General features: G+C 61.0%; 51 protein-coding genes and 1 tRNA gene (2 of these 52 only partly in view). 33 read left to right on the top strand and 19 right to left on the bottom strand.

Annotated features, from left to right (window positions below; translation table 11 throughout):
- The 3 genes in view from J3P94_RS12780 to gnd are tightly spaced (each overlapping or abutting the next) and all read right to left on the bottom strand, a layout consistent with a single transcriptional unit that may run on beyond the window.
- Positions 1 to 576, bottom strand: the 5' portion of a protein-coding gene (locus J3P94_RS12780) for an HAD family hydrolase (protein WP_434573835.1). 246 nt of this gene lie to the left of the window's left edge; the window shows 576 of its 822 coding nt (coding positions 1-576); the start codon lies at positions 574 to 576; the stop codon falls past the left edge of the window.
- Positions 573 to 2,093, bottom strand: a complete 1,521-nt coding sequence (zwf, locus tag J3P94_RS12775; RefSeq protein WP_434573833.1) for a glucose-6-phosphate dehydrogenase — start codon at positions 2,091 to 2,093, stop codon at positions 573 to 575. The genes J3P94_RS12780 and zwf overlap by 4 nt, the downstream gene beginning before the upstream one ends.
- Complete coding sequence (gene gnd / locus J3P94_RS12770) at positions 2,090 to 3,070, bottom strand: phosphogluconate dehydrogenase (NAD(+)-dependent, decarboxylating) (protein ID WP_305500662.1); 981 nt, start codon at positions 3,068 to 3,070, stop codon at positions 2,090 to 2,092. Before gnd ends, zwf begins: the two co-directional genes overlap by 4 nt.
- A gap of 273 nt (positions 3,071 to 3,343) precedes the next feature.
- Between gnd and J3P94_RS12765 the strand changes: the two genes are divergently transcribed.
- Together J3P94_RS12765 and J3P94_RS12760 are read left to right on the top strand one after the other, a co-directional pair.
- Complete coding sequence (locus tag J3P94_RS12765) at positions 3,344 to 3,517, top strand: DUF6026 family protein (protein WP_305500661.1); 174 nt, start codon at positions 3,344 to 3,346, stop codon at positions 3,515 to 3,517.
- A 322-nt stretch (positions 3,518 to 3,839) separates the two neighbouring features.
- Positions 3,840 to 5,579 (top strand): phosphoethanolamine transferase CptA, encoded by a 1,740-nt coding sequence (locus J3P94_RS12760; RefSeq protein ID WP_434573831.1) that lies wholly within the window; start codon positions 3,840 to 3,842, stop codon positions 5,577 to 5,579.
- A gap of 206 nt (positions 5,580 to 5,785) precedes the next feature.
- On the opposite strand, the gene J3P94_RS12755 is transcribed toward J3P94_RS12760, so the two are convergent.
- The 4 genes from J3P94_RS12755 to J3P94_RS12740 all read right to left on the bottom strand — a co-directional run bounded on the left by J3P94_RS12755 (position 5,786) and on the right by J3P94_RS12740 (position 8,746).
- Positions 5,786 to 6,280 (bottom strand): GNAT family N-acetyltransferase, encoded by a 495-nt coding sequence (locus tag J3P94_RS12755; protein WP_434573829.1) that lies wholly within the window; start codon positions 6,278 to 6,280, stop codon positions 5,786 to 5,788.
- A gap of 53 nt (positions 6,281 to 6,333) precedes the next feature.
- Positions 6,334 to 7,455 (bottom strand): cell division protein ZapE, encoded by a 1,122-nt coding sequence (gene zapE / locus J3P94_RS12750; RefSeq protein WP_434573827.1) that lies wholly within the window; start codon positions 7,453 to 7,455, stop codon positions 6,334 to 6,336.
- A 180-nt stretch (positions 7,456 to 7,635) separates the two neighbouring features.
- Positions 7,636 to 7,977, bottom strand: a complete 342-nt coding sequence (locus J3P94_RS12745) for a nuclear transport factor 2 family protein (protein ID WP_434573825.1) — start codon at positions 7,975 to 7,977, stop codon at positions 7,636 to 7,638.
- Between the two features lie 52 nt (positions 7,978 to 8,029).
- On the bottom strand, positions 8,030 to 8,746 hold the full coding sequence (locus J3P94_RS12740) for a helix-turn-helix transcriptional regulator (RefSeq protein ID WP_434573823.1): 717 nt from the start codon (positions 8,744 to 8,746) through the stop codon (positions 8,030 to 8,032).
- Between the two features lie 240 nt (positions 8,747 to 8,986).
- Between J3P94_RS12740 and J3P94_RS12735 the strand changes: the two genes are divergently transcribed.
- Positions 8,987 to 9,457 carry an LEA type 2 family protein gene (locus J3P94_RS12735; protein ID WP_434573821.1) on the top strand — a complete coding sequence of 157 codons (471 nt, stop codon included), beginning with the start codon at positions 8,987 to 8,989 and terminating at the stop codon, positions 9,455 to 9,457.
- Between the two features lies 1 nt (position 9,458).
- On the opposite strand, the gene J3P94_RS12730 is transcribed toward J3P94_RS12735, so the two are convergent.
- The gene (locus tag J3P94_RS12730; RefSeq protein ID WP_434573819.1) at positions 9,459 to 10,382 is read right to left on the bottom strand and encodes a carbon-nitrogen hydrolase family protein; all 924 of its coding nucleotides are present in this window, start codon (positions 10,380 to 10,382) and stop codon (positions 9,459 to 9,461) included.
- Positions 10,383 to 10,466: 84 nt separating this feature from the next.
- Here J3P94_RS12730 and J3P94_RS12725 point away from each other — a divergent pair, with 84 nt between their 5' ends.
- On the top strand, positions 10,467 to 11,375 hold the full coding sequence (locus J3P94_RS12725) for a LysR substrate-binding domain-containing protein (protein WP_434573817.1): 909 nt from the start codon (positions 10,467 to 10,469) through the stop codon (positions 11,373 to 11,375).
- Between the two features lie 3 nt (positions 11,376 to 11,378).
- Here J3P94_RS12725 and J3P94_RS12720 read toward each other — a convergent pair whose 3' ends face one another.
- Positions 11,379 to 11,633, bottom strand: a complete 255-nt coding sequence (locus J3P94_RS12720; RefSeq protein WP_003181187.1) for a hypothetical protein — start codon at positions 11,631 to 11,633, stop codon at positions 11,379 to 11,381.
- Between the two features lie 161 nt (positions 11,634 to 11,794).
- On the opposite strand from J3P94_RS12720, the gene J3P94_RS12715 reads away from it, so the two are divergent.
- Positions 11,795 to 12,112, top strand: coding sequence for a DUF883 family protein (locus tag J3P94_RS12715; protein WP_434573816.1), 318 nt, complete (start codon positions 11,795 to 11,797; stop codon positions 12,110 to 12,112).
- Here the strand turns inward: J3P94_RS12715 and J3P94_RS12710 are convergent.
- Positions 12,109 to 13,161, bottom strand: coding sequence for an Ldh family oxidoreductase (locus J3P94_RS12710; RefSeq protein WP_434573814.1), 1,053 nt, complete (start codon positions 13,159 to 13,161; stop codon positions 12,109 to 12,111). The genes J3P94_RS12715 and J3P94_RS12710 overlap by 4 nt on opposite strands.
- 195 nt (positions 13,162 to 13,356) lie before the next feature.
- Between J3P94_RS12710 and J3P94_RS12705 the strand changes: the two genes are divergently transcribed.
- Together J3P94_RS12705 and J3P94_RS12700 are read left to right on the top strand one after the other, a co-directional pair.
- Entirely contained in the window at positions 13,357 to 18,183 is a 4,827-nt protein-coding gene (locus J3P94_RS12705) for a dermonecrotic toxin domain-containing protein (RefSeq protein ID WP_434573812.1), read from the top strand.
- A 193-nt stretch (positions 18,184 to 18,376) separates the two neighbouring features.
- Complete coding sequence (locus J3P94_RS12700; protein ID WP_434573810.1) at positions 18,377 to 19,378, top strand: FecR family protein; 1,002 nt, start codon at positions 18,377 to 18,379, stop codon at positions 19,376 to 19,378.
- Positions 19,379 to 19,427: 49 nt separating this feature from the next.
- Here J3P94_RS12700 and pvdQ read toward each other — a convergent pair whose 3' ends face one another.
- Positions 19,428 to 21,776, bottom strand: a complete 2,349-nt coding sequence (gene pvdQ / locus J3P94_RS12695; RefSeq protein ID WP_434573809.1) for a bifunctional acylase PvdQ — start codon at positions 21,774 to 21,776, stop codon at positions 19,428 to 19,430.
- Positions 21,777 to 22,039: 263 nt separating this feature from the next.
- On the opposite strand from pvdQ, the gene J3P94_RS12690 reads away from it, so the two are divergent.
- The gene (locus J3P94_RS12690) at positions 22,040 to 22,372 is read left to right on the top strand and encodes a fe2+ zn2+ uptake regulation protein (RefSeq protein WP_434573807.1); all 333 of its coding nucleotides are present in this window, start codon (positions 22,040 to 22,042) and stop codon (positions 22,370 to 22,372) included.
- 7 nt (positions 22,373 to 22,379) lie between these two features.
- Here J3P94_RS12690 and J3P94_RS12685 read toward each other — a convergent pair whose 3' ends face one another.
- Entirely contained in the window at positions 22,380 to 22,568 is a 189-nt protein-coding gene (locus J3P94_RS12685) for a hypothetical protein (protein WP_186631798.1), read from the bottom strand.
- A 246-nt stretch (positions 22,569 to 22,814) separates the two neighbouring features.
- On the opposite strand from J3P94_RS12685, the gene J3P94_RS12680 reads away from it, so the two are divergent.
- From J3P94_RS12680 to J3P94_RS12600, 17 genes are all read left to right on the top strand, one after another.
- Positions 22,815 to 24,809: a methyl-accepting chemotaxis protein gene (locus tag J3P94_RS12680; protein ID WP_434573805.1), complete on the top strand. Its 1,995-nt coding sequence runs from the start codon at positions 22,815 to 22,817 to the stop codon at positions 24,807 to 24,809.
- A gap of 241 nt (positions 24,810 to 25,050) precedes the next feature.
- Positions 25,051 to 25,497 (top strand): DUF411 domain-containing protein, encoded by a 447-nt coding sequence (locus J3P94_RS12675; protein WP_305500630.1) that lies wholly within the window; start codon positions 25,051 to 25,053, stop codon positions 25,495 to 25,497.
- Entirely contained in the window at positions 25,497 to 25,931 is a 435-nt protein-coding gene (locus J3P94_RS12670) for a YqaA family protein (protein WP_434573803.1), read from the top strand. The genes J3P94_RS12675 and J3P94_RS12670 overlap by 1 nt, the downstream gene beginning before the upstream one ends.
- An 86-nt stretch (positions 25,932 to 26,017) precedes the next feature.
- On the top strand, positions 26,018 to 27,049 hold the full coding sequence (locus J3P94_RS12665) for an alpha/beta fold hydrolase (RefSeq protein WP_434573802.1): 1,032 nt from the start codon (positions 26,018 to 26,020) through the stop codon (positions 27,047 to 27,049).
- 12 nt (positions 27,050 to 27,061) lie between these two features.
- Entirely contained in the window at positions 27,062 to 28,024 is a 963-nt protein-coding gene (locus tag J3P94_RS12660) for a D-2-hydroxyacid dehydrogenase family protein (protein WP_434573800.1), read from the top strand.
- A 613-nt stretch (positions 28,025 to 28,637) separates the two neighbouring features.
- Positions 28,638 to 30,209 carry a glycogen synthase GlgA gene (gene glgA, locus J3P94_RS12655; RefSeq protein WP_434573798.1) on the top strand — a complete coding sequence of 524 codons (1,572 nt, stop codon included), beginning with the start codon at positions 28,638 to 28,640 and terminating at the stop codon, positions 30,207 to 30,209.
- Between the two features lie 8 nt (positions 30,210 to 30,217).
- The gene (treZ, locus tag J3P94_RS12650; protein WP_434573796.1) at positions 30,218 to 32,020 is read left to right on the top strand and encodes a malto-oligosyltrehalose trehalohydrolase; all 1,803 of its coding nucleotides are present in this window, start codon (positions 30,218 to 30,220) and stop codon (positions 32,018 to 32,020) included.
- Positions 32,017 to 34,095 carry a 4-alpha-glucanotransferase gene (gene malQ, locus J3P94_RS12645; protein ID WP_434573794.1) on the top strand — a complete coding sequence of 693 codons (2,079 nt, stop codon included), beginning with the start codon at positions 32,017 to 32,019 and terminating at the stop codon, positions 34,093 to 34,095. Before treZ ends, malQ begins: the two co-directional genes overlap by 4 nt.
- Complete coding sequence (locus J3P94_RS12640) at positions 34,092 to 36,878, top strand: malto-oligosyltrehalose synthase (protein ID WP_434573792.1); 2,787 nt, start codon at positions 34,092 to 34,094, stop codon at positions 36,876 to 36,878. Before malQ ends, J3P94_RS12640 begins: the two co-directional genes overlap by 4 nt.
- Positions 36,879 to 36,898: 20 nt before the next feature.
- Positions 36,899 to 37,252, top strand: coding sequence for a DUF2934 domain-containing protein (locus J3P94_RS12635; RefSeq protein ID WP_305500620.1), 354 nt, complete (start codon positions 36,899 to 36,901; stop codon positions 37,250 to 37,252).
- A gap of 146 nt (positions 37,253 to 37,398) precedes the next feature.
- Complete coding sequence (gene glgX / locus J3P94_RS12630; RefSeq protein ID WP_434573790.1) at positions 37,399 to 39,558, top strand: glycogen debranching protein GlgX; 2,160 nt, start codon at positions 37,399 to 37,401, stop codon at positions 39,556 to 39,558.
- Between the two features lie 246 nt (positions 39,559 to 39,804).
- Positions 39,805 to 40,569: a PIG-L deacetylase family protein gene (locus J3P94_RS12625; RefSeq protein ID WP_434573788.1), complete on the top strand. Its 765-nt coding sequence runs from the start codon at positions 39,805 to 39,807 to the stop codon at positions 40,567 to 40,569.
- Positions 40,570 to 40,884: 315 nt separating this feature from the next.
- On the top strand, positions 40,885 to 41,172 hold the full coding sequence (locus J3P94_RS12620; RefSeq protein ID WP_434573786.1) for a hypothetical protein: 288 nt from the start codon (positions 40,885 to 40,887) through the stop codon (positions 41,170 to 41,172).
- A gap of 149 nt (positions 41,173 to 41,321) precedes the next feature.
- Positions 41,322 to 42,122, top strand: a complete 801-nt coding sequence (locus tag J3P94_RS12615; protein WP_434573785.1) for an endonuclease/exonuclease/phosphatase family protein — start codon at positions 41,322 to 41,324, stop codon at positions 42,120 to 42,122.
- Positions 42,123 to 42,287: 165 nt separating this feature from the next.
- Positions 42,288 to 44,711, top strand: coding sequence for an autotransporter outer membrane beta-barrel domain-containing protein (locus J3P94_RS12610; protein ID WP_434573783.1), 2,424 nt, complete (start codon positions 42,288 to 42,290; stop codon positions 44,709 to 44,711).
- A gap of 293 nt (positions 44,712 to 45,004) precedes the next feature.
- Complete coding sequence (locus tag J3P94_RS12605; RefSeq protein ID WP_434573781.1) at positions 45,005 to 45,904, top strand: autotransporter domain-containing protein; 900 nt, start codon at positions 45,005 to 45,007, stop codon at positions 45,902 to 45,904.
- 195 nt (positions 45,905 to 46,099) lie between these two features.
- On the top strand, positions 46,100 to 47,725 hold the full coding sequence (locus J3P94_RS12600; protein WP_434573779.1) for an NADP-dependent glyceraldehyde-3-phosphate dehydrogenase: 1,626 nt from the start codon (positions 46,100 to 46,102) through the stop codon (positions 47,723 to 47,725).
- A 13-nt stretch (positions 47,726 to 47,738) separates the two neighbouring features.
- On the opposite strand, the gene J3P94_RS12595 is transcribed toward J3P94_RS12600, so the two are convergent.
- Positions 47,739 to 48,632 (bottom strand): DMT family transporter, encoded by an 894-nt coding sequence (locus J3P94_RS12595; RefSeq protein WP_434573777.1) that lies wholly within the window; start codon positions 48,630 to 48,632, stop codon positions 47,739 to 47,741.
- A gap of 133 nt (positions 48,633 to 48,765) precedes the next feature.
- Between J3P94_RS12595 and J3P94_RS12590 the strand changes: the two genes are divergently transcribed.
- The gene (locus J3P94_RS12590; protein WP_434573775.1) at positions 48,766 to 49,203 is read left to right on the top strand and encodes an Lrp/AsnC family transcriptional regulator; all 438 of its coding nucleotides are present in this window, start codon (positions 48,766 to 48,768) and stop codon (positions 49,201 to 49,203) included.
- Positions 49,204 to 49,418: 215 nt separating this feature from the next.
- Here J3P94_RS12590 and J3P94_RS12585 read toward each other — a convergent pair whose 3' ends face one another.
- Positions 49,419 to 50,090: a Bax inhibitor-1/YccA family protein gene (locus tag J3P94_RS12585; protein ID WP_039588756.1), complete on the bottom strand. Its 672-nt coding sequence runs from the start codon at positions 50,088 to 50,090 to the stop codon at positions 49,419 to 49,421.
- Between the two features lie 124 nt (positions 50,091 to 50,214).
- On the opposite strand from J3P94_RS12585, the gene J3P94_RS12580 reads away from it, so the two are divergent.
- The 3 genes from J3P94_RS12580 (at position 50,215) to J3P94_RS12570 (ending at position 53,243) form a co-directional block, all read left to right on the top strand.
- Positions 50,215 to 50,302 (top strand) — tRNA-Ser (locus J3P94_RS12580).
- 122 nt (positions 50,303 to 50,424) lie between these two features.
- A complete protein-coding gene (locus J3P94_RS12575) occupies positions 50,425 to 51,282 on the top strand; it encodes an SPFH domain-containing protein (RefSeq protein ID WP_305501228.1) in 858 nt (285 codons plus the stop codon).
- A 134-nt stretch (positions 51,283 to 51,416) separates the two neighbouring features.
- On the top strand, positions 51,417 to 53,243 hold the full coding sequence (locus J3P94_RS12570; protein WP_434573772.1) for a DAHL domain-containing protein: 1,827 nt from the start codon (positions 51,417 to 51,419) through the stop codon (positions 53,241 to 53,243).
- A 58-nt stretch (positions 53,244 to 53,301) separates the two neighbouring features.
- On the opposite strand, the gene J3P94_RS12565 is transcribed toward J3P94_RS12570, so the two are convergent.
- Both J3P94_RS12565 and J3P94_RS12560 read right to left on the bottom strand, forming a co-directional pair.
- Positions 53,302 to 53,493 (bottom strand): DUF2188 domain-containing protein, encoded by a 192-nt coding sequence (locus J3P94_RS12565; RefSeq protein WP_305500606.1) that lies wholly within the window; start codon positions 53,491 to 53,493, stop codon positions 53,302 to 53,304.
- Positions 53,494 to 53,595: 102 nt separating this feature from the next.
- Complete coding sequence (locus J3P94_RS12560) at positions 53,596 to 54,495, bottom strand: polysaccharide deacetylase family protein (RefSeq protein ID WP_434573770.1); 900 nt, start codon at positions 54,493 to 54,495, stop codon at positions 53,596 to 53,598.
- Positions 54,496 to 54,732: 237 nt separating this feature from the next.
- On the opposite strand from J3P94_RS12560, the gene J3P94_RS12555 reads away from it, so the two are divergent.
- The 3 genes from J3P94_RS12555 (at position 54,733) to J3P94_RS12545 (ending at position 55,916) form a co-directional block, all read left to right on the top strand.
- Positions 54,733 to 54,987, top strand: coding sequence for a DUF6555 family protein (locus J3P94_RS12555; RefSeq protein ID WP_305500602.1), 255 nt, complete (start codon positions 54,733 to 54,735; stop codon positions 54,985 to 54,987).
- Between the two features lie 153 nt (positions 54,988 to 55,140).
- Positions 55,141 to 55,371 carry a hypothetical protein gene (locus J3P94_RS12550; protein WP_305500600.1) on the top strand — a complete coding sequence of 77 codons (231 nt, stop codon included), beginning with the start codon at positions 55,141 to 55,143 and terminating at the stop codon, positions 55,369 to 55,371.
- A 119-nt stretch (positions 55,372 to 55,490) separates the two neighbouring features.
- Entirely contained in the window at positions 55,491 to 55,916 is a 426-nt protein-coding gene (locus J3P94_RS12545; protein WP_434573769.1) for a hypothetical protein, read from the top strand.
- Between the two features lie 25 nt (positions 55,917 to 55,941).
- Here the strand turns inward: J3P94_RS12545 and J3P94_RS12540 are convergent, their stop codons facing one another.
- Together J3P94_RS12540 and J3P94_RS12535 are read right to left on the bottom strand one after the other, a co-directional pair.
- A complete protein-coding gene (locus tag J3P94_RS12540) occupies positions 55,942 to 56,169 on the bottom strand; it encodes a PLD nuclease N-terminal domain-containing protein (RefSeq protein WP_434573767.1) in 228 nt (75 codons plus the stop codon).
- A gap of 94 nt (positions 56,170 to 56,263) precedes the next feature.
- Complete coding sequence (locus J3P94_RS12535; protein WP_305500594.1) at positions 56,264 to 56,449, bottom strand: hypothetical protein; 186 nt, start codon at positions 56,447 to 56,449, stop codon at positions 56,264 to 56,266.
- Positions 56,450 to 56,708: 259 nt separating this feature from the next.
- Between J3P94_RS12535 and J3P94_RS12530 the strand changes: the two genes are divergently transcribed.
- Positions 56,709 to 57,071: an NUDIX hydrolase gene (locus J3P94_RS12530; RefSeq protein ID WP_434573765.1), complete on the top strand. Its 363-nt coding sequence runs from the start codon at positions 56,709 to 56,711 to the stop codon at positions 57,069 to 57,071.
- A gap of 42 nt (positions 57,072 to 57,113) precedes the next feature.
- Here the strand turns inward: J3P94_RS12530 and J3P94_RS12525 are convergent, their stop codons facing one another.
- Positions 57,114 to 57,171: the final stretch of a hypothetical protein gene (locus tag J3P94_RS12525; protein WP_434573763.1), read on the bottom strand. The gene runs 158 nt beyond the window's last position; the window shows 58 of its 216 coding nt (coding positions 159-216); the start codon falls outside the window, past its right edge; its stop codon occupies positions 57,114 to 57,116.

Raw genomic sequence — 57,171 nt, 5'->3', positions numbered from 1 at the left:
CACATCCAGGTAAATCGGTTGCGAACGCGACACCTGGGCCTGGCCCTTGAGCAGCGGATGCAAGCGCGCCTCCAGCTCCACCAGCAGATCCGTGTTGGCGCTGGTCGCAACGATCTTGTCGATGCGCTCAAGGTAAGGCTCGAAACTCTCCACTTCCACCGGCGGATACCCCAGGCCGCGGGTTTCAACCGGCACCATCGGTCCGTTGGCGTCGCGCACCAGCCAGTCGCCGTCGGCAAACACCCACACTTCGATGCCGGGCTGATCGGCGTACAGCGCCAACGTAGTCAGTGCCGCCTCGGGCGGCAAGTAGTGAACAGCCAGGAAGGTCCCGTCCGGGTGCACCAGCGTGCCGCCGTTGAACGCCGCCGTGGGCAGGTCGACGCCCAGGGCTTCGATCTGCTGCAACATCGCCCGGGGCGGACGCCCGGTGGCGAGACTGAACAGCACGCCGGCCTCGCGCAAGGAGCGGACGGCTTCGATAGTGCGCTGGTTGAGGCTGTGGTCAGGAAGCAACAAAGTGCCGTCCATGTCACTGAGTAGGAAGCGGATGGGACGTTTCAACTGTTCAGTCATCCGAGGCCATGCCAGACGCGACCATCGCGAGTCAGCAATTCGTCGGCGGCCGCCGGGCCATCCTCACCGGCCTGGTACGGCTGGACTGTTGCGTCTTCCCGCCAGGCATCGAGGAACGGCTGCACCGCGCGCCAACCGTTTTCGATGTTGTCGGCACGCTGGAACAAGGTCTGGTCGCCCGTCAGGCAATCGTAGATCAGGGTTTCGTAACCCGTTGATGGCTGCATTTCAAAGAAGTCCTTGTAGGCAAAGCCCAGCTCGATATTCGCCATGTCGAGTGCCGGCCCGGGCCGCTTGGCCAGCAGGTCGAACCACATGCCTTCGTTGGGCTGAATCTGGATTCTCAGGTACGTAGGTTGCAGTTCGTCGACCTCGGTGTCACGAAACTGCGCATACGGTGCCGGCTTGAAGCAAATGACGATTTCCGTGTCGCGCACGCTCATGCGCTTGCCGGTGCGCAGGTAGAACGGCACGCCTACCCACCGCCAGTTATCGATCATGACCTTGAGCGCAACGTAGGTTTCGGTGCTGCTGTCGGGCGCGACATTGGTTTCCTCGCGGTAACCGCTGACAGGGTTGCCGTTGATCTCACCCGCCGTGTACTGGCCGCGCACCGAATTGGCTCGAGCCTGCTCGACCGACCAGGGCCGGATTGCACCCACCACCTTGGCCTTTTCGCCTCGCACCGCGTCGGCGCCGAACGCGGCCGGCGGCTCCATGGCAACCATTGCCAGCAACTGGAACAGGTGATTGGGCACCATGTCCCGCAGAGCACCGGTATGTTCGTAAAAGCTGCCGCGGGTTTCCACGCCGACGGTCTCGGCGGCGGTAATCTGCACGTGGTCGATGTAATGATTGTTCCAGAACGCCTCGAACAGGCTGTTGGAGAAACGGCTGACGAGAATGTTCTGCACCGTTTCCTTGCCCAGGTAATGGTCGATCCGGTAGATCTGCTTTTCACTCATCACCTTGAGTAGGCAGGCATTGAGCGCCTCGGCGGTTTGCAGGTCGGAGCCGAACGGCTTCTCGATCACCACGCGCCGGAAGGCGTCATCCTGCTCTTGAAGCAGCCCGGCCGCGCCAAGGCGGCGGACCACTTCACTGAAAAAGCGTGGCGCGGTCGCCAGGTAGAAGACCGCATTGCCGGTGCCGCTGGCGGCGATCTTCGCCGCCAGCGCTTCGTAGGTACTGTCATCGAGAAAATCACCCTGGACGTAACTGATGCCCCGGGCCAGGCTGGCCCAAAGCACCGGATCGAGCGCCTGGTCGGGGTCGCCGCCCTTGCTCGCCGCTTCGTTACGGATGAAATCCTCGAGTTTTTTAGCAAAATCCACATCGCTGATAGCGTTGTGGTCGACACCAATGATCTGCAGGCCATCCCCCAACAACCCGTCACGACTCAGGTGGTAAAGCGCCGGCATGAGCAAACGCTTGACCAGGTCTCCATGAGCACCGAACAGGAACAACGTGGTCGGTGGTGCCGGTTCTGCCTTGGATTTCCTGCCGATCGAGGTCATTTTTTCGGCGTCTCCACATGGCCGCCAAAGCCGAAGCGCATGGCCGAGAGCATCTTGTCGCCATAGGTGGCTTGCTGGCGGGAACGGAAACGGGCGAACAGCGAACTGGACAGCACCGGCACCGGCACCGCTTGCTCGATGGCCGCTTCGATGGTCCAACGGCCTTCCCCGCTGTCGGCGACCTCGCCGGAGAAGCCATCGAGCTTCGGATCGCTGGCCAACGCATCAGCGGTCAGGTCCAGCAGCCAGGACGAAACCACGCTGCCACGTCGCCAGACCTCGGCGATATCGGCCAGGTTGAGGTCGAAACGCTGCTCCGGCGGCAGACTTTCGCTGGATTTGGTCTTGAGGATGTCGAAGCCCTCGGCGAAAGCCTGCATCATTCCGTATTCGATGCCGTTGTGGATCATCTTGACGAAATGACCGGAACCGGCCGGGCCCGCATGGATGTAGCCACGTTCGGCGCGGTCGTCGTCAGACTTGCGGTCACGGGTACGCGGGATATCGCCGATGCCCGGCGCGAGGCTCTCGAACAACGGGTCCAGGCGCCGCACGACTTCAGTGTCGCCACCGATCATCATGCAATAGCCGCGCTCAAGCCCCCAGACGCCGCCGGAGGTACCGACGTCGATGTAGTTCAAGCCTTTTTCCGACAGCGCCTGGGCGCGCCGGATGTCGTCCTTGTAGTACGTGTTGCCGCCATCAATGATGACGTCTCCTGGCTCGAGCAGGTCGCTGAGCACGTTGATGGTGTCTTCGGTGGGTGCGCCGGCCGGCAGCATGACCCAGACAGCCCGAGGCTTCTCCAGGCCGGCGACCAGCGCCGGCAGGTCCGCGACGCCCGTCGCGCCTTCCTGGCTCAGGTTTTCGACAAAAGCGGCATTGCGGTCATAGACGACGGTGGTGTGCCCATTGAGCATCAGGCGCCGCGCAATATTGCCGCCCATGCGGCCCAGTCCAATGATCCCGAGTTGCATGTGCTGATGCTCCCTACTACAAATAAAGGTGTGTCAAAGGTTTAGCTCAAGGTGACTTGTGGAGGTTAGTCCAGAGCATTGCCGCATAGTTTCCGGGTAAATCGCCCGATCACAAAGGATAACGTTCAAAAACCGGCCGAAGACACGCGGACCATGAAAAATAAAAAAGTTCCATCAACGGGCAAAAGTATTCAGAATTGGTGCCGATAAAGAATTGTCGCCAAGAAACTGACGACATCTCTCTAGTTGATGTAGCCATTTGCGAGGTGAGCAATGGGCCCTGTCGTTACCGCACGTCCTCCACAAACCCTTTATGTGACCATTCGTCGCGACGAATTACGCCTGCTGAAGGAAGAGCGTGATCTGCTGCTTGATGAAGTGACGCAGTTGCGCATGCAGTTGCAACACGCACAGCTCTCACACCAGGGCCAGGCTTTGGCTCGCTGATCCTGTCCTCCGGGCAAGACACTTTGGTGACGCCGGGCAAACCGGTGTCACCACGTAAGAACACCGCAGACCCTGTGGCGAGGGAGCTTGCTCCCGCTGGGGTGCGCAGCGTCCCCTAAAATTGGCGGTCGCTGCGCAACCGAACGGGAGCAAGCTCCCTCGCCACCAGCCCTCCAGCAGCTCCGGATGCACGGATCGCGAAAAACTCACGAAGTTTTCACACCTGATCCGTAATAATCCTGCAATCACAAATAGTTACGGCGACGGCCCGTGCGCACCAGTCCGGTGCCGGCAGTCTCGTCGGTGAACGCTGGAGCGCTTGATGAGTGTGTTCAAACGCAGCAAAACGACTGCGAAAGGTTTCGATTGGGCCGGGTTCGGTTGGCTGTTTCTGTTCTTCTGGTATTTTTCCGGCATCACCCAACTGCTGATCCTGTCGAGCGGCACTGCCGGGTTCGCCGGGTTTCGCCAGGCCTTCGTAATGAGTGCGTTGTGGTTGGCACCACTACTGCTCTTCCCTGCCCGCACCCGCCTGCTCGCCGCGATCATCGGGATCGTGCTCTGGGCTTGCTCCATGGCCAGCCTGGGCTATTTCTTCATTTACCAGCAGGAATTTTCCCAAAGCGTCATCTTCATCATGTTCGAGTCGAACGTGTCCGAAGCTGGCGAATACATGACCCAGTATTTTGCCTGGTGGATGGTGCCGGCGTTCCTGGCGCATACCCTGGTCGGTTACTTCCTCTGGACGCGCCTGCGCCCGGTCTACCTGCCACGCAGCCAGGCCTGGGCGGCAGCGCTGGTCATCATGGTGGCCGTGGTCGGCTACCCGCTGACCAAGCAGACCCTGCGCACCGGCAACCTGGCCAAGGGTTTCGAGAAGTTTGAAAGCCGCGTCGAGCCTGCGGTGCCCTGGCAGATGCTGGTAGCGTACCGCCGCTACACCGAACAGCTGGAAAACATGCAGGGCATGCTCCACAGCACCAGCAAGATTGCGCCCCTGCGCAACCTTCAGGACACCATGGCCAACGAGCCGGCCACCCTGGTGCTGGTCATCGGCGAATCGACCAACCGCCAGCGCATGAGCCTGTACGGCTATCCGAGAGAAACCACCCCGGAACTGGACAAGCTCAAGGATCAGCTCTCGGTCTTTGACAATGTCATTACCCCGCGCCCCTATACCATCGAGGCGCTGCAGCAGGTACTGACTTTCGCCGACGAGGAAAACCCCGACCTTTATCTCAGCACACCATCGCTGGTGAGCATGATGAAACAGGCTGGCTACAAGACGTTCTGGATCACCAACCAGCAGACCATGACCAAGCGCAACACCATGCTCACGACGTTTTCGCAACAGGCCGATGAGCAGGTCTACCTGAACAACAACCGCAACCAGAACGCCGCACAATACGACGGCGACGTGATCGAGCCCTTCAACAAAGCCTTGGCCGACACCGCGCCGCGCAAGCTGATCGTGGTGCACCTGCTCGGCACCCACATGAGTTATCAGTATCGGTATCCGCCGACCTTCAACAAATTCACCGACCGCCAAGGCGTGCCTGCCGGGGTGCGTGACGATCAGGTGCCGACCTACAACAGCTACGACAACGCGGTGCTGTACAACGACTTCGTGGTGTCCAGCCTGATCAAGGACTACGCCAAGAGCGACCCCAACGGCTTCCTGCTGTATCTGTCGGACCACGGCGAAGACGTCTTTGATTCACCGGGCCATGGCACCCTCGGTCGCAACGAGGCCAAGCCGACAGCGCCGATGTACACCATCCCGTTCATGGCATGGGCCTCGCCGAAGTGGCGCGAAACCCATGATTGGAACTTCGCCGGCGACCTGTCGCGGCCGTACAGCAGCTCGCACCTGATTCACACCTGGGCGGACATGGCGGGCTTGAGCTTTGATGAGCTGGACCGCAGCAAGAGCCTGGTCAGCGATGACTTCAAGTCGCGGCCGCTGTTGATCGGCAACCCCTACCAGGACCAGCGCAAGGGGCTGATCGATTTCAGCCTGATGCAGCCCAAGGGCCCCGCGGGCCAGGTCGTGCAGAAGTAGTCGAAAAGCCACAACCCGCATCTTATACGGTTCACTGGGGGCAATCCCGTGGCGAGGGAGCTTGCTCCCGCTGGGCCGCGAAGCGGCCCCAAAACCTGCCAATGCGGAGCATCAGACACACCGCATCCGCCGGTTTACGACTGCTTCGCAGCCGAGCGGGAGCAAGCTCCCTCGCCACGGGTTCTTAAGTGAACCGCATTACGCCCCTAGAGGGGCTTGATCCAGAACAGCATGCGCCCGTGGGCCGGGTCGAACATGCCGGCGGCAAAGCCGAACTTGGCATAACTGGCCTGGGCCACGGCGTTGCCTTCCAGCACTTCCAGGGTGATCTTGCAGCACCCGCGCTGGCGGGCGATGTCTTCGACTTTCTGCAGCATCTTCTGGCTCAGGCCAAGCCCACGAAACGCCGGCATCACGGCTACATCGTGGACATTCACCAGAGGCCGGCAAGCGAAGGTCGAAAACCCCTCGAAACAGTTGACCAACCCCGCCGGTTCGCCATTGACGAATGCCAGCACACTGAAAGCGTGGGAACGCTTGGCCAGCTCTTCAGGCAGATGGGCCAGCACCTCGGCCGGCAACGAGTGCCCACCGCCCATCGGATCCTCGGCATACCCGTTGAGCACATGGCAGATCGCTTCAGCGTGGACCGGGTTGGTGTAGCTGGCTTGCAGTACAAGGATATCCTTGGCTTCTTCCATGATCTTCCATCTCGTTTCGATAAGGCCGACGGCTTGGCGTCGGCAGGGTCGGGTCAGACGGGCTGACCAAAACGTTGCAGTTGCATTTCCTGAAGGCGACTGAGAGTACGGCGAAACGGGAATTGCAGATAGCCCTGCGTGTACAACTGGTCCATCGGCACTTGGGCCGACAGGTACAAAGGCACTTTGCGGTCATAACATTCGTCGACCAAAGCAATGAAACGCCGTACGCCGTCGTCATGAATCGACAGCTGCGGCAGCTCGCGATCACCGGCCTCGACCCGCTCGACCCCGTCTTCGGTGCCTCGGGCAATACGCCCTTCGCGTTGTTCAGCGCTCAGACAGGGTACGTCACTGAGAAGAATGGCCTTGAAACGATCGCACAGCGCCATGAAATCCAGCGCCGAGAACGGCTGCTCGCAAAGATCGGGGTAACGGCTCCACAGCACTGTATCGCTAGCCTGGACCGGAACGATCTGGCGATGGCCGACCTCAAGCGCCTGGTTGCGGGTTTTCTGCCCGGCGCTCAACTGGGCGAAAACCTCCGCCAACGGATCAGGCTGGGCCGGGTCACGCAGCCAATAACGCTGCTGCAAGGCGCCCGGGTGCTGGCGATGATCCTGCCAGCCATTCACCGGCACGACCTGCATGTACTGCTTGATGGCCGTGATGGTCGGCAGGAAGCGCTCACGGTTGTGACCGCTGGCGTACAGCTCATCCGGCGGCAGGTTGGACGTGCTGACCACCACCATGCCCAGCTCGAACATCACCTGGAACAGGCGGCCGAGGATGATCGCATCGCCGATGTCGGTCACGAACAACTCGTCGAAGCACAACACCCGCACCTCTCGGCTCAGCTCCCGAGCCAGGGCCTGCAACGGATCTGGCGTGCCGGTGAGCTGGAACGAGCGCTGATGCACCCAGGCCATGAAATGATGAAAATGCTGGCGACGGGCCGGAACCTCGAGGCTTTCATAAAAGCGATCCATGAGCCACGTCTTGCCCCGCCCGACCGGCCCCCACAAGTAAACGCCCTTGATTGTTTTGCGGCCTTCGTGCAATGCCTGGTGGCACTGCTCCAATGCCATGATTGCCAGCTCCTGGGCTTCGTCCTGGACGAAGCCGTGGTGTTCGATGGCATGCTGCCAGGCGCTCAAGGGGGAAGTGAAAGTCATGCGACCCGGGTCCGGAAGGCGAAGGTCTGGAGTATGCCATGCAGCAGGATCCGATAAGTAATTCATGATTCACTACAAATCCCGTGGCGAGGGAGCTTGCTCCCGCTAGGTTGCGTAGCAGCCCCAGGCTTTTGCGGTCGCTGCGCAACCGAGCGGGAGCAAGCTCCCTCGCCACAAAAGTCAGGCGGAAATATCCAGCCGACTGATCTTTCCCTGCTCATCGAGCCGGAAGGTATAGCGCAACTCCAGTGGACTGCCGGGAAAGGTTCCAGAGATCAGGTTATGGACCAGCACCTTTCCGGTGCGTTGCTGCACGTTGAGGACTTCGACCCGCGGTTGGTAACGGCGCGCGGTATCTTCCATCCATTGGGCGATGGCCTGGGTGCCGACCCGGTGGTTGCCTTCATCGAACACATTGGCATCCTCGGCGAAGAAACGCGTCACCGCCGAGCTGTCGCGCGCATTCGCGGCAGCGATGTAGCCGGCAATGGCCGGGGCCAGGGAAGAGACGGGATTGGACATGTCAGGGGCTCCTTGTTGTATCGATCCGGAGCCATCCTAGAACAGCGCGGTGTCAGTTTTTGTCAGGAGTAAAACGCCCCGCCTCATCGAGATTCATCAGCGCCAACCAGGCTCGCAGCAAGTCGCTGCGCCTGCCGGGGTAGCGCTCGCCCTGGACGCTGGCTGAGGCAATCCGGTCGGTACGAAACGTCCGATAGGCACCGCGTAGTTCGCACCAGGCCACGACCACCCGCGCCTCATTGAAAAAGCCCAGTGCCAGCGGCCAGATCAACCGCTGGGTGGGGGTCTTGTTGACGTCGGCGTAATCGATATGCAACTTGGCTTGAGTGCGAATGGCCTGGCGGTAGACATTCAGCTCGACGGCGTTCTGCGGATAACCGTAACCCGGTGGGCCGGGCAATACCGTGGGGTTGTGCAAGGCATCGCGCAAACCAGGGGCCAACACCGCCTCGACCTTTGCCAAAGCGTCGGCGGCGGCCTTGCCCAGTACCTCATCGCCACGCTGGTCGACGTAGCGCAAGCCCAGCACTATGGCTTCGATTTCATCGGCGGTGAACATCAGCGGCGGGAGGAACAGGCCGCTGCGCAGCACATAACCTATGCCCGCCTCGCCCTGGATCGGCGCGCCCAGGGCAGTCAGTTCGGCTATATCGCGATAAAGCGTGCGCTCGGACACCTTCAGCTCGGACGCCAGCGTCGCGGCGGTAACCGGGCAGCGCTTGCCCCGCAAGACTTGCAACAAGGTCAGCAGCCGAGTGGTTCGCGACACGATGGCGGATCCAGGGAAAAGATGAAGCAGATTAGCAGAGGCTGGTGTCAGAAACTGTCAGCAGCCGTACCGCCGTGACATCAATCCCTGTGGCGAGGGAGCTTGCTCCCGCTCGGTTGCGCAGCGGCCGCAAAAAACCGGGGCCGCTGCGCAGCCCAGCGGGAGCATGCTCCCTCGCCACGGACTCATGCGTCGCCAGGTGATAGGGTTGTAGCCAATAATCCACATGCGAGAACGTCCATGCGCAGAATCCTCGGCTTGCCCCTCATCCTCTTACTGCTCAGCCTGAGCGCCTGCGCCCTCTTCCCGCACCGCGACCCGCTGAATATCAACGTGGTCGGTATCGAGCCACTGCCCAGCGAGGGTCTGGAGATGCGCTTCGCGGTGAAACTGCGCTTGCAGAATCCCAACGAAACCGCCATCGACTACAGCGGTGCGGCATTGGATCTGGAAGTCAACGGCCGCACATTGGCGACCGGCGTCAGTGACCAGAGCGGCTCGATACCACGCTTTTCCGAAGGAATCCTGAGCATACCGGTGAGCATCTCGGCGTTTTCAGTGATCCGCCAGACTCTCGGCCTGAGCCAGACCCAGAGCCTGGACAACCTGCCCTATGTGCTCAAGGGCAAACTCGCCGGCGGTCTGTTCGGTACCCTGCGCTTCGTCGATCGCGGAACCCTTGATCTACCAAATTCCGCGGCCACCTGGTGAATCATGCAATGAAGCGCACGCCCGGCTTGGCTCGCTCATCCACCACCAGCTCGAATACATCCGGCCGGGCGTAGTGCCCGACCACGTCATAGTCGTAACGCGCCCGCACCAGCTCATCGGTATCGATTTCAGCAGTCAGCAATCCGACGGAGCCCCTCAACGGCCCGGCCAGCACGTCGCCCATGGGCCCGACAATCACGCTGCCGCCCGCGATTAACGGCCGCTCCGCCGGCCAGTTCGCCACCTCGATACCCAGCTCTGCTGGCGAGGCCTGGACCTGGCAAGCACTGACCACAAAGCAACGCCCTTCATGAGCGATATGCCGCATGCTCACCTGCCACATCTCCCGCTCATCCACCGTCGGCGCGCACCAGACGTCTACACCCTTGGCATACATCGCGGTGCGCAGCAGCGGCATCATGTTTTCCCAGCACACCGCCGCGCCCACGCGCCCGACCTGGCTGTCGATCACCGGTAACGTCGAACCGTCGCCCTTGCCCCAGATCAGCCGCTCAGTGCCGGTGGGCATCAGTTTGCGATGCCTGGCGACCAGGCCGGCGTCCGGTTCGAAGTACAGCGCGGTGCAGTACAGCGTATTGCCGGCGCGCTCGATGACGCCCAGCACCAGGCTTGCCCCGGTTCGCGCCGAAAGACCCGCCAGCGCCTCGGTTTCCGCACCGGGCACGTCGATGGCGTTGGCGAAGTAGCGGGCGAACGCTTCGCGCCCTTCCGGTAGCCGATAGCCGAGCTGGGTGCCAAAAGTCTCGCCCTTGGGGTAACCGCCCAGCAGCGCCTCGGGCATGACCACCAGGCGTGCACCGGCCTCACGAATGGCATCTTCGTAGGAAAGAATCTGCGCGAGGGTTTCGCCTTTACCGCCTGGCAGCGAGCCGATCTGCAGGGCAGCCACGATGGATTTGGGCATGGTCTTCAACTCCGTGATTTCAAGTGTTGCTGATTCTCAGGCGCCGACGGATCATGAATAAAGCCCTGTCCGCTGCTAAAAGATATGAAGCAAATGAATATCGCTGATGTAGACCTGAACCTGCTGAAGACCTTCGAAGCCCTGCACGACGAATCCAGTGCAAGCCGCGCCGCACTGCGCCTGGGCGTCACTCAATCGGCCATCAGCGCCGCGCTGCGCAGGCTGCGAGGCGTGTACGACGATCAATTGTTCGTGCGCACCGGCCGCGGCCTGGCGCCGACATTGCGGGCCAACCAACTGAAACCGGTGATCAGCGAAGCGTTGGACAAATGCCGCCAGAGCCTGGCGATGATCGATCCGGGCGCCAGCCACTACGGGGGCCGTTCAGTCATCGTCGGGCTGTCGGATGATTTTGAAATTGCCTATGGCCGGCGATTGATCGAGGAAGTTGCGCGACGAGCGCCGGGGCTGCGCTTGATCTTTCGCCAGACCCACAGCCAGATCGTCGGTCGCGCCTTGATGGAGCGCAGCCTGGACCTGGCGATCACAGCGGGGGGATTTACCGAACGGCTATTGAGTCGCCAGGTTCTCGGCGAAGGCGGCTACGCCTGCCTGGTCGACCCTGCCAGCCTAACGGAGGGCCAGCAGGGCCTGGGTATGGAAGCGTTCGTGACGCGGGAGCATCTGTTGGTTTCATCGGGCGGTTTCATCGGCATCACTGATGAAGGACTGGCCGCACTCGGTCTGCGCCGGCGGGTGAGCGCCTCGACCACTCACTTCGCCGCGCTGCCCTTCCTGCTCAAGGGCAGCCAGGCCGTGGCGACCATTCCAGACCATGCCGCCAAGGCCATCGCGGCGCTCAGCGGCCTGTCGTTGCTGCCCTGCCCGCTGGCGTTGCCGCGCTACCCGATCGAGCTAGGGTGGCGGACCCATGCGCAGCGGGACCCTGCCGCGGACAAAGTGCGCGAGGCGATCATTGAAACGTTCAGTTGAGGTTTATTTGTTCGCGGCCATCAGCCGATTGACCTCGCTGCGCACCATGTTGGCGTACTCCGGAGGCGACATGCCGTCCAGCTCGGCGCGCACCCACTCGGCCCATTTGCCCTTGCGCTTGGAGCGTTCGCCAAACAACCGCGCAGCGTCACCCTTGGCCTTGCCCAGGTTGTTTTGCCACAGCTCGAAAAGTCGGGATTTTTCATCTTCCAGCGCCGCGCGCTCGGCCAGGGGCTTGTCAGCCAGATTGAAACTCATGGGGAATTTCCTGTTGCGTAAATAGGCGCCATCTTACACCTTGCATAGAAACGTCTTAACCATGATTTTTGCCAGCGGCCCCGGGCCACGCCAACTGCTGCAACTTTTGCCCAAGCGCAACACTCCATTGTTCACTGCCATCAACCTCAAGGAGTACTTCAATGGCTCGCACAAGCGCCGCGCAAGCGAACGGAGAGCAAATCAAGGATCAAGCCTTCAGCGAACTGAAAGCGTTGATCGAAGAGTCGGAGAAGCTGCTCAAGAGCGGTGCCGCCCTGGTTGGCGAAGACGCGGAGAACCTGCGCGAGCAGATTTCACAGAAACTGCGCCAAGCCCTGGATTCGGTCGCCAGCGCACGGGAGCGCACGCGCCCGATGGTCGACGCCACGCAGGCTTACATCGGCGGCCATCCCTGGCAGACCGTAGCGATTTCCGCGGGTTTCGGGCTCGTGGTGGGCTTGTTGCTGGGACGCCGTTAAGCCCCAGGTAAAAAAGCCTGTAGCCCCGCCAACTCGCGCAGTTGGCCCAGCGTCTGCTCGTCCAGCACAATCCCTTGTTCGCTGGACTTGCTGCGCTCACGGTGTCGGCGATCCCCTGGCAACCGACGCAATCCGACACCGTGCATCTGCCTGACCAATTCTTCGCTGCGTGAAGCGAAATCCTGGCCGGCGGCCTTGCTCGGATCGATCACGATCAACAACTGTCCGGTCCAGGGAGTCTTGGCTCCGGGATGGTTGTGCCAGTCGAACTCGAACGAAAAGTTGCCCCCCGTCAGCGCGGCCGCCAGCAGTTCCACCATCATCGACAAGGCCGACCCCTTGTGACCGCCAAACGGCAGTAGCGCGCCGCCCTCCAGAATCGCCTTCGGATCACAGGTCGGCTGACCGAGGCTGTCCACCCCCATGCCGGGAGGCAATCGCTCACCTTTGCGCGCGGCAATCTGCACGTCGCCATGGGCGATGGCGCTGGTAGCGAGGTCGAAAACGATCGGCTCGCCGCCGTTGCGTGGGGCGGCGAAAGCAATGGGATTGGTACCGAACAATGGCCGATCCGCACCATGGGGCACCACACAAGTCATGCTGTTGACCACGCTCAAGGCCACCAGGCCTTCATAGGCGAACGGCTCGACATCCGGCCACAGCGCGGCGAAGTGGTGGGAGTTGCGTATCGCCAGCACCGCAATACCGGCGCTGCGAGCCTTTTCCCCCAGCAATGGGCGGGCGGCGGCCAGGGCGGGCTGGGCAAAGCCGTTGCAGGCATCGACCCGGACGAACCCGGACGCAACATCCTCGACGATCGGCACGGCCTGGCCGTTGACCCAGCCGCTGTTCAACGTCGAAACATACCCGGGCATGCGAAACACCCCATGGCTGTGGGCACCATCACGCTCGGCGCCGGCGCAGTTCTCGGCCAAGGTGCGGGCGACGTCGTTCGATGTGCCATGGCGCAGGAAAATCTGCTCCAGCAAGCTCACCAAAGCGTCAAAGGACAAGCTGCCAGAACCGGCATGATTGGATGGTGCGGACATCTGAAGCTCCATAGTGATTGTTGGAGGTAGCAACAGCGTAGCGGGAACTGCCCCGTGGATCAGATACCGCGTTTGGGGCGCACGATCAACCTTGATTGCGGTAATTATGTACCACCTTCGTTGATCGGGCGCTGGCTAGTCTAGCCGCTTCAACCACCGACGCGCCGCCTTGCGGTGCCTTGATCGAGAAGCAACATGGCCACTAAGACTACCCCGCTATTATTTCCTGAGGTACTGAATGCCAGCCGCCTGGATCAACTGAATCACAACCACGGGCTGACGCAGGCAGACCTTGAGTGGCTGCATCACGTGTCCCTGGAAAGCCACACATTACGCGAGGCGCAGCAGCCACCGATGCTGGCGGAAACGATTTTATGCGCAGGCGAAGGGCAACCCCCGATAGCGCTGGCGGGTTGTTTTACGCTCAGTGCCTGGCCAAGCGTCGACTCGCCGACTATCAGACCTGCTTTCCTCTATACACCGTATGGCGGGATCAAGAAATTCAGCAATCGGGAGACCCTCAAAAGCGCAATCGAGCAGATGCTGAAAAGCCCAGCGGACCGTGACGATCTGTTCCATTTCCTGTCGATTTCCCAGCGCAACAAACTTAACGCTGCAACTCATCTCAGAACGGCAAGGCTGACCATCGACGGGGATGTTTTCACAACTCAGCTGGAATCCATCGAAGGTGCGCAAAAGCTGAATGACCTGGCGATGGTGGACGAACTGACCAGACTACCCTCGCTTACTTCCATGTTCGACCGTGTCCTGAAGGAGGTGCTGCCGGATATCGATCATAGACAGGTACGCGTGGCCCTTGGCGTGTTTGGTGCTCTGCAGGATCCGAAGGCCAGCCAGGTGACCAGGAACATGTCGTTGAGTCACGCGGTCCTGTTCTACTTCCATCATCAGGGCTGGCCTTCAGGGCATACCGTTGATTTTTTCCACCACAAGACAGATCCAACGCCGGACAATGCGCGGACTTGGGAAACGGTGGTAAAAGTCGTCGCCCGCGAACTGATTCCCCAAATGACCGACGAAATTGACGCCTATTGGAATGCCCTGGGTCCGGACCATATTTCACGCCGCAGCTTTTTGTCCCGGGTTATCAACGCGGCTTTGCGGGCGAATATCCTGGTCATGCGGGAAAAAAAGCAGCTGACTGCGGCGCAGAGCCAAGAGCTGCTTCGACTGTTCCGGCCATCAGGCCCGGAAGAACGGCTGCTGTTTATCGAAACCATCCGGCTTTCGGAACATGGGCCGCACTACGTGGAGCTCGCGGGCTCGTTGATGGTCAGCTGTGATGGGCACTATCTGTATACCCCGGGTCAGGGTTTTCAGACAGTGGTCAACCATCAGGGTTTTGAAGAGGCACTGCTCAATACGTCCGCGCCTGCCGAGCGAAAGGAAGAACTGTATAGCCTGCTGAGCCTGGAAGAGCGTAACCGCTTCCTGCGCTTTGACAAGCCGCATGTATCGGGCAAGGAAATTTCGCTGCCCATGTCCGAATTTCTGGCTGAAGCAATTATCGACAAGCAGCGGGATAACCTGCATTACGCGCTGGAGATGTCCCGCCAAAGCGACGTGGATGTTAACGCATTGCTCGATAAGGCCCTGGATATACGCAGCTTTATCAACCCGGACCTGTTGAGGCAAACAACCGATGGCCGATGGGGCACGCGCCCGTCTTTCTATGGAAACCATCGACCGTCGAACCTGTTAGCCGATAAGGTCCAGCGAAAGATCCAGACGTATACCAATGTTGAACAGGCTACCAACGAGCTGTTTTCCCAATTACCGGTGTCCAACAAAACCTCGTTGAGAACAGCGCTGCAGGAGCTGCCAGAAAAGCTGGCGAGTGCTTTCTCCCTGGGGATACAGGCCGAGGCCGAACTCAGGGACCTCAACGGAACACTGCCGCTTGCGGCGCGCAACCTCATCGACGCAGTTTTTGTTCACGACTCCAATTACCCGGACCGCAAGCAACGTACCGTGGTCAGAGGCTTCCGGCCAGATGTTTACTCGTTGAAACTGGCCTGCACCACGGGCAAAGAAACTGACGTCGTATCGCTGGCCAATTGTTTCTTGTTGACCGAGCGCGGCGGCCTGGATACGCCGAACTCGGGCATGGCTATCTTTTGGACGCCCACCGAAGGCTTACATGTTTTTTCGTCCGTCAAACTGGCGACGGAACAACTGAACCGACGCTTGCTCGATCCCCGAAAGCGCTTTGATTTACTGCAAAACCTCACTACGGCCCAGCACCTCCCTCATCGGCAGTATCAAATCGAAGCGTTTGAACTGGTTGAAGACAATGTGCCGGTCAATCGGATGAGATCGTTCGTCAAGCAGCTTGAGGCTGACCATGATTACTTGAGCGCATTGGAAATTGGAAGTTGGCGCCCGACCGGGCCTGCATTGGAAAAAAGCCTTGATGCGCTCCTGAACAAAGGCGCACCCACCAATCTGACCCGTGCCGCACAGATCGCCCGGGCCATCCGCTGGCAACAGAAGCTTCCCGCCTGGCTCGGCACGGCCTCCCTTGACGATCAACGTCTGCATATCGAGTTGCTTGAGCAATATAAAAACAGCGTGGACGATGACAAGGACTACCTGGACGGTATCGAACCCTTGCATGCTTATGTCGGGAAACAACTGAAGGGATTGCTGGAAACACGCTTCGGCAAAAACGACCTTGATCCCGACGCGATTCAAATCACACCGAACCTTGCCTTGTTGGGGCCTGCCGGCACATTGACCGACTTCGCCCTGCGTCATGTCAACCTTATTCAAGGCTCGGGATTTAAAGTGTCTTCAATGTCCACGCAGCAACTCCCGCTGGGTTTGAACGAGGCAACCATCAAGCAGATGTTGTTGTCATTGGATATCCCCACCACCTATGCAACTCGTGTGCGGAATGAACTTGACGGGCCTTCCGCCAACGTCCAGCAGCGCAAGCAGCGGTTCTGCCGACAACTACCCTGGCAACTTCTGCAATACGCGCATGCGTTGCATCTACAGCAGCACCTTTCCAGCAGCGCTTTCGACTTGATCCGCCAGGTGCTGGACATGCCGGACGCCGTCGCCCGCCAGGCCGTGGAAGGCGCCGGCGCGTTTATCCGTCCGCTTGAACTGATCAAGACCGAGGGGGCCACGGCGGTCCAGGCATTGGGCCTTTACTTGATCGGGTCCAATACCAACGCAAGTTCCCACGTCCTGTATGCGCCCTATCATGAAGGACACAACTTCATGGAGTTCAAGGACGAAGCGAGCATCGTCGCTGCTTTCAACAAGCCAGGGGCGCTTCAGGACTTGCTGATTCGCAGGCTCCCCGAGAACCAGCAAGCCAGTTTCAAAAACCTCTTCGCAGAGACGATCGGAAAGCTATCCGAAATCACTCTGGCCTCGAACCCGATCCAGACAAACGTGCTGCATACCTTGTTCAACGACAATACCAGGCTGCTGCCCGCGATGCTCGCTACCCAAACAGATAAGGAACGGCAGTTTGACTGGGAAGCGGTCACGCATCTGCTCAGCTCTGGCGTCAAGGCCCTGGGCAGGATGTTTTCCGGCAAGTTGGCTTTTATCGAGACGCTCTGGGACAGCTACAAATACTTCTACGGCTCCTCCGAAGCCTTTCAGCAGGGTCGCTGGAAAGACGGCTTACGCAACTTTATCGCCGGCGCGGCGGAAATGGTTTCACTTGGCCTGGTCAATCGCGACGACACCGGCGGACTCCTCGATCCCCCAACACCCGTTTCGCAGGACGCCCCGACCGTGGTTCCACCGAAATGGGGCGAAATCAGTTCCACAGCGGCAGCGCGCACCGACCTGCAGGCATTCGAAGCGGCTGATGTCAGTCTCAAGGACCTCCAAGCGAATACCGCCGACGGCACCTACAAAGCGCTAGCGTCCGGCAAGCTCTACGCTCCTGTCGCCGGCAAGGTTTTTCAGATAGCAAAAGCCCACGACCTCTGGCGCATCATCCATCCAGACGGTGAAGGCCCCCTTTTGAAGAACCCGCCTGATAGCCGGAAATGGGTGATTGACCCGCAACTGCAGAACATTCGCTATGGCAAGGCGATGTCGACATTGAGCAATATCTACAGCGATTACAGGGCCGCCAAATCCCTTAACATCGAAGCCCGTGGCATGACGGAAATACGACTTAAATATCCGCACCACGCCTATATGATTCTGCAAGCACTCGCGACGGCGAGGGGTTACTGCGCCAACACGCTTCACAACCTCAATCTGGTCAGACACAACGTAATCCCAGGCTCTCGGGTGGACAAATTTCTCAAAGGGTTTTTAGGAGTCAACACGGTCGACAGCAGCCATGTGCAGAAGATACTCGCGGCGATCTCGCCGGTTTGCCAGGCTTTGGCTGATCCAGCCTGGGAGTTACTGAATGGAGAGCGCATCGTTATTGGCTCCCTTAAATACATAAACGAAGGAGCGTCCGCCTTTGTGTTTGGGGCCAAAAAGACCGGAAAAATCTACCTTACCCAACATTTTTTCGAGATGAACCTGGGTTGGTACAGAACCGTCGTGCCGAACTCTTTTGGTGTCGATGCTCACGCCCAGGCGGCGACATTCATCCACGAGCTTTCACATCAACTCTTCGATACGCTCGACATCGCTTATCTGGATATAGCCCGGCCATTTGCGGATCTGATATCTACGGTGACTCATTACGCAAAAAAGGAACATGACAAGCAAGTGGCGCTGCAACGCGATGGGTTTTCGCTGACCACTCCCCGGACGCAGCTGTTCATGGAGGTGGACAAAACCACAAACACGCTCAAGAGCCTGGAGCTGTTTCCAGAATTTGATGACCTGGCACAGGAAATCCTTGAAATAACAGGCGCCAGCACCATGGACCAGGCGCGTGATGCATTCCTGGATCCGGTTCGGGCAGACAAACGCATCGATGTCCTACTGCGAAATGCTGACTCCATGACTCTGCTCATCTGTGAACTGGGGCGCCAAATCGACCCGGGCCCGATCGTCATGCCATAGCTGGGCTATCCGGTGCCCGAAAGGCAGGTGGATTTGATCTTTTTTTCACGCCGCTCGTGCGACGGTAAGGCTATACGGGGCAACGCCCGGCTTTATCACATGAAAAACAAGGGTATTTGATGCTTAATCGCCATGTCGGTTGTTCTCGGCAGCTGCCGTCGAAGGTTAGAATGCGGCAAACCAGGAACAGCCAATGACCGAACGAATACTCTCGGAAGCCGAATACGACGCCATCAGCGATGCGGCCGCGCATTGGTGCATGCGTTTGCACGCTGATGACTGCACCGATGCCGACCGATTGGCGTTCAAGCAATGGCATGACGCCGACCCTCTGCACGCTTTCGAATACCAGGCCATGCTGGAAATCTGGGGCGTGGCCGAGCATCTGCCGCGTGTCGAATCCGCGCCGACCCCGCCAGCCCGGCGGCCACGGCCGCGTTGGAGCCGTCTGGCTGTCGCCGCCGCGGTGATCGCGCTGGGCTTGCCCCTGGCCGCGTTTACCGGTTGGAACATGGGTTGGCTGCCTGACTCGTACCAGCGCCTGGAAGCCGGCGCGAGCGTACGTCATGTCACGCTGGGCGATGGCAGCCAGGTGGAGCTCAATCTTGGCAGCGAACTGGTGTTCGCCAACTACAAGCATGAGCGTCGGGTCACGCTGAAAAAAGGCGAGGCGTTCTTCGATGTCAGTCACGACACCCGGCATCCTTTCGTCGTTCGGGCGGGCCAGGGACAGGTGCGTGTGACAGGCACCCGTTTCAACGTGTGGATGTATCAGGACCAGGTTCGGGTCACACTGGTGGAAGGCTCGGTACGGGTGACCAGCAACATGAACGCCACTGCGGGCGGCTCGCAACTGTCACCGGGGATGCAGGCAAGCTACAAGGCGGGCGATTTCCAGCCGCAGGTACGCGAGATTGAACCCGGCGACAGCTCCCTGGCCTGGCGCAACGGCAAGCTGGTGCTGAATGACCTGGCCCTTTCCGACGCACTGCCATTGATCAATCGCTACCTCGAACGTCCCGTCATGCTGGCCGACCATGCTACCGGCACCCTGCGTGTCGGGGGCATCTACAACCTCAACGAAGTGAAGAACCTCGTGCCCTCGCTTCCCAAGGTCCTGCCGATCTATCTGACCCAGAACCAGGACGGCAACCTGGTCCTCAATTCCATCGGTCATCATCCGGCCAAACATTAAAAAAGCCGCGCCCATTCGGGTCGCGGCTTTTCTTCACGACAAAGCTGCCTTACTGCGTCGCGACCCTACCCGCCTCATCACGCTCGCGGATGACCTTGGCCTGGTAGTTCGGATCGGCCTTGATCTGCTGTTCGGTAAAGGGCAGCGTGCTCCACTGCCGCTTCGAGAACGCCTGGGTCTGGTCCGCCGAGTAAGGCGAGGCCGGGTCACTGGAAATGGAAAACGCCAGCAGTCCCTGGGCCTGGGGGCCGCTGCCATCGAATGTCACCACTTGCAGATAGCTGGTGCCGCTGACCACTTCCCGCTTGCCGTTCGCCCCCGGCACACTCTGGATCGCGTTATAGATTCCCAGCTCCGCCGGGCCGCCGTGGATCGGCGTCTGGCGACCGCCCTGGCTGGCAACCTGGACGTCCCGCCAGCGGCTGTCCGCCGCCAGCCCTGCCGATTTCACCGACTCCAGTGAAGCCAGCATGGCCTGGCGCAGCGCCTCGGCCACCGCAGGCCGCTCGATTGCCAGGCCCCGCGGAGTGTGTTGCGGATCTTTCGGATCGAACGCGACGCGCCAGGTATCAGGCACGGCTTGCAGCGTCTTCATGATCTGCTGGAAATGCACGAAGCCGACGCCGCTGTCCAGGCTCGCCGTGCGATCCCAGGCCTTCAGGCGGGTGCATACTTCAGTCAGAGCTGCGGCATCAGCCTTCAGGTCCCCGGCGCAGAAGGCCAGCAGGTCCGGCATCAACTGGTCCGCCAGGTAAACCTTGTCGTCCATGACCATGCGCTGCAGCTCATCCACTTGCACCGGTTCGTCTTTGCCCAACTGGCCCAGCCGATCCAGCGCGAAACGTGCGCGCAACCCCAGCGGCTGGTCCGGCTGGCTGATCAGTGGTGAATAACCGGACAAAGGCTGAGCGGGATTGACCATCCAGGCCGAATCGTTGGAGTTCTGCACGTAATCACGACGCGACAACTGCGGCAGTTTGTCGGCGGCATAGATGCCCTTTTGCGCGGCCTTGGGGTCCACGCTCCAGTTGCATTCGCTGCGCGAGCCATCCAGCACGATCAGTTTCAGCCCGGCCCTCGGATCACTGCACCGCGCCAGCTTGGCCGCGTCAACGTTGGGCACCACCGAAACGTTCATGTAGAGACTTTGTCCCTGGTCGTCCACCGCCAGGGTATTGACCCAGGGAATCCCGTGGATCCGCTGGACCGACGCCTGCAGATCCTTGAGCGTGACCGCCCGATTCATGGCGTACCACTGCGCCAGCACCCGATCATTCTCCAGGTTCGCATCCCGCAGGCTGTAGGCGAAGCGGTTGTCCCAGTCCAGCTTGCCGGGCCATTGCACCACCGGCCCGAATTGCGAGCCGTACACCACCCGCGAAACCGGCGCGACTCGTCCGTCGGCCTGCTTGACGTCCACCGTGACCACCTGCTGGCTCATCGGCACTGACTTGCCATCCAGCAGATAGCGCGTCGGGTCCTTCGGGTCGAGCTGCAGGCGGTACAGGGTGAAATGCTTGGAGGTGTCGACGGTATGGGTCCAGGCAAGGTGCTGGCTGAAACCGATATTGATCATCGGCAAGCCGGGCAACGCGGCGCCCATGACATCCAGCTTGCCGGGAATGGTCAGGTGCATCTGATAAAAGCGCATGCCGCCCACCCAGGGGAAATGGGGATTGGCGAGTAACATGCCGCGACCGTTGAACGAACGTTCGCTGCCGATTGCCACGGCATTGCTACCGCGGTCGAGGGCGAAGCGCTGCTGGCGGGTCGCGGCGACCTCGAAGCCGGACATCGAGGTGTCGGCATGTGTGGTCGCCTTGGGCGGCTGCGCGCCCGCCACGGCCTCGGCGAACTGGCCGACGCCGCCTTCCACCAACAGGCGCCGGGTCAGTTTGACCAGGTCCAGCGCAGTGATTGGCCTCACCCATTCGCTGGCGCACTGTGCGGGCAAGCCCTGTGCCTTGCGCTCGGCCAGTGCGCGGTTGTAACCGGCCACGTAGCCTTCGACCAGTTGCTGCACCTGGGGCGTCTGGGCCTGCCAGAAACCGGATACGGCCTGAGGCGTGTTGAGCCAGCTGAAAAACAGGTCGCTGGCCCGGTTGGACCGCTGCTCCAGGGTGACCTGTTCGGGGCCGAAGTAACGCGAGCGCTGGCCGTTGACCGTCACAATCTCGTTGGCCAACAGGCAAAGATTATCCTGGGCATACGCGTACCCGATGCCGTAGCCCAATCCACGCTCATCCTGGGCGCGTATGTGCGGCACGCCAAAACTGGTGCGGCGAATCTCGGCGGTGGCCTGCTCCACCTCTCCTCGCGCGCTGACAACGGTACTGACACCCAGGGCCATCCCCAGCAACGCACCCGCAAGGCAAAACCTCGATAACTGCCCGGACATTCTCACGCTCACTCCTGATCAAAAACCAATACGCCTCCCTTGGGAACGAACCGGATGAAAAAAATTTAACCGCGGACAACCGCCTGACTGCGGGGCTTTGCTGATTTCCAGGCATTTTTTTCACATCGCCGCCTTCATGATTGGCCCTCCTCGTTCGTCTTATAGAGGAGAGCATTTCATGACCTTTTCTGATCAGGCTGTTAAGGAGTCTTTACATGCATAACGCACCAATGCCCATGGAGGGCAAGCCAGGATCGGCACGTATGTCAATGAGCACCACCAACAACGTCTTCGCCAAACCAACGGAACGCGGCGGCAATGACCACATCAGGCGCCTGCTCAAGAGCTACGGGCTGCGAACAAGCCTGATCCGCCTGAAGGTGATCGATGCGCTGCTCAAGGCCGCCGAAGAGAATCGGCAACTGGGGGTGCGGGGTGTGCATAGCCAGTTGCTGGGGCTGGACATTCCGTTGTCCTTCCTCAGTGTGCGCGAGGTGCTCAAGCGCCTGTGCAGCGAGGGAGTCGTCAGCCTCCATCCGGATAAAAGCTACAGCTTGCACCCGAGTGCGGTGGCCGTGCTCAACGCCAAGCAGTAGCCGGGGCTCAAGGCTTGACCTTGCGCCTCATCACCCCGTTGATCACCACCACGATGACCGCCACGGCAATAGCAATGTATTGAAACAGCTGCTCGCTGATCATGCCTTTACCTTGCATCCATGACAGCCCGAGCATGATTGCCAGGACAACGAGGACCACCAGGATCGAGTATTTCAAACGTTGCGAATGAGTCATTTGCCAATTTCCTGAATATATTCGTGCTGTTTCCGCGCGCCTGCCAGGCTCGTGCCCGGTGCGATGACGAGGCCGCAAACGGATGCCCATGGTACAGCCGTCGGAGCGTTTTTGGCGCAGTTACGACAGGTCCTGAACCAACAATGTGCGCCATGGAGTTCAAGACCGCTGGCGATAGGCCGATAAAGACAAGTACGTCCGTTCCACTTGTCTCTAGAAAGCCGCCATCGTGCAAGGAATCTCTACATGCCCGCATTCCGCACCATTCAAGCCCGCTATACGCTGTTCCTGGTTCTGTTCATCCTGGTGCTGTCCATCCTGACGGTGGTCGGTATCAGCTATCTGGTCGCGCCAAAGCTGCGCCAGACCGAGGAACAAGTAGCGCTGAACCGCATTGAAGAGGTCGCGGAACAGATCCAGGGCGAGCTGAACAAGGTGCAGGCGCAGCAGCGGAGCATCACCCAGACCATCCCGCTGCTCGACAGCGACGCCATCGACAAGGTATTGCCTGGCCTGGTGGATCAATACGGCGAATTGAAGGTGTTCGGCGGCGGGATCTGGCCACTGCCCAACCAGCGCGCCGAGGGTCGCAGCAAGTTCAGCACGTTCTGGCACCGCGACGCATCCGGCAAACTGGCGGTCAATACCTTCTGGAACAGCGACGCTGCGCCGAACTATTTCGATCAGCCGTGGCACAAGGGCGGCATGGCCACCCCTCCCGGCAAATGCGCCTGGGCCGCTGCCTACAAGGACGACGCCAGCGCCGAGCCTCGGACCAACTGCGCCATGGCGATCCAGAAGAACGGCGCGCCTTACGGCGTTTCCACCATTGACGTGACCCTGGGCTTTTTCAACGATCTGATCGCGCGCAAGGAAGCGGAACTGAGCGCCGAGATGCTGATCGTCGAAGCCGACGGCAAGATCATCAGCAACAGCTCGCGTATCAGCGGGCCGATCGTGCTGAAGAACATCAGCGAGCTGGCGGCTACCTCGCCGTTCGCCGCCCAGGTCAAGGCCGGCCTGGCCAACCGTGACCAGCCGTTGCAACGGCTCGAGTTCGACAACAAGGGTGAGGCCAGCACGTTTTTCATGCGCCCCATCGAAGGCTCCCCATGGTTCCTCGCCACTGCCCTGCCGACCCGCCTGATCACCGCCCAGCGTGACGACGTGTTGAGCACGCTGAGCCTGCTGCAGATTCCGCTGGTGATCCTGTTGGTGCTGATGCAGTTGTACGCCATCCGCCAACTGACCCACCGCATGAAGGTCCTCAAAGGCAATATCGACGCGCTGTCCACTGGCGATGCCGACCTGACCCGACGCATCACCATCCGTGCCGAAGACGAACTGGGCGCCATTGGCCATTCGGTCAACCGGTTCATCGCCTATCTGCAAGACATGATCGGCGAAGTCACCCAGGCCACCGGCGCCATGGCCTCGGGCCTGGACAGCCTGCAGCGGAGTTCGGCCCACACCAGCGAAATCCTGATGCGCCACGCCTCGGAAACCGACCAGACCGTGACAGCCATCACCGAAATGAGCTCCACCGCCGAAAGCGTGGCGCAAAACGCCGCCGAAACGGCAGCGTTCACCCAGCGCGCCAATGAGCATGCCGATCGTTCGCGGGTCGTGGTCGGTGAAGCGTCCAACAGCGTCGTGGCGCTGATCGATGAAGTGGCCAGCGCCACGCGCAAAGTCGAAGACATGCAGCAAGACGCGCAACGCATCACCGAGATTCTCGGCGTGATCGGCGCCATCGCCGGGCAGACCAACCTGTTGGCCCTCAATGCCGCCATCGAAGCGGCCCGGGCCGGCGAGCAGGGCCGTGGCTTCGCGGTAGTCGCCGACGAAGTCCGCGCCCTCGCCGCCCGCACCCAGGCCAGCACCTCGGAAATCAATGAAATGCTGACCCGCCTGACCCAGGGCGTAACCTCGTCGGTCGCGGCCATGGAAAACACCCAGGCCAGTTGCCAATCGGCGGCCGACGCCACGTCCCGGGTCAACTCGGGCCTGGATGAAATGGCCGGCTCCGTCAGCCAGATCAACAGCCTGAGCACCCAGATCGCCACCGCTGCCGAACAGCAGAGCGCAGTGACCGAGGAAATCAACCGCAGCATGGTGCAGATCCGCCATATGGTCGAGGAACTGGTGGAAAGCGGCCTGGCCAGCCAGAACAACACCCGCCAGCTGCTGGAAGCCAACAGCCGGGTGAATGCGATCATGGGGCGGTTCAAGGTTCGCTAAGAGGCATTCACCAATAACTGTGGGAGCGAGCTTGCTCGCGATAGCGGCGGCATAACCAGCATTATCGTAGCTGACCCTCCGCCATCGCGAGCAAGCTCGCTCCCACAAAAGGCACCGGCATCCCCCGGCCACCTGCTTTGGCAAAGCTGACAATTCTGTAATCCGCGCCTCAGCCTCGTGTCAGCCGCTCGCCGCTAGTCTGTTATCCTCCTTCCAAACTGTTCGCTACGAGACCATTTCCATGGCCCATCCCCTGCACCTGCTCGCCTTGAGTACCTTGCTCATTTCCGCCCTGGCCCAGGCCGCCGAACCGGCGACCATCGATGTGCACCGCGATGCCAATTGCGGTTGCTGCAAGAAGTGGATATCCCACTTGCAGGAGAACGGTTTCAAGGTCAACGACCATGTCGAGGCCGACATGAGCGCGGTCAAGCAACGCCTCGGCGTCGCGCCCAACCTGCGTTCCTGCCACACCGCCGAAATCAACGGCAAATTCGTCGAGGGCCACGTTCCGGCCGAGCAGGTGCTGGCATTGAGCAAACGCGACGACCTGCTTGGCGTGGCCGCGCCCGGCATGCCCATGGGCTCGCCGGGCATGGAAATGGACGGCATGAGCGATGCCTACCAAGTGATCGGGCTGAAAAAAGACGGGACGCAAACCGTGGTGGCGGACTATCCGGCCCATTGATGGGCGAGGCGTATATCGGGCTGTTCTTTGCAGCGTTTGGCGCGGCGACCCTGCTGCCGTTGCAATCCGAGGCCCTGCTGGTAGGCCTGCTACTGAGCGAACGTTACGCGATCTGGCTGCTGCTGGCAGCTGCAACCCTCGGCAACGTCCTCGGTTCCCTGGTGAACTGGTGGCTGGGTACACGCCTGGAACAGTTCAAGGATCGCCGCTGGTTTCCGGTCAGCCCGTCCCACCTGGACAAGGCCCGTCGGCACTATCAACGGTATGGCTACTGGTCGCTGCTGCTCAGTTGGCTGCCCATCATCGGCGATCCGCTGACCTTGATCGCAGGCGTGATGGGTGAGCCCTGGCGGCGCTTCCTGTTGATCGTGACGCTCGCCAAAGGCCTGCGTTATGGCGTGCTCACCTGGGCGACCCTCGGCTGGATGGGTTGAACGTTCCTGCGCTTGGGTTGCCTGTGGTTAATGTCGCCATAATCGAGCCGTTCCAGGATCGGCCGGTTGCCTCAAGGAGATTGCTCATGTCGCGTTTGACTGCCCGCTGGCTGCCCAGCCTCTTCCTCACCGCTGCCTTGCCAATGCTCGCCCAGGCCGCGACCCCACCTGAAGGCCCGGCCTATGGCCCGCAGCTTGAGGGTTTCGAGTACCCCTATACGCTCAAGCATTTTGCCTTGCAGTCCCAGGGTAAATCGCTGCAGATGGGCTATATGGACGTGCCCGCCCAAGGCAAGGCCAACGGCCGGACGGTGGTGCTGATGCATGGCAAGAATTTCTGCGCCGCCACCTGGGGCGATTCGATCAAGGTGCTCAGTGACGCCGGTTACCGGGTCATCGCCCCGGACCAGATCGGTTTTTGCACGTCGAGCAAGCCGGACCATTACCAGTACAGTTTCCAGCAGTTGGCGATCAACACCCAGGCCCTGCTCAAGGCCCTCGGCGTACAGAAGGCCATCGTGCTGGGCCACTCCACCGGTGGCATGCTTGCCACCCGCTATGCCTTGCAGTTCCCCGACCAGGTCGAACGCCTGGCGATGGTCAACCCCATCGGCCTCGAGGACTGGAAAGCCCTTGGCGTGCCTTACCGCACCGTGGACCAATGGTACGAGCGCGAGCTGAAACTCAGCGCCGAGGGCATTCGCAACTACGAGCGCAACACCTATTACGGAGGACGCTGGAAACCGGAGTTCGAGCGTTGGGTCGACATGCTCGCCGGCTTGAACAAGGGCCCGGGGCATACACAAGTGGCGTGGAATTCGGCGCTGATCTACGACATGATCTTCACCCAGCCGGTCTATTACGAGTTCAAGGACCTGAAGGTCCCCACGCTGCTGTTGATCGGGACCTCCGACACCACCGCCATCGGCAGTGACATTGCCCCGCCGGCCGTAAAAGCCCGGCTGGGCCGTTACGAGGTGCTAGGCAAACAGGTTGCCGGACTGATCCCGCAGTCGACCCTGGTGGAATTCCCCAACCTGGGGCACGCGCCGCAAATGGAAGAGCCGGCGCGGTTCCACCAGGCCCTGCTCGGCTGGCTGGACAAACCCATTCCCTGATAGAGGTGTTCCATGGCGGTGCAAATAGCGATCATCGACGATTGGCAAGATGTCGCCAGGGACGTGGTGGACTGGTCGGTGCTCGATAGCATTGGTGAAGTGGCCTTCCTGCACGATTACCCCGCCGACCGCGACACCCTCGCCGAGCGCCTGCAACGCTTCGACATCATCTGCGTGATGCGCGAGCGCACCCGCTTCGACGCAGAGCTGCTGCGCCGCCTGCCCAACCTGAAGCTATTGCTGACCGGCGGCATGCGCAACGCCGCCCTCGACCTCAAGGCTGCCGCGACACTGGGCATCCAGGTCTGCGGCACCGAAAGCTACAAGCACGCTGCGCCGGAACTGACCTGGGCGCTGATCATGGCCCTGAGCCGCAATCTTGTACCGGAAGCCAACGCCCTGCGCGCCGGGCTGTGGCAACAGGGCCTGGGCGGTGATTTGCACGGCAAGACCCTGGCGATCCTGGGCCTGGGCAGCATCGGCACGCGCGTGGCGCAGTTCGGCCAGGTGTTCGGTATGCGTGTGATCGCCTGGAGCGAGAACCTGACCGCCGAGCGAGCCGCCGCAGCCGGCGTGCAATACGTGAGCAAACAAGCGCTGTTCGAGCAGGCCGATATCCTCTCGATCCATCTGGTGCTCAGCGAGCGCAGCCGGGGCCTGGTGGACGCCCAGGCCCTGGGCTGGATGAAACCCGAGGCGCTGCTGGTCAATACCGCGCGCGGGCCGATTGTCGACGAGGCGGCCCTGATCGACGCACTCCGGCACAAACGCCTGGCAGGCGCTGCGCTGGACGTATTCGCCGAGGAACCATTGCCGCCCGAGCACCCGTTCCGAACCCTCGACAACGTGTTGGCCACACCTCACGTGGGTTATGTGAGCCGGCAGAATTATCAGCAGTTCTACGGCCAGATGATCGAGGACCTGCAGGCCTGGGCGGCTGGCAAGCCGATCCGGGTGCTGACCGCGGCTGGTTGAATATCCCCTCCACTGTGGGAGCGAGCTTGCTCGCGATGGCGGTAGATCAGTTGCAGTTGTATGGCTGACACACCGCTATCGCGAGCAAGCTCGCTCCCACATAAGGCATATCAACGCCCTCTTATAGGCCATCAAAACGCCTCCATCCAGCCCGCCCCCTTATGGTGCGGAGCGCTGTTGAACCGCGCACGCGATTGAACCATCGCGCCCTTCCTACACCCTGAATGTTTCAAACAACCTGCACTTCGTCGGTTCGTATTCCCCTGCTTCGTGTAAGACATTGCCGACAATCGACGTGATTGTCGGACAATTCGACGAACCGAACCGCAGCGCTCTAGCTTCTGACCTAGACTGCCTTTCCGTGGGGAAAACCGACCGGTCATCCGAAGGAAAAAAAGTCGAAACTTTTCACAACGGCGACAGGTCAGGTTAGAGGAAGGGCAACAACTGCTGGAGCATTCCTTGCAACGGCCCCCTCACCTGATTCGCTTCGCCGCATTGGGCAGCGCTTTGCTCTCCTTGCGTAGCGCTCGTGCGCCTGGCCGCAGGATTCGGCCAATGAAACAACAGCTCTGGCGCTTGCCGGAAACAGATCGAGAAATAGGAGTTATTTATGATCAGTGCTGCCTTGGAACCACAGCAAGTCCGCTCTCAATTACCGCCGGCGGCTGAATCGCCGACGGCACCGGTGCTGGCCACCGGAGGCAAGGCACTGCTCCCTGTCGTTCGACAGAACCCCAACCGCAAGAAGATCCTGTTCGTGACCTCGGAAATCGCCGACCTGGTCAAGACCGGTGGCCTGGGCGACGTTTCTTCCGCCCTGCCCCGGGCCATGGCCGGCCTGCATGATGTCCGGGTGCTGATCCCCGGGTATCCGCAAGTCATGAACAGCGGCAATCCGATCCATATCATCGGTGAACTGGGCGGCCACGCAGCGCTGCCGCCGTGCAAGATCGGCCGCATGGACATGGCCGACGGTCTGGTGATCTACGTCCTGATCTGTCCCGAACTGTATGCCCGCGAAGGCTCGCCCTACGGCGCCAACAATGGCCGCGACTGGCCGGACAACCACATCCGCTTCGCCCGCCTGGGCCTGGCCGCAGCCGACATCGCCGCCAATCTGGCGCAGATCCACTGGTGCCCCGACCTGGTCCATGCCCACGACTGGCCGGCCGGCCTGGCCCCCGCCTATATGCACTGGCGCGGCCAACGTACCCCGACCCTGTTCACCATCCACAACCTGGCGTACCAGGGCGTGGTCAGCCTGGCTTCCTGCCCGGAGCTGGGCATCCCGGAGCACGCGCTGCAACAGGAAGGCATGGAGTTCTACGGCAAGCTGTCGTTCCTCAAGGCCGGCATGGCCTATTCCAGCCACATCACCACGGTCAGCGCTACCTACGCCCAGGAAATCACCACCCCGGCGTTCGGCTGCGGGCTTGACGGGTTCCTCGCCGCCAAAACCCAACAAGGCCTGCTCAGCGGGATCCCCAACGGCATTGACGAGAGCTGGGATTCGGCGACCGACTCACATCTCCAGCGCCAGTTCTCCATTGGCGACTGGGAAGGCAAGGCGGTCAACGCTGCCCACGTACGCAACCTGTTCGGCCTGGATGACACCACCGGCCCGCTGTTCGCCGTGGTATCGCGCCTGGTGTATCAGAAAGGCCTGGACCTGACCGAGGCCGTCGCCGAATTCATCGTCGAGTCCGGCGGGCAGATCGCGATCATTGGCCGCGGCGAACCGGAAGAAGAACAGGCCATGCGTGAACTGGCGCTGCGCTTCCCCGGCAAGATCGGCGTGCGCATCGGCTTCAACGAAACCGATGCCCGGCGGATGTTCGCTGGCAGCGATTTCCTGCTGATGCCATCGCGCTACGAGCCGTGCGGCTTGAGCCAGATGTACGCCCAGCGCTTCGGCTCGCTGCCGGTGGCGCGCAATACCGGCGGCCTGGCGGACACCATCGAGGATGGCATCACCGGGTTCCTGTTCGACGAATCCACCGTGGAAAGCTACAAGCAGGCCCTGAGCCGGGCTTTCAAGGTATTCGAGTTTCCCGAGTTGCTCAATGCCATGCGTTGCCGGGCGATGTCGGCCCCCTTCAACTGGTCCAAGGCCGTAGAGCCCTATGCCGAACTTTATGAACAACTGGTAGCTAAATCGCTGGGAAAATCGGCCAGACAATGAGGTAACCGATGCCGTCAAGGACGCCTGAAACCTGGACCCACGGCGCGGTCTTGCTCGATTCCGAGCACACCCGCTTCGCGCTATGGGCCCCGGATGCCTTTTACGTCAGTGTCGAACTCGACACTGGAGAATCCATACCGATGCTGCCTCAGGCCAACGGCTGGTTCATGATCCAGGCCCGTTGCCCCGCTGGCACTCGTTACCGCTTCAACATCGATGGCGAGCTGGAGGTGCCCGATCCAGCCTCCCGCGCCCAGGACGGTGATATCGATCGCCACAGCGTGGTGGTCGACCCCCACGCCTACCAATGGCGACACACCAGCTGGTCCGGTCGCCCCTGGTACGACGCGGTCATTTACGAACTGCACGTTGGCGCCCTCGGTGGCTTCGAAGGCGTCGAGCAGCAACTGGCACGCCTGGCCGGGCTTGGCGTGACCGCCATTGAACTGATGCCCCTGGCGCAATTTCCCGGCGATCGCAACTGGGGCTACGACGGTGTGCTGCCCTACGCTCCCCAGGCCTCCTATGGCACGCCGGACCAGCTCAAGCATCTGATCGACAGCGCCCATGGTCATGGCTTGGCGGTCATTATCGATGTGGTCTACAACCACTTCGGCCCCGATGGCAACTACCTGCACCGCTACGCCAAGGGCTTCTTTCGCGAAGACAAGCACACGCCCTGGGGCGCGGCGATCGACTTCCGGCGCCGCGAGGTCCGCGATTTCTTCATCGAAAACGCCCTGATGTGGTTGCTCGAATACCGTTTCGACGGCCTGCGCCTGGACGCCGTGCATGCGATCGAAGACCCGGACTTCCTCCAGGAGCTCGCCACCACGGTGCGCCAACAGGTCGACCCGACGCGCTACGTCTGGTTGACCGTCGAGAACGAACACAACCAGGCCAGCCTGCTGGAGCACGGCTACGATGCCCAGTGGAACGATGACGGGCACAACGCCTTGCACGTGCTGCTGACCGGCGAGACCGATGCCTATTACGCCGACTATGCCGAGCAGACCACGGAAAAGCTGGCGCGCTGCCTGAGCCAGGGGTTCGTGTTCCAGGGCCATACCAACCGCCACGGTGAATCCCGCGGCGAGCCCAGCGGCCACCTGCCGCCGAGCGCATTTGTATTGTTCCTGCAAAACCACGACCAGATCGGCAACCGGGCCTTGGGCGAGCGCCTGCACCAGCTGGCCCCGCCAGAGGCGCTGCAAGCCGCGACCGCCTTGTTATTGCTGTCACCGATGATCCCGCTGTTGTTCATGGGCGATGAAGTGGTCGCCGAACAACCGTTCCTGTTTTTCACCAGCCACCATGGCGAACTGGCGGAGTTGGTGCGCGAAGGTCGACGCAACGAGTTCAAGGCCTTTGCAGCCTTTGCCGACCCCGAGAAACGCGAGCGGATTCCCGACCCGAACGCGGCCGGCACGTTCGACGCTTCACGCCCCAACCTGGAAGCCCATCAACCGGAACAACTGGCCTGCGAAACCCTTTATCGCCAGTTATTGAAGATCCGCCGTGAGGAAATCGTCCCGCGCCTGCCCGCCGCCCATGCCCTGGGCGCGGATGTGCTGGGCCATGGCGCCGTCAGCGCGCGCTGGCAGATGGGCGACGGCAGCGTGTTGCGCATCGACCTGAACCTCAGCGACAAACCGGTCGAACACAGCGCACCGCAAGATGCGCAGATTCTTTTCGAACATCCATCGCAGGCCATGGGTCTGTTGCAACAAGGGGTGCTCACGCCCCACAGCGCGCTGGTCAGTCTGACGCAAGCGACAACCTTGCCCAATATCACTGGAGAGCGCCTATGAGCGATGCGCAACTGGAAATCCTCGCTGGCCGAGCGGGCCTGGCGGTGGACTGGATCGATGCCAATGGCCGTGCCCAGAAAGTTTCACCCGCGGTGTTGCGCTCGGTCCTCACCGGCCTGGGGCATCCCGCCGGCACTGCCCAGGAAATCGACGCCAGCCTGTTGCAGTTGCAGGAAGACCAACAGAACCATCGCCTGCCGCCGCTGCTTACCGCAGACGCAGGCGTGAATGTTGACCTGAGCCGCTATTTCGAACCCGCGACCCCGTGCGAGATCCAGCTTGAAGATGGCGCGACGCTGAATCTGAAACTTGACGCCGACGCGACGCTCCCGGGGATCGTCCCGGTGGGCTATCAGCAGGTCAGCATCCAGGGCCAGCATTTCACCCTGGCGGTGGCGCCCGCCCGTTGCTACAGCGTGGCGGATGCGGTGGACGACCCGATCCCCAGGGTCTGGGGCCTGAGCGCGCAACTCTATTCCCTGCGCCGCCCTGGCGATGGCGGCTTCGGCGACACCCAGGCCCTGGAAGAACTGGCCCGGGTGGCCGGCGAACGTGGTGCCGACGCCCTGGCCATCAGCCCGATGCATGCGATGTTCAGCAGCGATACCGGGCGCTACAGCCCATATTCGCCCTCCAGCCGGCTTTTCCTCAACAGCCTGTACGCCGCGCCCGGCACCATCCTTGGCGAGCGTGCGTTGCGCACGGCCATCGACGCCACCGGTTTGACCAACCAGTTGCGCAGCCTCGAAGAGCAGCCGCTGATCGACTGGCCGGTGGCTGCCGAAGCCAAGCAGCGGGTTCTTCGCGCGCTGTACGACGGCTTCAGCCAGGGCGAACATCCGCTGCATGAGGATTTCAGCAGTTTCCGCCACAGCAGCGGCGAGGCCCTGGAAAACCATTGCCGCTTCGAAGCCCTCCAGGCCGATCGCGCCGCTCGGGGCGAAAGCCTCGACTGGCGCCAATGGCCGCAAGAATGGCGCGATCCGCGCAGCGCCGCGCTGGCCCGTTTCGCCGAAGAGAACGCAGATGAGATCGGCTTCTACGCCTTCTGCCAATGGTTGATTGCCCGCTGCCTGGAGCGCGCCCAGAGCGCGGCGAAGTCCAGTGGCATGGGCATCGGCCTGATCGCCGATCTCGCCGTGGGCGCTGATGGTGCCGGCAGTCAGGCCTGGAGCCGCCAGGATGAATTGCTCGCCTCGCTCACCGTCGGCGCACCGCCAGATATTCTCAACCGCTCCGGCCAGGGCTGGGGTATCTCGGCGTTCTCGCCAGAGGGGCTGGTACGCAACGGTTTCCGCGCGTTCATAGAAATGTTGCGAGCCAATTTCGCCCACGCCGGCGGCTTGCGCATCGACCACATCATGGGCCTGCAACGATTGTGGGTGATCCCCAACGACGCCCCGCCCACCGATGGCGCCTACCTCTATTACCCAATCGATGATCTGCTGCGGCTGTTGGCGCTGGAATCCCATCGCCACCGGGCCATCGTGCTCGGCGAGGACCTTGGCACCGTGCCCGAAGGCCTGCGGGAAAAACTCGCGGCCCGCGCCATCCTCGGCATGCGCGTGCTGTTGTTCGAACAGGACAATACCCACTTCAAGCCGATCCTCGATTGGCCGGATGACGCCCTGGCCACCACCAGTACCCATGACCTGCCGACCCTGAACGGTTGGTGGCACGGTCACGACATCGACTGGAACGCCCGGCTGGACCTGATCGACTCCCACACCGAGATGGACTGGCGCCGGCACCGCCAACGCGAGCGTGACGGGTTACGCAATGCATTGAACCAGGACCCGCAGAATTTTCGCGAAGAACACCGCGAAACCGACCAGGTGCTGGACGCCAGCGTGCGCTTCCTCGGCCATACCCGCGCGCCGCTGGTGCTGTTGCCCCTGGAAGATGCCCTGGGTATCGACGAACAGGCCAACCTGCCCGGCACCACCGACACCCACCCCAACTGGCGGCGGCGCCTGGCTTTGGAAAGCCGCGCGCTGCTGGATGACCCGGACGCCGCACGGCGTCTGGAAATACTCGCCTGCGCGAGACTTCAGGCGAACGAGCGTGACCGATGAACCAGACACTGATCCAACCGCTGCAGGCCACCTTGCGCCTGCAATTTCATAAAGGCTTCACCCTCGACGATGCAGTAGCGCAAGTGCCCTATTTCGCAGCGCTGGGCATCAGCCACATCTATGCGTCTCCCCTGCTCAAGGCACGGGCCGGGTCCATGCACGGCTACGACGTGGTCGACCCGACCCAGGTCAACCCGGAGCTGGGCGGAGAGGCTGCGCTAAAGCGCCTGGTCGCCACTTTGCGCGAGCACCGGATGGGCCTGATTCTCGACATCGTGTCCAACCACATGGCCGTTGGCGGCAACGACAACCCCTGGTGGCTGGACCTGCTGGAGTGGGGACGCTTGAGCCCTTATGGCGAATTCTTCGACATCCAGTGGCATTCCCCCGACCCGCTGATGGAAGGCCAGCTGCTGTTGCCATTCCTGGGCAGCGACTATGGCGTGGCGCTGCAGGAAGGCACGTTGAAACTGCGCTTCGATGCCGCGCAAGGCAGCTTCCATGTCGAACATTACGAGCACCGTTTCCCTATCTGCCCGATGCAATACGGTGAGCTGCTCAAACCTGGGGACGCTCTGGAGCCCGAGCAGGTCGACGCGCTCAAGGCGCTGGCCGAGCGCTTCACCACGCTGAACTACCAGACCGACGCCCACTCCCTCGCCCGCCCGCTCCAGCAAGAGCTGCGCGACCTTGCCAAACAAACGAACATCCTCAGCGCCATCGAAGACAACCTGCGCGGCTACGATTCCACCGAGCCCGCGGGGTTCGAGCGCCTGCACCAACTGCTCGAGCGCCAGAGCTACCGGCTCGCCAGCTGGCGCACGGCGGCGGACGATATCAACTGGCGGCGCTTCTTTGATGTCAACGAACTGGGCGGCCTGCGGGTCGAGCGTCCGGCGGTGTTCGAGGCGACCCACGCCAAGATCTTCGAGCTGATCGCCGCGGGGCTGGTGGACGGCCTGCGGATCGACCACATCGACGGCCTGGCCGACCCTCGCGGTTACTGCCGCAAGCTGCGCCGTCGCGTGGACTCGCTTTCGCCCTCGCGGCACCTGCCGATTTTCATCGAGAAAATCCTCGGCGACGGCGAAACCCTGCGCCGCGACTGGACCATCGATGGCAGCACCGGTTACGAGTTCATGAACCAGATTTCGCTGCTGCAGCACGACCCGGCCGGCGCCGAGCCCCTCGCCGAGTTCTGGAGCCGGCACAGCGAGCGCCCGGCGCACTTCATCGAAGAGGCCCGCCTGGCCCGCCAGCAGATTCTCAACGGTTCCCTCGCCGGGGATTTCGAAAGCGTGGCACAGGCCCTGCTGCAAGTCGCGCGGGACGATGTGATGACCCGCGATTTGACCCTGGGGGCGATTCGTCGGGCGTTGCAGGAGTTGATCGTGCATTTCCCGGTGTATCGCACGTACATCAATCCTTTGGGGCGCTCCGCCGAGGATGAAGTGTTTTTCCAGAAAGCGCTGGAAGGCGCCCGGCAAACCCTGAGCGAAGCCGATTGGCCAGTGCTCGACTGCCTCGCCGACTGGCTCGGTGGCATGCCATGGCGCAAGCGGCCTCGCGGCAGTGAGCGCAAACGCCTGCGCCATGCCTGCGTACGCTTCCAGCAACTGACCTCGCCGGCAGCGGCCAAGGCTGTCGAGGACACCGCACTGTATCGCTCGGCGGTACTGCTTTCACGCAATGACGTGGGCTACAACACCGAGCGCTTCAGTGCCCCGGCCGAGGAATTCCATGACGCGTGCCGGGAACGGCTCGAACACTTTCCCGACAACCTCGTCACCACCGCGACCCACGACCACAAGCGCGGCGAAGACACCCGAGCCCGGCTGGCAGTGATCAGCGAACGCCCGGATTGGTACACCGCGTGCGTGGAGCAATGGCGCATCCTCTCACCGTCGCTGCACAGCGACCCGGCGGCCCCATCGGCCGGTGATGAACTGATCCTCTACCAGGCCCTGCTCGGCAGCTGGCCGCTGGACCTCGACCTGCAGGACCCCAAAGCCTTGGCCGAATACAGCGAACGCCTGTGGCAATGGCAACGCAAGGCCCTGCGCGAAGCCAAGCTGCAAAGCAGCTGGGCGGCGGTCAACGATGCCTATGAGCAAGCCACCCAGATGTTCCTTGAGCGGTTGCTGCTGTGCGACGAGGGCCTGCCGTTGCGCAGCGCCATCGCCGAGGCGGTCCAGGCCATCGCTCCGGCGGGCGCCCTCAACAGTCTGGCGCAAACCTTGCTGCGCATGACCGTACCCGGCGTTCCGGACCTGTACCAGGGCAACGAGTTCTGGGATTTCAGCCTGGTGGATCCGGACAACCGTCGCCCGGTGGATTTTAATGCTCGCCGTGAGGCGGTACAGGGCGACAGCTCACCGGCGACGCTGGTACGCAACTGGCGCGACGGTCGGGTCAAGCAGGCACTGATAGCGCGGACGCTGGCCTTGCGCGCCGAATACCCGCAGTTGTTTCGCCAAGGCAGCTATCAACCGCTGCCGGTGCTTGGCGAACACGCCGGGCGGGTGCTGGCATTCATGCGCGAATACCAGCAGCAGCGGGCGATTGTGGTGGTCCCGGTGCACGCCGCCCGCCTGCTGGAAAACGGTGCCTTGCCCCACGTGGCTGCATCGGACTGGGGCGATACCCGGGTGTCGTTACCGTTCGCCGCCGAGGATGGAAAACTGAAGGGACTTTTTGCAAGCGCAGCAGTCACACCCCAAAGGGAGCTGATGGTCAGCGCCGCGCTGGGGGATTTCCCGGTCAATGTCTTTATTGAATCTTGAGTTTAGTCAGGAGCACTGCGATGAGTACCGACGATAAACGCATTCGTGAATTTGCCTATCAGATCTGGGAGTCGGAGGGTAAGCCCGCCGGGCAGGAAAAACGTCACTGGGAAATGGCGCGCAAACTGGCTGAAGCCGAGGCACTGGCGCCTAGCAAGCCGCCAAAAGCAGCGAGCAAGACCGCCGCCAGCAAGACTGACGGCACCAAGCCGGCACCCGCCAAGAGCGCTGCGACCAAGACCGCTGCGAAGAACACCACGCCCAAGGCCAAGCCTGCGGCCAAACCCTCCGCGGCGACTGCCGCAGTGGTCCCGCCCGCCGACAAGGCTGCCGCGAAGAAGCCACGAGCGGTGCGCAAACCACCGGCGGTCTGATCCAGCAAACTCATCGTTCTCAAGCCCGTGCTCCTTCCAATGAAGGGGCCTGCTTGTGGCATGGGGCTTTATCTTCCCACCACAAGCGCATGGCACGCAGTCCTGCGTGCGTCGCATCACCGAATCTGTCTTTTGCAGGAGCAACTATGACCCGTCCAAAAAAAACCACGCCGCCGCCGGTTATCGAGGCTTCGCGGATTCGTGAAGGGCTGCCGTTTCCGCTTGGCGCGACCTGGGATGGCCTGGGGGTCAATTTCGCGTTGTTCTCAGCCAACGCCACCAAGGTCGAACTGTGTATTTTCGATGACACCGGCGAAGTCGAACTCGAACGCATCGAGTTGCCGGAGTACACCGACGAGATCTACCACGGCTATCTGCCCGATGCCCATCCGGGGCTGATCTATGGCTACCGTGTCTATGGCCCTTACGATCCGGAGAATGGCCACCGCTTCAACCCCAACAAGCTGCTGATCGATCCCTACGCGAAACAGCTGGTGGGAGAACTGAAATGGTCCGAGGCCTTGTTCGGCTACACCATTGGTCACCCCGACGGCGACCTCAGTTTCGATGAACGCGACAGCGCCCCTTTCGTGCCCAAGTGCAAGGTCATCGACCCGGCCCACACCTGGGGCAACGACCATCGCGTCAGCGTGCCGTGGGACAAGACCATCCTCTACGAGACCCATGTGCGCGGCATCACCATGCGCCATCCCGCAGTGCCTGAGCACCTGCGTGGCACCTTCGGCGGCCTGATGGTCGACGATGTACTCGAACATATCCGCAAGCTGGGGGTTTCTTCGGTCGAACTGATGCCCGTCCATGCGTTCGTCAATGACCAGCACCTGCTGCACAAAGGCATGACCAATTACTGGGGCTACAACAGCATCGCCTTTTTCGCCCCGGACCCGCGTTACCTGGCCAGCGGCAAGATCGCCGAGTTCAAGGAAATGGTCGCGCACATGCACGAGGCCAATCTTGAAGTGATCCTCGACGTGGTCTACAACCACACCGCCGAGGGCAACGAACAGGGCCCGACCCTGTCCATGCGCGGGATCGACAATGCCTCGTACTACCGGCTCATGCCCGACGACAAGCGCTATTACATCAACGACTCGGGCACCGGCAACACCCTCGACCTGAGCCACCCGTGTGTGCTGCAGATGGTCACTGACTCCCTGCGCTACTGGGCCACCGAAATGCACGTCGATGGCTTCCGCTTCGACCTGGCGACGATCCTGGGTCGCTACCATGACGGTTTCGATGAACGCCACAGCTTCCTCGTCGCCTGTCGCCAGGATCCGGTGCTGCGCCAGGTGAAACTGATCGCCGAGCCTTGGGATTGCGGGCCTGGAGGTTACCAGGTCGGAGGTTTCCCGCCGGGCTGGGTCGAATGGAACGACAAGTTCCGCGATACCGTGCGCGCCTTCTGGAAAGGCGACGACGGCCAACTCGCCGACTTCGCCAGCCGCATGACCGCTTCGGGCGAAATGTTCAACCAGCGCGGTCGACGCCCTTATGCCTCGGTGAACTTCGTCACCGCCCACGACGGTTTTACCTTGCACGACCTGGTGTCGTACAACGACAAGCACAACGAAGCCAACGACGAAAACAACCAGGACGGCAGCAACAACAACCTGTCCTGGAACCATGGCGTCGAAGGTCCGACGGATGATCCCGAGATCAACGCGCTGCGCCACCGGCAGATGCGTAACTTCTTCGCAACGCTGTTGCTCGCCCAAGGCACGCCGATGATCGTCGCGGGCGACGAGTTCGCCCGCACCCAGCATGGCAACAACAATGCCTATTGCCAAGACAGCGAGATCGGCTGGGTCAATTGGGACCTGAGCGAGGATGGCGCGGCGCTGCTCAAGTTCGTCAAGCGTCTGATCAAGCTGCGTCTGACTTACCCGATCCTGCGGCGCGGACGCTTCCTGGTGGGCAATTACAACGAGGACATCGGCGTCAAGGATGTCACCTGGTTGGCCCCGGATGGCAACGAGATGACCGTTGAACACTGGCAGGACGGCCAGAACCGCTGCCTGGGCATGCTGATGGACGGGCGCGCCCAGGAAACCGGTATCCGCCGCAAAGGGGGCGACGCTACCTTGTTGCTGGTGGTCAACGCACACCATGACATCGTCAATTTCCGCTTGCCGGAGGTGCCGGAAGGCAGTTTCTGGACGTGCATGGTGGACACCAACCAGCCGACGGTGCGCGGCCAGGAGCGCTTCGATTTTGATGCCGAATACTCCGTGACCGGCCGCTCGTTGCTGTTGTTCGAGCTGCAACGCGACGAAGAGGAATAAGACGGCAAATCGACAAAACCGCAGGGACGCGGTTTTTCTGGTCACTCAGACGACGCAGTTCGAATAAAAAAAAGCGGTTCAGATACGCAATCTGACGCGACGAAACCGCCAGCATAGTCAATACTTCCCGTACGGCGGTTCCAGGACTCGGAGCGCCGCGAATCACAGTCAGCCCTGCGGGGCGACGCCGGGCAGTCGGTCCGGTGCATGACTGAACGATTGAACAGCACAAGGACGTAGCCTCATATGAAACCCGCCTCCCGCTTGCAAGGCCGGCAGCATCCCCAGATATGGAACAGCGCGCCGCAACTGGCCGACATTCCCATCATCAGCACCCAGACACTCATACCCGCCGGCTCCCGCGCGGTCATCCTTGCCCCGCACCCGGGCGACGAGGTCGGTGCCTGCGGCGGACTGCTCCAGTTGTTGAGCAACCTGGACCATCCCATGCTACTGATCTCCGTCACCGACGGCAGCCTCGGCCATCCGGGTTCGCCATTATGGAACGATGAGCGGCTGCGCACGTTCCGCCCCCACCCTCAGGAAAGCGTCGACGCCCTGCATCGCCTGGGTGTGCCGCCCAATGGCCTGCAATGGGTGCGCGGCGGCTTTCCAGAAAAGAGCCTGGCCGAGCACGAGGAGCCACTGGCCGCGTTCATCGGTCATCATCTTCGTCCCGGTGATGTGATATTCAGCACCTGGCGCCAGGACGGCGACAGCGATCACGACACTGTCGGACGCGCCGGGGCCCAGGCAGCCGAAGCGATCGGCGCGGTGTTCAACGAACTGCCGGTATGGGCGTGGCATTGGCCCGTCCGCGAACAGAAGAGGATCCCCTGGCATCGGGCTCGCAAACTGCGTCTGGATGTCTGGACCACCGCTCGCAAGCGCCACGCCATGCATGCCTACTCCAGCCAGCTCAACGGTGAACCCGCCAACGGTATCGCGCCGCTGGTACCGCGGGTGATTCTCGACCGCATGGGCATGCCGTACGAAATCGTTTTCATCTGATCAGTTCCCCGTCCTGTGGCTAGGGCCTGTTTATCCCGGGCACCACAACCTTGTGGGAGCGAGCTTGCTCGCGATAACGGGCTGACGGCTGCGGGGATTGTTGGGTACATATCCTTTGCTGCGGTAATGGCCACTTAGGGTTCCGCCCTTACGGCGGCTCACTTTTGGAAAAGCGCCAAAAGTAAGCAAAAACGCTTCGCCCCACCACTCGGCACCTCGCCTAGGCTCGGTGTGCCCTCACTCCGACATTGCTCCGTGGGCCGCCGCGAAGGGCCATCCATGGCCCAGCGCGGCTAACCCGGCATCCATGCCGGGTTGCCCACTGCGCAATGCCTGCGTTCGGCCAGCGTGGTTAACGGGGCGTTCCAGATCAAGATCAAGATCAAGATCAAGATCAAGATCAAGATCAAGATCAAGATCAAGATCAAGATCAAGATCAAGATCAAGATCAAGATCAAGATCAAGATCAAGATCAGATCAAGATCAAGATCAAGATCAAGATCAAGATCAAGGTCTAAAGCGATGCTCCTGATGGCGCAGCTCCACTGTGGGAGCGAGCCTGCTCGTGAAGAGGCCAGTCCATTCAGCATCTTCATCGCCTGAAACACCGCCATCGCGCGCAGGCTCGCTCCCACAGGATTTTGTGTTGTGCCTGGGTGCTCCGGATGGCCCGGACTCGACATTCAACAAATCCGGAACTGCCGCAGCCGCCGTCAGTCGCATGAACACATACGTCTGATTCAGGAGTGAACGTGACTGGCGATTCCAACTGGCAGGCCGAGCAACCCGCGGCGGTGGATGCATCTGCGGCGGTTCATCGGCTGCGGGTCCTGACGGTCAATACGCATAAGGGGTTTACCGCCCTCAACCGCCGCTTCATCCTGCCCGAACTGCGCGAAGCGGTACGCAGCACGGGGGCCGACCTGGTATTTCTCCAGGAAGTGCTGGGTGAACACGACCGCCACGCGTCACGCTATGACAATTGGCCCCAGACCTCGCAGTACGAGTTCCTCGCCGACAGCATGTGGAGCGATTTCGCCTATGGCCGGAATGCGGTCTACCCCGACGGCCACCATGGCAATGCCCTGCTCTCGAAATATCCGATCCGCCAGTTCCGCAATCTGGACGTGTCCATCACCGGCCCGGAGCGGCGCGGGTTGCTGCACTGTGTGCTGGACGTGCCAGGGCACGCGGAAGTCCATGGGATCTGCGTTCACCTAAGCCTGCTCGAAAGCCATCGCCAACTGCAGCTTCAATTGCTCTGCAAGCTACTCGATTCGCTGCCCGAAAACGCGCCCGTCATCATTGCGGGGGATTTCAATGACTGGCAGCTGCGCGGCAACACCACCCTCGCCCGCCGCCGCTACCTGCACGAAGCCTTCGAACACCACCATGGCCGCCCGGCCAGGACCTATCCGGCGCGTTTTCCCCTGCTGCGCCTGGACCGGATCTATCTGCGCAACGCTACCAGCCATGCTCCGCAGATTCTCGGCAACCGACCTTGGACACACCTGAGCGACCATTTGCCGCTGTCGGTGGAGGTGCACCTGTAGCCGCGGTCACCATCGCTGACCTGTAAGATCTGACAGTAGCGACCCTCATCATCCGTTGTTAGCGTGCCCCATATACAGCAAGCGTTGCGAGGCCCGTGAGCCTTCTGTAGAGCAACCGAGGCTGGATTGCGGCATGCCACGGATGCCGATGCTGAGGGAAAGCGGATGAACTTGCGCAATCATGGCGTCAACCGGCTGTTCAATGCCTTGTGGCTGACTACACCGCTGTTGCTGGACGCATCGCCCGCCATGGCGGCATGCACCCTGACGCCGACGGCAGGCAATGACAGCTATGTCTGCGACAGCGGCACCAGCCCCGGATTGAGCGACCTGTCGGGAGATAACCGCCTGACGATGCCGACCAATGGCAGCGGTGTGATCCAGGGAGACATCACCTTCGGCGCCGGAGCCGATTACGTCGAGATCAATCCCGACGGCATCGTGGCAGGCGACGTGCAACAAGGCTCGGGCACCGATGATTTTGTCATGCGCGGCGGCAGCATCCAGTCACTGGCCCAGGGCGATGGGCTCGATACGTTCCTGATGACCGGCGGCACCATCGTCGGCGCGTTCGAAGACGGAGACCAGGCGACAATGACCGGCGGCACCATCGGCCGGGTCGACATGAAACTCGACGATAATATTTTCGACATGTCAGGTGGGCAGATTCTTGGCAATCTGGTGACCGGCTTTGGGCGGGACACCATTATCGTTAGCGCGGGACGCATCGGCGGAAACGTCAGTGTCAGTGGCGGTGACGACCGGATTGCCGTGAGCGGGGGCGAGATCGTCGGCGAGGTTCGAGCCAGTTTCGGTAATGACCAGTTGCAGTGGAGCGGCGGCCTCATCCGCTCCGCCATCCTGATGGGCGAAGGCAACGACACGGCGCTGTTGAGCAACCTGGATAAAACCCTGCTCGCCACCACACCCAGCCTGGATGGGGGGTTGGGCCAGGACACACTGGCTTTTGTGGCCAGCACGACCGGCGATGGCGCCCGTTACCTCAACTGGGAATCGGTCAGCCTCACCCAAGGCTCGCGCCTGGACTTGGGCGACACGCTGGTCTTGGGCGACGGTAACACCGGCACCGGCACGCTGAACATCGACGCAAGCAGCCTGTTGACGGCCAGCCAGGGCAGCATTCGCCCGTTCACCGCCGGCCAGATGGCGACGCTTGAAAATGCCGGAACCATCGACCTCGGTGCAGGCAACACCCGCACCAGCGACACCCTTACCGTACAAGGCAACTACGTCGGCAATGGCGGCCAGTTGCGCCTGCAGACGCTGCTTGGTGCAGACGACTCGCCGAGCGACAAGCTGATCGTCAACGCCGGCACGCTTGGCGGCAGCACGGCCATCACCGTCACGAACATCGGCGGTGCAGGTGCCTTGACTGCCCGCGACGGTATCGAGCTGGTCCAGGCTCAGGGCGGCGCCGTCAGCGACGGCGGGGCTTTTTCATTGGCGCGATCGGTGTCGGCCGGCGCGTTCGATTACCGTTTGTTCAAGGGCGGCGTGACCGGTAATGAAAACAGTTGGTATCTGCGGTCGACCGTGGTCGCCGGTCCGATTGCCGTGGCCAGCCCCACGCTGCCGCCCTTGCCCGTCGCCGTGCCTGGCGCAGCGCCCATTGCGCTGTACCGTCCGGAAGTACCCGTCTGGTCGGCGTTGCCTCCCGTCGCCGCCCAACTGACCCTGATGGCCCTGGGCACGTTCCATGATCGCCAGGGCGACCAACGCCTGCTGACGGAAACCGGCGCCTTCGGGGCCGGTTGGGGTCGAGTCTATGGCAAGGACCTCGATCAGACCTGGGCCGGCACGGTGACACCGAGGTTCGACGGCTCCATCAAGGGCTTCCAGGTCGGCAACGACCTTTACAGCGCGCCGGTCTTCGACGGCCAGACCCAGCGCATCGGTTTTTTCGTTGGCCATAGCGAATTGAACGGCAACGTCGACGGCTACAACCTGGGGTTCGAAGGGCGGCGCGCCGGCAAGGTTGAACTCGACGGCGACAGTTATGGCTTGTACTGGACGCTGACCGCTCCCTCCGGTGGTTACATCGACACGGTGGTCATGGGCACCCGGCTGAACGGGGACAACCGCTCAGAACGCGGCCTCAAGCTGGATAATCGCGGGCATGCGCTGACCCTTTCGGCGGAAGCCGGCTACCCATTTGCCGTGGGCAGTGGCTGGGTCGTCGAGCCACAAGCACAGATCATCCATCAGAAGATCTCCCTGGACACCCAGGATGATGGGATTTCCAGAGTCGAATTCGACTCCGACAGCGCCTGGACCGGACGGCTCGGTGCCCGTCTCAAGGGTCGCTACCTGATCAGCAACACGCCGGTAGAGCCGTACCTGAGGGCCAATGTCTGGCACACGTTTTCCGGCACCGACACGGTGACATTCGACGACGCCCAACGGATCGAGACCCAACAACGCAGCTCAACCGCCGACCTGGGCGCGGGCGTCATCGTCAGCCTTGCGCCTACGGTCAGCGCCTACGCCGGAGTGGACTACGGCAATAACCTCGACAGCAACCAGCAACGCAGCGTGGCCGGAAATGTCGGCGTGCGAATCAGTTGGTGACCGAGGATGGCGACTAATTGACGCCTGATAAGAGTCAAAAATAACCAACTGTAATCAGCCATTTACTGGCCACTGATTTCAGCGTGCCACTGGTCGGCCATTTTCTTGACGCACCTGCATCAGTCCTCTTGACTACAACGTACTACCCCCGGAAACACAGTCAGGGGCAGGCCTCTGGAACCCCGTTTACGACGGGCTGCCAGAGGCTTGCCCCAACCCATTCGGTCGCCCCTCATTCGGGGTAGGAGAGACGCCCTGAGCGAGAGATACATGCGATTGCAAGGCAGGCCCCCATGAAAACGTCCCAGCGCCCCCAAGCTCTTCAAGCTACCCTCTGCACCGTCTCCACTTCGTTATTGCTGTGCTCCACCATGGAGCTCCATGCCGAGCCCGCCGAGCGGCCGGCTTCCCTTTGGTATGACCGAATGCCAGCCGACGGCCAGACGGACAACGACGCCGTAACGGGCAGGAGCCCCGCCCTGCTTACCCTGCGAAACGACAGCGGTCACACCCAACGGATGGGTTTGATCAGCGCTCGACACCAGATCACTGCCAACCATGGCGGACTGCTGGTGACACCGGCCATGAGCGATCCCGGCAAGGATGCGCTGAACCTGCAGGGCCCCAGCCTCGGCGCCTACTGGAGCCTGACCGGTCCGGCAGGCTGGCACCTGGATTTGAGCGCGAGCGGCGGACGCGTCAATGGTTACAGCCTGACCGAACAAGGCCAGCGCCAGGCCACCGAGGGCAACGCCGTCACGCTGTCGGTCGAGGGCGGATTTCCCATCGGCATCAGCGATAACTGGATCGTCGAACCCCAGGCCCAACTGATCAACCAGCGCATCACACTCGACACACCGAATGCCGGCAATGGCAACAACAAACTCAACAGCTGGAGCGGCCGCGTCGGCGCCCAACTCAAAGGTACGTACCAGGTCAACGGCCTGGGCGTGGAGCCTTACGTGCGCACGAACCTCTGGCACACGGTCCAGAGCGCCGACACCCTGAGCCTGGACAAGGTCGAAAAAATCAGCAGCAGCCGCAAGTCTTCTACCGTTGAGGTGGGCCTGGGGTTGGTGGCCCGGGTGACGCCGGTGGTAAGCCTCTATGTCAGCGCTGACTACAGCAGCGACGTCGACGACAACGACCTCAATGGCGTCATTGCCAGCCTCGGCGTGCGGATGCGCTGGTAAGTGCTCGCCGTTCACACCCGCTCCCTCGTGGCGAGAAACCGGCATCTTCGCCACGCGGGCATTGCGCTCGGCGGAGTGAATGGCATGGCCTCGCGTCCCGGCACACTTAAAAAACACCTCCATTAAGGCGTATAACGCTAAAAGCGATTCATGCCTGCCGCAGCCCATGGCTCATTTCATTGATGGAGTAACGACATGACCACAGCCACCTTCCTCGCCAATCTGTTCCCCGGTGCCGCCGACATCCCGCCAGCCTACCGCCTCGAAGGCCAGGTGGAGCAGCGTGAATACCTGGTCGATGGCGTCCTGAAGACCTGGCAGGGTCCGCTCGCCACGGTGCGCAGCCCGGTGTACCTGGCCGGCGCCGATGGCGATGAACAGGTCATTCTCGGCAGCACGCCATTGCTGGATGCCGAGACCGCCCTCACGGCCCTTGACGCTGCCGTCCGGGCCTATGATCGCGGCCAGGGCCAATGGCCGACCATGCGCGTCGCTGAACGCATCCGTCATGTCGAGACTTTCCTGGCGCGGATGCGCGAGCAGCGTGAGGCGGTGGTCAAGCTGCTGATGTGGGAGATCGGCAAAAACCTCAAGGATTCCCAGAAGGAATTCGACCGCACCTGCGACTATATCGTCGACACCATCAATGCCCTCAAGGAACTGGACCGTCGATCCAGCCGCTTCGAGCTGGAACAGGACACCCTCGGACAGATCCGTCGCGTGCCATTGGGCGTGGCCCTGTGCATGGGCCCTTATAACTATCCGCTGAACGAAACCTTCACCACGCTGATTCCCGCGCTGATCATGGGCAACACGGTGGTGTTCAAGCCGGCCAAGCTTGGCGTACTGCTGGTACGGCCACTGCTGGAAGCCTTTCGCGACAGCTTCCCCGCCGGCGTGATCAACGTGATCTACGGCAGCGGCCGGGAAACCGTCAGCGCCCTGATGGCCAGCGGCAAAATCGACATATTCGCCTTCATCGGAACCAACAAGGCCGCCAGCGACCTGAAGAAACTCCATCCGCGCCCGCATCGCCTGCGCGCCGCGCTGGGGCTGGACGCGAAGAATCCTGGCCTGGTGCTGCCCGACGTCGACCTGGACAATGCCGTCAGCGAGGCACTGACCGGTTCGCTGTCCTTCAACGGCCAACGCTGCACCGCGTTGAAGATCCTCTTCGTCCACGAAGACATCGCTCCGGCGTTCATCGAGAAATTCAACGCAAAGCTTGCTGCGCTGAAACCCGGCATGCCATGGGAAGACGGCGTCGCACTGACGCCATTGCCCGAAGCGGGCAAGGTCGATTACCTGCATTCGCTGGTGGCCGATGCCGTTGCCAAGGGTGCCGGCGTCATGAACCAGCACGGCGGCGAGTCCCGGGCTTCGTTTTTCTACCCGGCGGTACTCTATCCGGTGAACACCGCCATGCGGGTCTATCACGAAGAACAGTTCGGCCCGGTGGTGCCCATCGTGCCGTACCGCGACGTCAATACCGTGATCGATTACGTCCTCGAGTCCGACTTTGGCCAGCAACTGAGCATTTTCGGCACCCACCCGGCCGAAGTCGGCAGGCTGGTGGACACCTTCGCCAACCAGGTCGGACGCATCAATATCAACGCCCAATGCCAGCGTGGCCCGGACACCTTCCCGTTCAATGGCCGGAAAAACTCCGCCGAGGGCACATTGTCGGTTCACGACGCACTGCGGACCTTTTCGATCCGCACCTTGGTCGCGACCAAGTTCCAGGACAACAACAAGGCGCTGATCAGCGACATCATTCGTGAGCGGGATTCGAACTTCCTGACCACCGATTACATCTTCTGATCAGCACCGACCCTCAACTCAGGGCTGGGCGGCGCGACTTGATGCCCCAGCCCTGTTGCATGCCGGCAGCCGCCAGCAGGATCGCCGCCACACCCAGCCATTGCAGCGGCTCGAGGCGATGGCCGAAGGCAAACCAGTCGACGAAGATCGCCGCGATCGGGTAAATAAAGGACAGAGCGCCCGTCACGGCAGTCGGCAAGCGTTGGATCGCGCTGTACAGCAGTACGTACATCACGCCGGTGTGAATCATGCCGAGGGTCAGCAGGCTGGCCCAGGCCTCGGGTTGCTGCGGCAAGGCCGAGAAATTCGCCCATGGCGCCAACAAGAGGATACCGGTGGCGACCTGGATCAACGCGATCAAGTGCGGCGGCGTGCCGGTCAGGCGCTTGATGATCAACGCCGCAACGGCGTACAGGAATGCCGCCCCCAGCGCCAGGGCGATGCCCACCAGGTAATCCTCGCCTCCCTGCCCCTGCTCGCCGTGGGCGCTGACAATGGCCAACATCCCGAGAAACGACACCGCCAGCCAGAACAGCTTCTGCGCAGTGATCTTCTCTCCCAGGAACAGCGCGGCCAGCCCCACCAGCATGAAGGGCTGGACGTTGTACACGGCGGTGCCGATGGCGATCGAAGCGCGGGAGTATGAAGCGAACAACAACACCCAGTTACCGACGATCGCAACACCACTGAGCACCGCCAGCAGGAAGGTCGTGCGGGTCAGGATATCCCGGCGCAGGAAACCGAAACCGGCGCAGATCAGCAACAACGTGCCGGCGCCAAACACGCAGCGCCAGAACACCACATCCAGCACCGGCAGGCCGGACACCAGCACGAACCAGCCGATGGTTCCGGAAATCAGCATGGCGGCGGTCATTTCGAGCGAACCGCGGCGTAGGGTCTTGTCCATCTTCAGGCTCCTTCAGTGAATGGACACAGTATGCCGACCCGCCTGGGTGCTTCTCCATGGTTTGAAAAAGGCTAGACTGGCTTTCGACCTTTTTTATCAAGGCAACTTCGAGCATTTGCCTAACGGAGCGAAAATGACTGACGACATCGACCAGATCCTCATCAGCGCCTTGATGGAAGACTCACGACGTTCCCTGAAGGCCTTGGCGAGCCTGAGCGGCCTTTCATCCCCCAGCGTTGCCGAACGCCTGCGCCGGCTGGAGGAACGTGGCGTGCTCAAGGGCTACACCGTCGAGGTCGATCCGAAGTGCTTTGGTTATCAACTTCAGGCCATCGTGCGCATCCGTCCGTTACCGGGGCAGTTGCAGGAAGTGGAGCGGCAGATCCAGGCCATCGGCGAATTCGCCGAATGTGACAAGGTGACTGGGGAAGACTGTTTCATTGCGCGACTGCACGTGCGCTCGATGGAGCAGTTGGATGTGCTGTTGGACAAGTTGAATGTGCTTGCCGAAACCAATACGGCGATCGTCAAGAAGACACCGGTCAAGCGGCGCTTGCCGCCGATGGAGTGAGGGCTTTTGAAGTGACCGCATTTCTGTGGGAGCGAGCCTGCTCGCGAAAGCAATATCACAGTCGATGAAGATGTTGGATGTGCTGGCCTCTTCGCGAGCAGGCTCGCTCCCACAGGGGCCGGTATCCGAATACAAAAAAAACGGCGCCTTCCCTTTCGGGAAAGCGCCGTTTTTTTAATTGAACAGCTCAGGCCATGACGGCCATCACTGCCCTATCAGTCGTCGCGACCCATCAACCCGAACAGTTGCAGCAGGCTGACGAACAGGTTGTAGATCGATACATACAGGCTGATGGTTGCCATGATGTAGTTGCGCTCGCCGCCATGGATGATGGCGCTGGTCTGGTAGAGGATGCAGACCGACGAGAACAGCACGAAGCCGGCGCTGATCGCCAGTTGCAGGCCGCTGATCTGGAAGAAGAAGCTGGCCACTACCGCACCCAGCAACACGAAGAAACCGGCGGTGATGAAACCGCTCAGGAAGCTCATGTCCTTGCGCGAGATCAGCACGTAGGCCGACAGACCACCGAACACCAACGCCGTCATGGCGAAAGCCGAGCTGACCACTTCGGCGCCGCCCTGCATGCCCAGGTAGCGGTTGAGGATCGGGCCGAGCAAAAAGCCCATGAAACCGGTCAGGGCGAAGGCCGAAACCAGGCCCCAGGCCGAATCGCGGAGCTTGTTGGTGAGGAAGAAAAGGCCGTAGAAACCGATCAGCACGACAAAGATGTTCGGGTAACCGACACGCATCTGTTGTGCGACGAAGGCCATCACACCGCTGAAAGCGAGCGTGAGTGCCAGCAGGCCATAAGTGTTGCGCAGGACGCGGCTAACCTCTAGCTGCTCAGCCTGCACGCTGTTGTTCACTGCGTAATCCTGTTCGCGCATGGCGACACTCCTCCGGGTTTGAAACATTCAGTGGCAAGGATAATAACAGACGCTCTGTAACAAGCTACGTAGAGAGTTTGACAGTGTGTTTCATTCGGGTATTATGGCGCCCGCAACGCAGTACGGAGGTGTGGCCGAGTGGTTTAAGGCAACGGTCTTGAAAACCGTCGACTGTAACAGGTCCATGAGTTCGAATCCCATCGCCTCCGCCATTTTCTAACGTTAAAGCCCTGATCATTCAGGGCTTTTTCGTGTCTGGCGTTTGAAAAAACAGTGACGGTCTTCACAAAGGAAACAGTGCATGCCATCCCCTACCCCACTCAAGGAAAGTAAAGTGACCAGCAAAACCATCGGTTCGATCGTCGCGGCAATTATCGGCGTGGTCCTGTTATGCGTGTTCTTTGGCAGCTGGTACACGGTTGATGAAACCGAGCGTGGCGTGCTTTTGCGCAACGGCGCGCTGGTTGGGGTGGTTGAGCCGGGCCTGTCGTTCAAGACGCCTTTCATCGAGTCGGTCCGCCTGATCAGCACACAGAGCCAGGTGACGTCCTATGACGACCTCCAGGCGTACAGCAAGGACCAACAATCGGCCGAGCTCAAGGTGTCCGTGTCCTGGCATATCGCGCCTTCCGATGTGGCGAAGGTCTATACCCAGTTCAAGGACCTGGAAGGCATTCGCGACCGGATGATCAGCCGCCAGGTGCCGACTCAGGTGGAAAACGTGTTCGGCAAGTTCAACGCCGTCGCCGCCGTGCAGAACCGCGTGCAACTGGTCAATGATATTTCGGCGGCGATCAAGGCAACGATCACCGGGCCGGTGATCATCGACAGCGTCCAGGTTGAAAACATCGACTTCAGCGATGCCTACGAAAAAGCCATCGAAGCGCGCATGGCCGCTGAAGTGCAGGTCAAGACGCGTGAGCAGCAGCTCGCCACCGAGCAGGTCCAGGCTCAGATTCGGGTGACCCAGGCCCAGGCGGAAGCCGATTCGCAAGTTGCCCAGGCCAAGGCCGACGCGCTGGCCACCGAGCTGCGCGGCAAGGCTGAAGCCGAGGCGATCAAGGCGCGCGCCCAGGCGTTGGCCAGCAACCAGAACCTGGTTGAGCTGACCAAGGCCGAGCGTTGGAACGGTGAACTCCCCACCACCATGCTGCCCAACACCGCGCTGCCCTTCATCGATCTCAACAAGTAATGCCCCTCGGCGCGGCCAGTCCTGGCCGCGCCTCCTCGCAGCACAGTGTGCCCGGAGCACATCCGTCCGCCTCGTTGACGCTACACTTTGCTCACTGACGCATCCGACGTTTGAACGTTAGCAGGGAGCTCTACGTGTACCCAGGCCAAAGCAGCTCGAAGAAACACCCCGTCTCCCTTATCAAGAAATACAAATGGCCCGCCCTGTTGGCCACCGCGCTGGTTGTGTTTTCAGCCCTGATATTCTTCCTGATCAAGTCCTACACGGGCGACACCGCGACCTTCTTCGAGTCACGCGACTTCATCCGTCAGCTCAAACAAGCCGACGCCAACTGGAACGTGAAGATTCTCAGGAAAAAAATAGGCGTCAGCAACAACTTGTCACTCGCTCCACCAGCCGACGCGCAAAGCCGATGGGAGCAATTGGAGCAACTGAACAGTTCCGGTCCACTGGCTGCACTTTGGGCGTCGAGACGCAACGGTTACATGGACGCGGTCAGGAACAAGACCCTGTTGGTGGAACAGTTCGAGCAGCACAATGCCAGTCTGCGCGCCTCCCTGGATGCACTTCCGACGGTAGAGGATGAAATTCAGACACTGCTGCAACAGATGAAGGATGACGGAGAAATCGCTCGGCTGACGGCAGCCTCCAGCGTTCTCGACCTGGCGCTGACCACACTGGAATACGCGCTTTATGTCACCTCGGACAAAGCCAGCGAACTGCAAGAACAGCTAAGCGAACTCGAACATCGGATCGACCAGTTGCCCTCGCCCTATCGGCCGGCTTTCACCTCACTGACCCGGCACGTCAAGACCGTTATCCAGGAACAGCCAGTGGTCAACGATCTGCTGGATCGCATCAGCGTCATCCCCGTCGCCCAGGAACTGGACAGCATCAACGAGCTGCTCAACGAAACGCAGCGCAGGACGGCCGCGACCGATCGCAAATATCATATGTACCTGGCCATCTGCGCCAGTCTGATGGCGCTCTTGATGATCTACCTCGCCGTACGGCTGGTGCGCAGTTCTTCGCTCATCAACCAGATCAACCATGAGCTGCAAACGTCCAACGACAAGCTGGAGCAACGCGTGCAGGAGCGTACGCGTGAGTTGAAGGAGGCCGAGCGTGAGCTGGTGGACGCGGCGCGCATGGCAGGCATGGCCGAGATCGCCACGAACGTGTTGCACAACGTTGGCAACGTCCTCAACAGCGTCAACATCTCAGCGGAGCTGGTGACGCGCAAGTTGAAGAACAGCAAGACGCAAGGGCTGGGCAAAGCGGTAAGGATGATGAATGAACATGCCACGGACCTGGGTCAGTTCATCACCGAGGATGAAAAAGGCAGGTTGTTGCCCCGGTATTTCAATGAACTGGTGGATTCCATCGCCACCGAACAGGGGTTGCTGATTGAAGAACTCGCGCAACTGACCAAAAGCATCGACCATATCAAGGAGATCGTCACGACTCAGCAGACCTATGCCGGGGCTGCGCGGCTGATCGAGCCGCTGAATGTGGCCGACCTGTTCGAAGATGCATTGCGCATGAATTCGGGTGCGCTCAGCCGACACCAGGTCACCGTGATCAAGGATTATCAGGACATTCCGATGATCATGGGCGACAAGCATCGCCTGCTGCTGATCCTGATCAATCTGATCAGCAATGCCAAGGCCGCCATGTCCAACGTCGAGCCGCCAAGGGAAATGACCCTGGGGGTCCGCATCGTCGATCAGACAACGCTCTGCGTCAGCGTCAGGGATCGTGGCGAAGGGATCGCGCCTGAAAATCAGGCGAGGATCTTCAACCACGGATTCACCACCCGCAAGGATGGCCACGGTTTTGGCCTGCACAGCTGTGCCCTGGCGGCGGTGGAGATGAACGGTCGCCTGCAGGTTGAAAGCGACGGACCGGGGCAAGGCGCCCTGTTCACTTTGGAAATCCCGTTGGAACTGGCAATTTCCTGAGACAGGTTGACTTCGCGGCGAGCGTTTATTCCCGCCGCGAAGTCAACGGAACGTCTGTCTACCTGACGTTCGCGGACGCAGCGCTGCGGCGTCTCCTGGCGGGCAACGCGGCGGCATAGGCCAACGCTTCTTCGCGCGAGGCAAAGGAACCCAACCGGTCCGCCTGGGTGCAGACCCTCCAGGGCCCGCTGTTCACGCTGAGCACGTCATAGCCGTTGATGTGCATTTTGGTCAGCATCGCAGTACTCATGATCGTCACCTCCTCAAGAAAACGGGGTTACCGCGCCTACCTTACTCCCGGTGCGCCCATAAGGGCCAACCGAGCGTCGCCACGCTGGCTCGTCAATGCCCGTCAGTCAGGATCGCGCTTCCATAACCAATCCCACAGACCGGGCAGGCGCACCGGCTGGGTGGCGTCCTTGAGGGTCCGGGCCATCGCTGCGCGCTCTAGCGCCTGGCGATCGTCATAGAATGGTTTCGCGTAGGTCTTCAATCCGGTGGCCTGGGCGCTGTCGATCAGGATCTGCAGATACTCCCGCGCATGACGGGCGGTATAGCGGTTGAGGTCATGGAAGGTCACCACCACCGGAATCACTCCATCCACCGCAGGCAACTGCCCGGCGGCGATGCGCTCACGCACCTCCGAGAGCTGGCGTAGCAGGTTTATCCGCCGGCGAGGACTCAGGGTAATACCCCAGACCTTGCCATCGTTGGCGCTCAGGTCAGTCAGCAAAACATGCATGCCATGCCGTTGATAGGCGGCGAAGGTGCGCTGGTCATAGCTCCAGAATGGCGGCCGGACCAGGGTCGGGGGTGCCCCGGTAACCGCGGCGATGTCGGCTGCACCGTGGGTAAGCGAAAGCTCCAGTTCATCGGGATCCAGAGATCGATGGTTGGTGTGCCAATGGGTGGCCGTGTGAAAACCCAGGACATGCCCCTCGCGCTGCTCACGTTGCAGCACCGAACGACCGATGTCGCTGCCACCGGCCCGTGGCGCGCGCGTCTGGACAAAAAACAGCGCCTTGATTCCCGGCTGCACCGGGTTGTCTGCAAGGGCGTCGAGCACGTCCAGGCTCGGGTTCCAGAAGGATGAGGCGCTGGGACCGTCATCGAATGTCAGGAGGAAACGGATCGGCGGTTGGACGCGCAAGCGTTGCTCGGTTTGCGCGGTCAGCTCGATGGGCGAGCCGATGCATCCCGACAGGCCGTTGGCAAGCAGCACCACAAGCAGTGCCTTGGCGATCTTATTCATGTCCTGCCTTTATTCAGTGCCAAACCTGCGTCGCCTTCGATCCCTGGCACCGGTGTTGAAGCCCACCTTGGAGAAGGTTAACCGGGTTTGGTTCCTCACCATAAGCGCCTTCATTCACGGTGTGTGATACATCTCACGCGGCAGCGCTGCCCGCCCCGATTTTGACCGTCCGGAAATTCAATGGAATTTTCCGAACGCCTCCGTATCCATCCGTATAGGATCAATTAGGGAGGATTTATGGGCGGTCCATCGCTTTACATCATCGACTACGTGCTCCATGGCGAGCCCAAGTCTTTCATCATTCGTGCAGAAGTGATGAATAACTCCGAAGCTTGGCACTGGGCCAGTTGCGATGCGGGTGTCGGACGTATACCCAAATTCGGCAGGGAAAAGGTCAAGCGGGTCTCCAAACCCATGGCAGAAAAATATGGCATTACCGATGTGCGCTGGCGAGCTTCCGTCGCGCCGTCATGGGTCAGGGAGTCAGGCTGAAACAGACATGAACACGTCCGGCGTACCGATTGTCCAGTCGTGCGCCGGATATCGTCCGATCAGAAATATCTCAACTACGCTTAACTGCAGCATGGCCCGCCGTCACTGGCGGCTTTTGTGCTGCCCCATCCTGACCTTTAATGGAGGTGTGACATGTCTGAAAAAGAGTCCATCACCACCCTGCTGACCTTACTGGAATCGCGCCAGGCGCGGCTGACAGCCGCCTGCAAGGAAATTGCCGACTGGGTCGACCACCAGGGCGGGCATCCCGCCGCCGTACGAATCCGCGACCGACTCAATGATATCGAGAAGGACGCCCCCACGATCCAGAGCGCGCTGTCCTCATTGAAGCCCGCGGAACCGCCACTGCCGAAGTTCCGTTAGCCATCGCCCCAGGCAGGCCTCCCCTGTTCCACGGTTGCAAAACCAATGGAACGAGCACGTCTTTTGCGCCTCGATATCGTTAGGTATCGGTGCAAAATCGTCTTGAAAGGGAGAACATCATGAATGCCAAGGTCCTGCTTCTGATCGCCTGCGCCAGCCCTGCGACTGTCCTGGCGCAAGGTTGTGAAGTCACCACCCGGTCCCAGAGCCAAGCGGTGCCGGAAATCGAAACCCGCAGTTGTTATGAGTACCAGGGTGTTCCTGCCGAAGCCATCGGCTGGTCGTGCAGTAACGAAAGCAAGGGCACGCTCAGCACAGAGAAGAAACCCGTCGAACGCTGCGCCGAGGGTTATGTAGCCACCTGCCAGGCGAGGCTGACCCAGGAGGCCCTGGCCAATCCCCATTCCACCAGCAAGGACCGCAGTGGCAGCTCGGCGAATCTTCCGGACAATGCCCGGGTCACCCGGTACTACTACGGCGCAGAACAGCTTCAGCAAGCGAAAAAGGACTGCGAAACCACCGGCGGCGAATGGAAAAACCGTTGACCGGGGTGGCCCGCATGTCCCGATGTCAGCCCTTGCTGTGCTCGGGCGACGAAGGCGGATTCTTCATGCCTCGCGGCCCGGCCACACCCCAGATAATCAAGCCCAGCACCGGCAGGATGACCAGCAGCAGTGCCCAGCCTGCCTTGGTCCCGGCCGATTTGCCGCTGCGAAAGACGCTGACGATCGCCCACAGATCCAATAGCAACACGATTACCGCAACCGCGATCCAGAAATAACTGGCTAGTTCAGACATGGCCTTATCCTCTTGTCAGTCTATGGATTTAGGCATGACCGCTGCGGGACCGTTCAAAGAATCTGCCTGTTACCTGCGGAGAGAGGCGATGCAGCTACGAGCGTTCATTCAGATAGGCGACCCATTGCTCATAGGCCTCATGTTGGCGCCGGACGGCCTCATCCCAGGCAGTCCCGGACATTTGATGGACACAGATCAGCGCCATCATTTCTGAGGTCGCTGTGTCGAGCTCGACTAAAAGTTCGTGGGATTTGATTTTGAAGTCTTCAACGGTGGTCATCTCTTCTCGCTCCCCCATTACCGGGACCGGATCGTCCACCCAACATTGATACGTTTTTCCGGCGCTGATTCATTTTTTGCGATGACCGGTCGATGCCGCGCAACACCGATAGCCATTGGTGAAATAAACGCAGCCTTTCATGGCTGCCCACGGTCCCAGCGGTATGAGCCGAAATACTTTTTGAACGTGCGGATGACGCAAGGCTCAAATATTGCAGTTATATTGCAATTTAATGACAGTCAGTAATTGGGCAACGTTTATGAAGATTCGAGCGACCGTCATTTGCGAAGAGAACCGCCACATCCTCCTGGTCCGTAAGCCCAAAAGCCGCTGGGCCTTGCCTGGCGGCACCGTCGAGCGTGGCGAGACGCATGCCGATGCTGCCCTGAGAGAACTGGCGGAAGAAACCGGACTGAGCGCCGAAAACCTGCTCTACCTGATGCGGGTCAGCGATGGCGACACCGAACACCACGTCTTTGAGGCTTCGGTCAACGACTCGAAGGGCGCCAGGCCGCAGAATGAAATCAGCGACTGCCTGTGGCACCCCTTGGATGCCCTCGCCCAATTGCAGATGAAAAAGGGCATGCGGGAAATACTCGAGGCATTTCGGCGCAGGTTGTAAAAACCCGGCACAGCGGCCGGGTTTTGTGGAGCCCTTTGCAAACTACTTCGCCCCGCCATTCTGGCGGTTCGTCTGGGCGTCCTGATCGGAACCGGGGTTT

Origin of the sequence: Pseudomonas sp. Z3-8, from assembly GCF_051131975.1 — a bacterium.
Taxonomy (GTDB): Bacteria; Pseudomonadota; Gammaproteobacteria; order Pseudomonadales; family Pseudomonadaceae; genus Aquipseudomonas.
The sequence above is the reverse complement of the archived record's forward strand: the minus strand, read 5'-3'. Positions and strand labels throughout refer to the sequence as shown.

Excerpts from the sequence above, each read along its gene's own strand:
- J3P94_RS12670 (WP_434573803.1), top strand. The coding sequence starts at position 25,497 with ATGGGCGAGGCGTATATCGGGCTGTTCTTTGCAGCGTTTGGCGCGGCG.
- J3P94_RS12640 (WP_434573792.1), top strand. The coding sequence starts at position 34,092 with ATGAACCAGACACTGATCCAACCGCTGCAGGCCACCTTGCGCCTGCAA.
- J3P94_RS12555 (WP_305500602.1), top strand. The coding sequence starts at position 54,733 with ATGGGCGGTCCATCGCTTTACATCATCGACTACGTGCTCCATGGCGAG.
- J3P94_RS12545 (WP_434573769.1), top strand. The coding sequence starts at position 55,491 with ATGAATGCCAAGGTCCTGCTTCTGATCGCCTGCGCCAGCCCTGCGACT.
- zwf (WP_434573833.1), bottom strand. The coding sequence starts at position 2,093 with ATGACCTCGATCGGCAGGAAATCCAAGGCAGAACCGGCACCACCGACC.
- J3P94_RS12550 (WP_305500600.1), top strand. The coding sequence starts at position 55,141 with ATGTCTGAAAAAGAGTCCATCACCACCCTGCTGACCTTACTGGAATCG.
- J3P94_RS12730 (WP_434573819.1), bottom strand. The coding sequence starts at position 10,382 with ATGCCCAAATCCATCGTGGCTGCCCTGCAGATCGGCTCGCTGCCAGGC.
- J3P94_RS12625 (WP_434573788.1), top strand. The coding sequence starts at position 39,805 with ATGAAACCCGCCTCCCGCTTGCAAGGCCGGCAGCATCCCCAGATATGG.
- J3P94_RS12665 (WP_434573802.1), top strand. The coding sequence starts at position 26,018 with ATGTCGCGTTTGACTGCCCGCTGGCTGCCCAGCCTCTTCCTCACCGCT.
- gnd (WP_305500662.1), bottom strand. The coding sequence starts at position 3,070 with ATGCAACTCGGGATCATTGGACTGGGCCGCATGGGCGGCAATATTGCG.
- J3P94_RS12755 (WP_434573829.1), bottom strand. The coding sequence starts at position 6,280 with ATGGAAGAAGCCAAGGATATCCTTGTACTGCAAGCCAGCTACACCAAC.
- J3P94_RS12690 (WP_434573807.1), top strand. The coding sequence starts at position 22,040 with ATGTCAATGAGCACCACCAACAACGTCTTCGCCAAACCAACGGAACGC.
- J3P94_RS12585 (WP_039588756.1), bottom strand. The coding sequence starts at position 50,090 with ATGCGCGAACAGGATTACGCAGTGAACAACAGCGTGCAGGCTGAGCAG.
- J3P94_RS12530 (WP_434573765.1), top strand. The coding sequence starts at position 56,709 with ATGAAGATTCGAGCGACCGTCATTTGCGAAGAGAACCGCCACATCCTC.
- J3P94_RS12565 (WP_305500606.1), bottom strand. The coding sequence starts at position 53,493 with ATGAGTACTGCGATGCTGACCAAAATGCACATCAACGGCTATGACGTG.
- J3P94_RS12595 (WP_434573777.1), bottom strand. The coding sequence starts at position 48,632 with ATGGACAAGACCCTACGCCGCGGTTCGCTCGAAATGACCGCCGCCATG.
- glgA (WP_434573798.1), top strand. The coding sequence starts at position 28,638 with ATGATCAGTGCTGCCTTGGAACCACAGCAAGTCCGCTCTCAATTACCG.
- zapE (WP_434573827.1), bottom strand. The coding sequence starts at position 7,455 with ATGACTTTCACTTCCCCCTTGAGCGCCTGGCAGCATGCCATCGAACAC.
- J3P94_RS12610 (WP_434573783.1), top strand. The coding sequence starts at position 42,288 with ATGAACTTGCGCAATCATGGCGTCAACCGGCTGTTCAATGCCTTGTGG.
- J3P94_RS12675 (WP_305500630.1), top strand. The coding sequence starts at position 25,051 with ATGGCCCATCCCCTGCACCTGCTCGCCTTGAGTACCTTGCTCATTTCC.
- J3P94_RS12535 (WP_305500594.1), bottom strand. The coding sequence starts at position 56,449 with ATGACCACCGTTGAAGACTTCAAAATCAAATCCCACGAACTTTTAGTC.
- J3P94_RS12715 (WP_434573816.1), top strand. The coding sequence starts at position 11,795 with ATGGCTCGCACAAGCGCCGCGCAAGCGAACGGAGAGCAAATCAAGGAT.
- treZ (WP_434573796.1), top strand. The coding sequence starts at position 30,218 with ATGCCGTCAAGGACGCCTGAAACCTGGACCCACGGCGCGGTCTTGCTC.
- J3P94_RS12660 (WP_434573800.1), top strand. The coding sequence starts at position 27,062 with ATGGCGGTGCAAATAGCGATCATCGACGATTGGCAAGATGTCGCCAGG.
- J3P94_RS12710 (WP_434573814.1), bottom strand. The coding sequence starts at position 13,161 with ATGTCCGCACCATCCAATCATGCCGGTTCTGGCAGCTTGTCCTTTGAC.
- glgX (WP_434573790.1), top strand. The coding sequence starts at position 37,399 with ATGACCCGTCCAAAAAAAACCACGCCGCCGCCGGTTATCGAGGCTTCG.
- J3P94_RS12735 (WP_434573821.1), top strand. The coding sequence starts at position 8,987 with ATGCGCAGAATCCTCGGCTTGCCCCTCATCCTCTTACTGCTCAGCCTG.
- J3P94_RS12705 (WP_434573812.1), top strand. The coding sequence starts at position 13,357 with ATGGCCACTAAGACTACCCCGCTATTATTTCCTGAGGTACTGAATGCC.
- J3P94_RS12635 (WP_305500620.1), top strand. The coding sequence starts at position 36,899 with ATGAGTACCGACGATAAACGCATTCGTGAATTTGCCTATCAGATCTGG.
- J3P94_RS12605 (WP_434573781.1), top strand. The coding sequence starts at position 45,005 with ATGAAAACGTCCCAGCGCCCCCAAGCTCTTCAAGCTACCCTCTGCACC.
- J3P94_RS12745 (WP_434573825.1), bottom strand. The coding sequence starts at position 7,977 with ATGTCCAATCCCGTCTCTTCCCTGGCCCCGGCCATTGCCGGCTACATC.
- J3P94_RS12765 (WP_305500661.1), top strand. The coding sequence starts at position 3,344 with ATGGGCCCTGTCGTTACCGCACGTCCTCCACAAACCCTTTATGTGACC.
- malQ (WP_434573794.1), top strand. The coding sequence starts at position 32,017 with ATGAGCGATGCGCAACTGGAAATCCTCGCTGGCCGAGCGGGCCTGGCG.
- J3P94_RS12720 (WP_003181187.1), bottom strand. The coding sequence starts at position 11,633 with ATGAGTTTCAATCTGGCTGACAAGCCCCTGGCCGAGCGCGCGGCGCTG.
- J3P94_RS12760 (WP_434573831.1), top strand. The coding sequence starts at position 3,840 with ATGAGTGTGTTCAAACGCAGCAAAACGACTGCGAAAGGTTTCGATTGG.
- J3P94_RS12725 (WP_434573817.1), top strand. The coding sequence starts at position 10,467 with ATGAAGCAAATGAATATCGCTGATGTAGACCTGAACCTGCTGAAGACC.
- J3P94_RS12560 (WP_434573770.1), bottom strand. The coding sequence starts at position 54,495 with ATGAATAAGATCGCCAAGGCACTGCTTGTGGTGCTGCTTGCCAACGGC.
- J3P94_RS12600 (WP_434573779.1), top strand. The coding sequence starts at position 46,100 with ATGACCACAGCCACCTTCCTCGCCAATCTGTTCCCCGGTGCCGCCGAC.
- J3P94_RS12685 (WP_186631798.1), bottom strand. The coding sequence starts at position 22,568 with ATGACTCATTCGCAACGTTTGAAATACTCGATCCTGGTGGTCCTCGTT.
- J3P94_RS12700 (WP_434573810.1), top strand. The coding sequence starts at position 18,377 with ATGACCGAACGAATACTCTCGGAAGCCGAATACGACGCCATCAGCGAT.
- J3P94_RS12540 (WP_434573767.1), bottom strand. The coding sequence starts at position 56,169 with ATGTCTGAACTAGCCAGTTATTTCTGGATCGCGGTTGCGGTAATCGTG.
- pvdQ (WP_434573809.1), bottom strand. The coding sequence starts at position 21,776 with ATGTCCGGGCAGTTATCGAGGTTTTGCCTTGCGGGTGCGTTGCTGGGG.
- J3P94_RS12590 (WP_434573775.1), top strand. The coding sequence starts at position 48,766 with ATGACTGACGACATCGACCAGATCCTCATCAGCGCCTTGATGGAAGAC.
- J3P94_RS12680 (WP_434573805.1), top strand. The coding sequence starts at position 22,815 with ATGCCCGCATTCCGCACCATTCAAGCCCGCTATACGCTGTTCCTGGTT.